Genomic DNA, 56314 nt, shown 5'->3' on the forward strand with positions numbered 1-56314 from the left:
GACCTCGACAAGTACCCGCACGAGTTCTCGGGTGGCCAACGCCAGCGCATCGCGATCGCACGCGCGCTCATCACGCGCCCCAAGCTCATCGTGGCCGACGAGCCCGTGAGCGCACTCGACGTCTCGGTGCAGGCCCAGGTGCTCAACCTCATGCAGGACCTGCAGCAGCAGTTCGGCATCAGCTACCTGCTCATCAGCCACGACCTCGCGGTGGTCAACCACCTGTGCGACGAGGTGTGCGTGGTGTTCAAGGGCCAGATCGTGGAACGCGGCCAGCCCGCCGAACTTTTTGCCCACGCGCAACACCCATACACACGCACCTTGCTGTCGGCCGTGCTGCACACGCCATCGCGGTAGGCCCGAACGGGTCGAACCGGCAGCCTCTTTTTTCTTCCAGGAGAACCCCCGAATGTTGAAGCGACGCACCCTCATGGGCACCGCCATCGCCGCCGCGATCCCCGGCGCCTTCCCGCTGTTCGCGCAGGCCCAGACCGGCAAGAACATGCTGACCATCGGCATGCCGCTGGAACCGCCGGGCCTGGACCCGACCACCGCCGCCGCCTCGGCCATTGCCGAGATCGCGCACTACAACATCTTCGAAACGCTGACCAAGATCAACGCCGACGGCAGCGTGACGCCGCTGCTGGCCGAGAGCTGGACCGCGTCGCCCGACCTGAAGACCCACACCTTCAAGCTGCGCAAGGGCGTGAAGTTCGAGAACGGCGAGGCCTTCGACGCCGCCGCCGTCAAGTTCAGCTTCGAGCGCGCGGCCGGCGAGAAGAGCACCAACAAGGACAAGCGCTTCTTCAGCGAGATCAGCCTGAAGACGCCCGACGCCGACACGGTGGTCATCACCACCGCGCAGCCCAACCCCGACCTGCTCTTCATGCTGGGCCAGGCCACCGCCTGCATCGTCGAGCCCAAGAGCGCCGACACCAACGCCACCAAGCCCGTGGGCACCGGCCCCTACAAGCTGGACAGCTGGCAGCGCGGCTCGGCCTGTTCGCTGGTGAAGTCGCCGACGTACCGCAACCCGGCGCTGGCCAAGGTCAACAAGTTCGTCTTCAAGTTCATGTCCGACTCGGCCGCGCAGACCGCGGCGCTGATGGCCGGCGACATCGACATCTTCCCGCGCGCCGGCACGCGCAGCGTGGGCCAGTTCCGCGCCAACCCGCGCTTCCGCGTGCTCGAAGTGGGCACGCGCAGCAAGGTGATCCTGGCGATCAACAACAAGCGCAAGCCGCTGGACGACGTGCGCGTGCGCCGCGCCATCCTGGCCGCGGTGGACCGCAACGTGGTGATCCAGGGCGCGGCCGACGGCTTCGGCAAGGCCATCGGCAGCCACTACCCGATCGGCGCGCCGGGCTACGTCGACACCACCGGCATCAACCCCTTCGACATCGCCAAGGCGAAGAAGCTGCTGGCCGACGCGGGCGTGAAGACGCCGCTGGAGCTGCGCATGACGCTGCCGCCGCCTTCGTACGCACGCCAGGGCGGCGAGGTGATCGCGGCCCAGCTCGCGGCCATCGGCATCCACGTGAAGATCCAGAACGTCGAATGGGCCCAGTGGCTCAGCGGCACCTTCGGCGGCGGGCACGACTTCGACCTGAGCATCGTCGCGCACGTGGAGCCCTTCGACCTCGTGAAGTACACCGAGCCCGACTACTACTGGGGCTACGACTCGAAGAAGTTCCGCGACCTGTATGCCTCGGTGCAGAGCGAACCCGACGAGAAGAAGCGCAACGCGCTGCTCGGCGAGGCGCAGAAGATGCTCGCCAACGATGCCGTCAACGGCTTCCTGTTCCAGGCCGTGTTCCCCACGGTCGCGCGCAAGGAAGTGAAGGGCCTGTGGCCGAACATGCCGATCGTTGCGAACGACCTGGCTGCCATCTCGTGGGGTTGATGCGGCCATGACGAAACCTCTTTACGCCCTGGGCGTGCAGGAACTGCACGCCGCCTACGCCGCCAAGGAACTCTCGCCGGTCGAGGTGACGCGCGCGGTCAATGAACGCATCGCGGCCTGCGAGCCGCAGCTGCGCGCCACCTGGCTGTTCCGCCCCGAAGCCGCGCTCGAACAGGCGCGCGCCTCCGAAGCGCGCTGGCTCGCCGGCACGCCGCGCGGCGCGCTCGACGGCGTGCCCGTGACCATCAAGGAAAACCTCGCGACCGAGGGCGACCCGATGCCGCTGGGCACCGCCGCCTACGAGCTCGTGCCGGTGACGTACGACTCGCCCCCCGCCGCGCGCCTGAAGGCCGACGGCACGGTGATGGTGGCCAAGACCACGATGCCCGACCTGGGCATGCTGTCGTCGGGCCTGTCGAGCTTTCACGACCTCTCGCGCAACCCATGGGACACCTCGCGCACGCCGGGCGGTTCCAGCGCGGGCGCCGGTGCGGCCGCCGCCGCAGGCTACGGCCCGCTGCACGTGGGCACCGACATCGGTGGCTCGCTGCGCCTGCCGGCCAGCTGGTGCGGCATCTTCACGCTCAAGCCCAGCTTCGGCCGCATTCCGCTGAGCTCGCCCTACATGGGCCGCTGCGCCGGCCCGATGACGCGCACCGTGGCCGACGCGGCGCTGATGATGGCCTCGGTCGCGCAGCCCGACGACCGCGACTATTCCGAACTGCCGCCGCCCGTGATCAACTGGAACGCCTTCGAGGTCGATCCGTCGTTCCTCAAGGGCAAGCGCGTGGCGCTGCACATGGACGCGGGCTGCGGCCTGCCGCTCGATCCGCAGATCGCGCAAGCCGTGCGCGATGCCGCCAAACGCATCGAGGCGGCCGGCGCGCACGTCGAGGAAATCCCGGCCTTCATGACGCCGCAGATGCTGCAGGGCATGGACCACTTCTGGCGCATGCGCTCGTGCCTGGACATGCAGGCCATGAGCGCCGAGCAGCGCGCGAAGATCCTGCCTTACATCCGCGAATGGGCCGAGAGCGCGGCCGGTTTCTCGGGTGCGCACGTCTTCGACGGCTACAGCCAGTTCGTCGCCACGCGCGCGGCCACGGTGGCCGCCACCAAGGCCTACGACTTCGTGATCTCGCCGGTGTCGCCCAACATGCCCGCGCCCGCGGACCATGCCTCGCCCACCAACGACCCGATGCGGCCGCTGGAACACATCGGCTTCACGGTGCCCTACAACATGTCGGAGCAGCCGGCCGCTTCGGTCAACTGCGGCTACTCGGCCGAAGGCCTGCCCATCGGCCTGCAGGTGGCCGGCCGCCGCTTCGACGACCTGGGCGTGCTGCAGTTCAGCCGCGCCTTCGAACAGATTCGCGACGCCCAGAAGCCCTGGCCTGAACCGATCTGATCCGACCTGATCCGCCACACGGAGACACACCTTCCATGAACGCCACCCACTACATCGACGGCCGCCGCGTGGCGTCCGAAGCCGACGCCACCATCGACGTGATCGACCCGAGCGACGGCCAGAAATTCGGCGAGATCGCACGCGGCACCACTGCCGACATCGACGCCGCCGTGCGCGCCGCGCGCCAGGCCATGGGCGAGCACTTCGACGGCCCCTGGGGCGCCACCACCGCGCTCGAGCGCGGCCGGCTGCTCGCCAAGCTCGGCGCCGCTGTCATGCAGCACCACGAAGAACTCGCCCAGCTCGAGGCGCGCGACACCGGCAAGGCGCTGCGCGTGGCACGCAACGATGCGACCGCGCTGGCACGCTACTTCGAGTACTACGCCGGCGCCTGCGACAAGCTGCACGGCGACACCCTGCCCTACGAGCGCGGCTACACCGTGCTCACGGTGCGCATTCCGCACGGCGTGACGGGCCACATCATTCCCTGGAACTACCCGATGCAGATCGCGGGCCGCAGCGTGGGCGCCTCGCTCGCCGCGGGCAACGCCTGCGTGGTGAAGCCGGCGGAAGACGCGAGCCTCTCGCTGCTGCGCCTGGCCGAGATCGCGACCGAGGTCGGCTTTCCGGCCGGTGCGCTCAACGTGGTCACGGGCTACGGCAAGGAAGCCGGCGCCGCGCTGTGCGCGCACCCGGGCATCGACCACATCTCGTTCACCGGCTCGACCATGACCGGCCGCAGCGTGGGCCTGGCCGCGGCCGAGCGCCACTGCCCGGTGACGCTGGAGCTGGGCGGCAAGTCGCCGCAGATCGTGTTCGCCGACGCCGACCTCGACGCGGCCGAGCCCGTGCTGCTCAACGCCATCATCCAGAACGCCGGCCAGACCTGCTCGGCGGGCAGCCGCGTGCTGGTGGAGCAATCGATCTATGAAGAGGTCGTGAAGCGCCTCGCCAAGCGCTTCACGGCCGTGCGCGCGGGCACGCCCGCCGAAGACCTGGACATGGGCCCACTCATCAACGAGAAGCAGTTCCGCCAGGTGCGCGACATGGTCGCGACCGCCGAGGCGAGCGGCATGAAGGTGGCGGCGCGCGGCACGGTGTCGCCGCAGGCCCCGTCCACCGGCTACTACCAGGAGGCCGTGCTGTTCCGCGACGTGCCGCATGACAGCGACCTGGCCCAGCGCGAGGTCTTCGGCCCGGTGCTGGCCGTGATGCCCTTCGCCGACGAGGCCGAGGCGGTGCGCCTGGCCAACGGCACGGACTTCGGCCTGGTGGCCGGCGTGTGGACGCGCGACGGCGCGCGCCAGCTGCGCATGGCGCACAAGCTGCATTGCGGCCAGGTGTTCGTGAACAATTACGGGGCGGCGGGTGGTGTAGAACTGCCCTTCGGCGGCGTGAAATCGAGTGGCTTCGGCCGCGAGAAGGGCTTCGAGGCCCTGCTCGGCTTCACGACCCTCAAGACCATCGCCATCAAGCACGGATGAATTCATGACCACCACTGAACAGCAACCACAAACCTCGCGCAAAGTCGGCCTCGTCGGCGTCGGCCTGATGGGCCACGGCATCGCCAGCAACATCGTCAAGCATGGCCACCAGCTCACCGTGTTGGAGCACGCGGGCAACCAGCCGATCGACGACCTGCTGAAGGCCGGCGCCACCTCGGTCAAAGACGTGGCCACGCTGGCCGCGCAGGTCGATGTGCTGATCCTGTGCGTGACCGGCACGCCGCAGGTCGAGGCCGTGATGCTGGGCGACAACGGCGCGCTGAGCACGCTGCGCCCCGGCACCGTGGTCATCGACTGCTCCACCGCCGTGCCCGCCTCCACCGCCAAGGTCGCGCAGGCCGTGCACGCCAAGGGCGGTCGCTTCCTCGACACGCCGATGACCCGCACCGCCAAGGAGGCCGCCGAAGGCCGGCTGAACCTGCTGGTGGGTGGCGACGCCGAGGTGCTGGCCTCGTGCCTGCCGCTGCTGCGCTGCTTCGCCGAGAACGTCACGCACGTCGGCGATGTGGGCGCGGGCCATGCGATGAAGCTGCTGCACAACTTCGTGTCGCTGGGCACTGTGGCGCTGCTGTGCGAGGCCGCGGCCTGCGCGCAACGCGCCGGCGTGAAGCCCGAGGTGTTCGTGGACGTGCTCGCCAAGGGCGGCGGCAACGGCGTGGCGCTGGAACGCCTCAAGCCCAAGCTGCTGACGGGCAGCACCGATTCGCTGAAGTTCTCGATGGCGAATGCGAAGAAGGACCTGGGGTATTACAACGACATGGCGGAACAGTCGTCTTCGAGCCATGGCATCGCGCAGGCTGTGGATGCCTTGCTGGCGCACGGGGTCGAGGTCTTCGGGCCGGATCGCATGGTGCTGGATCTGGTCGAAGCGCTGCGCTGAAACTCTTCAGGGCGCGTGCACAGGCCACCGGGTACTTCCCTCCGCGAATGTCCCCCGGCCTGCGGCCTCCTCCTTGATTTCGCTGCGGGAAGCACCCAGTGTCCTGCGCACGATGAGCGTGGCTGTGGTGCTGGCTGTTCAGGCACTGCGGCGAAGTGCCAGCCCCAACCCGCCTGACCGCTTTAGTGTTGTTGGATGGCGGTAGCCAGTTCTGCGCGCACGGCGGCGAACACGGCTGCAGGATCTGGGGCACGCGATATCGGGCGGCCGATGACCACGTGCGTCGCGCCAGCCCCGATGGCCTGCGAGGGCGTCGCAGCCCGAGCGTGGTCATTCTTTTCATCGCCTGGCAGCTGCGTGCCTGGCGTCACGATCAGGGCATCGGGCGGCAGGATCTCGCGAAGCAGCCTCACCTCCAACGGCGACGAAACAACGCCATGGCAACCGGCCGCAGCTGCCAGGCGGCCCAGTCGTGCGACCTGCTCTGGAACCGTCGAGGCGACGCCCACCTCTTCCAGATCCTGGTCACTCATGCTGGTGATGACGGTGAGCGCAAGCACCTTCAGTTGAGGGAACTGGCTCGCGGCCTGGACGGCCGAGCGAAGCACGGCGGAACCGCCTGAGGCGTGCACCGTCACCATCGACGCACCCAGGTGCCCGGCTGCGGTGACTGCACCCGCCACCGAGCTGGGGATTTCCAGCAGCTTGAGGTCGAGGAAAACGCTCTTTCCTGCCTCTGCGAGCTCGCGGACGACCGAAGGTCCCGCCGCGGTCAGCAGCTGCAGGCCGACCTTGTAGTGCGTGGTCGCTGCGCCCAGTTGCTTCACGAGGTCCGCCGCCAATGCGGCGGCTGGGAAGTCGAGCGAAACGATGATGCGGCTGTCCGTACTCATTGGCTTGTCCTCCATGCCGACGCCCCGTGCTCGGAGGAAACTCAGGCCTCCGAACGCTCCACGACCACCTCGCTGATCTGCACCATGGGTTGAATGTCCGTGTAATTGGCGATGTCGCCCCGGATCTCCTCCTGGTGCTGGGCAGAAGCTGCCCGGTACGCGTCGACGGAAGTGCAGACGAAGTCGCACTTGGCGATGTACGCAGGGTCGGTGCCCACACCACGCCCCGAGATGCCCTTGTCCACCATGTAGTACAGGCACGCAGCGCCGAGCAGTCGCTTCATCATGGGCATGTGCCTCTCGCGGTAGTACGCGTGATCGAAGCGCGCGCCTGCGGCGTAGGGGTACATGACACTGACCTTGATCATCGAGGTTTCTCCTGGGGTTGCACGCTGGTTGATCGCCTCAAGCGGGGAATCGCGCGCCCGACGCTTCCAGGGGCAGGCGCAGCCCGTTCGTGAGGTAGCTGACGGTGCGATAGAAGCCCGCCAGCATCAGCAGTTCGATGATGGCTTCTTCGCTGAAGTACGTTCGCAACGCGTCCCACAGTCCATCGTCGATGTCGGCGTGCGCGTGCAAGGAGTCGCACAGGCGCAGAAGCACCTGGTCCTCGGCCGACCAGCAGGCGTCGTTCGCCGAAGCCGTGACACTCGCCTGAACCTGCTCTGGCGTCAGGCCAGCGAGCTTTGAGAAGACCGTGACGTGGACGCCCCATTCGTATTCGGATTTGCACAATGCCGTTGTGCGGTGAATCACGATTTCGCGCTGTCGGATGCTCAAGTGGCCTTTGTCCAGCAACCCGCCGGCAAAGAACTTCTGAAACAGACGCGGATCGCGTGCCAAGGTCGTGAACAGCCGCAAGGGGGGCTGTCCCTTCATCACCCTGTCGAGTGACCTGGAAATTTCTTCACCAAATGGTGGCGTTGCTGGCTCGATGCGTGCGGGCATGCAGACTCCTGATTCAAGGGCCACGCCATCGTAGGCCCGCTGCTGTATAAAGTAAAGCATGACGACACCTCGCATCGGCCACCCAGTTCGCGGTTCCACCACCGGCCGCCCCCTCATGGTCGCCCTGGACCTGCTGGGCCGGCGCACGGCGCTGCGCGTGCTCTGGGAACTTCGGGAGGGCTCGCTGACCTTCAGAGCGCTGCAGGACGCGTGCGAGACGAACACCCGATTGCTCAACACGCGGCTCACCGAACTGAGGGAAGTCGATCTGGTCGAACATGCCGAGGGTGGCTATCGACTGACAGACGAAGGGCGGCGGCTTTCGAAGGCGCTGAAGCCGTTGTCAGCCTGGGCGGACCAGTGGGGGCGCGGAAAGCGATGAGAAGCGGAGCATCCGCGGCGAATGGCTCCGCCTATGATCAGAAACGTTTTTGTGGAGGAGCCCGTGACCGGCATGTTCGCGCTGCCCAGCCTGTCTCGCAGGTCGTGCGGGACACATCGCGTCAGTGCCTTGGAGAACCTATGAGAAAAATCTTTCCTCTCTGCGCCCTCGTGTTGCTGTCCGCCCTCTCGGGTCAGGCCCTCGCAGGTGCCAATACGGCGCGACTGAACTGCACGGGAAGTCACGCGGGGCAGGCACTCACCTTGGTGGGCGATGTTCCCGCCTCCATCGTGGAGGTCGATCTGAAGCTCTCCTACGGCGGGCAAACCATGCGCCTGGTTTCACCCCAGGCGGAAACCTCCGAGTCCACTGATTTCCGCCATGGCGTCTTCAGGTTGGAAGCTGCGCTGTCCGGTTCGAACAAGCTCCAGCTTCAAGCCAAGCCCAAGAGCATCAAGTACAAAGGCAGCATGGGTGCCGGCAAACTCAACGCCAGCTTTGGCGCCATCCTCAAGAATGCGCCTGAACCCTTTCAATCCACTCTGAAAGGGGCTGAGCTCACTTGCATCTATGCATACGAAGTTTGAGCGAGGGCCAGCAGATCGTTCAAGCAGGCAAACAGCCGCCGCGCGTTCAACCGCGAGCGCCTCGACGAACTGCGATGCCTGCGATGGAATGGCCTCCATCTGCGGCCACGACCCGAGGCTGAACCCTTGTTTCTCGCTCGCCCGATGAAGCGGCTGCGTCTCTTTGCCGCCCTGCTGTGGCTCGGCATCGCCCTCGGTCCGGCCCGCGCAGCGCCACCGACCTACCAGGCCCTGTACGCCAACCCGGAACGCGCGTTGCCGATGCAGCCGACCTGGCAACTGCAGCCAGTGGATGCACCAACGCCGCCGTGGGAAGACATCTTCACCTTCACCATCGGCATCGCCCCCAACCTGATCGAACGGGCGCGTTGGCTGAGCCTGAATCCGGGCAAGCACAGCGAGCGCGCCCCCGCGTTGTTCGACGCCCTCGACGGGCGCGTGCTTTTCCTTTCACCGACGGCGCGCAGCTTCTGCGACGGACGCTGGCAGGTCGTGCGGCAGGAATACATCTCCCTCAATCCCGCACTGCAGCCGCTGCACCGGGTGTGGCTGGTGGAGCGAAAGCCCGGCGGCGGGCTGCGCACCACCACGGCCAACGGGCGCATCGATGCGCAAGGCCAGTGGGCCGTTCCGCCCGTGAGTTGCGATGGCAAGGACACGATCTCCGCCGACTCCCCCGCCGCCCTCTCTTACCTGATGCCCGACGGATCCAGGCCCGTGCCTTCCGAGCTGCAGGTGGACACGGTGTTCGCGCAGCCCGGCCTGCGCGATGCACGGGGACAGTGGCGCCCCCCCGCCCCGCCGCGGGACATCACCACTGCACGGTGGATGGACTACAAGCGGCAGATGGTGACGCCTGGCTCCACCGGCTCGGGCCTGATCGATGCGCGAGGACGCATGGTGATTCCGTTCATCTTCGGCGAGCGGCCCGACGCAACCGCCCAGCGGCGCATCCAGCTGTGCACCGCTACCGGGCTGGATCTGCAGCGCAACGCCAGCACGCCGCAGGTGTGCCGCTGGCAACGACTGCATGGCAGCAGCAATGCCGGCGCCGCGCTGCGGCCGGTCAAGGACGCGGCCACCGGCCGATGGGGCTACCAGAACGCGCGGGGCCAATGGGCGATCGCGCCGCAGTTCGAATCGGCGCGCCGGTTCCGTCATGGCTACGCCGTCGTCTCGGGCCCGTTCCCGCAGGACTGGCGGCCGCCCGGGTGGCAGGACGAACGGCCGATCATCCGGCAGTTCCACCGCGTGGGCCGCCATTGGGTGGTCGACGCCCTGGTGCGCAACGCGTCCACGGGCGGTGCGTGGGAATTACGCTATGGCCTGATGAACGATGCAGGGCAATGGCTTGCCGCCGTGCCGCAGCCCCCGCTGCACGTCACCGTGCTGGTTCCGCCCGGTGGCCGCAGCGGCCACTATGCCGAGATGCTGGCCAGCCACTTGCCCACCCTGCTGGGACGCAGCGTGCAGGTCGATCACGTGCCGACAGCCACCGAGGCCGACTATCGCCGGCTGATGACGGAGGGCGGCAACGAGAAGGTCCTGCTCGCGGCACTGCGGCTGCCGCGCGGAGGCATCGAGGGCGTGCACCAGCCCGCGCCGATCGATGCGCTGATGCATTCCCTTCGCCCCGTCACGCTGCTGGCGTCGGAGCCCCTGGTGCTGGCCATCGACAGCACGCAGGCCGACACGCTGGGCATCCGCAGCACGGACGACCTGCTGGCCTACGCACGGGCCCACCCGGGCAGCCTGCGCATCGGCACGGGCGACGACGGCTGGACGGGCCACCTCGCCTTCGGCCAGTTCCGCGCAGCGAGCGGCGTCGACGTGCAGCGCGTGGTCTTCAAGGGCATGTACCCCGACTCGGACGTCATCACGAAGGAGCATGCGGTGGACCTGCTGTTCGCGCCCGTGAACGGCGTGGCGGTCGCCGTGCGGCGCGGCCAGTTGCGTGTGTTGGGCACCACCGCCGACCCGGCGCACCCGCAAAGCTTCGAAGGTGTGCCGTGGCCGACACTGGCGTCGAGCGCGCCCTTGAGCAGCTACACGACCTACGACCACTTCAGCCTCTGGGCGCCCGCGAATTCGGAGGCCGCGTCCAATCGCACCCTGCAGGAGGCCGTGGCCCAGGTGCTTGCCAAGCCCGAGGTGCGCAAGCAGCTGCAAGACCTTCGCGTGGTCGGCGGAGGCGGTTCGCCGGAGAGCCTGCTGGCGCTGGAAGACGAAGAGCGCGAACGCTGGATGCGTGCGCTTTCATCACCGGCGCGTTGAGGGCGTTGAGGGCGCGGTCCCGCACCATCACTCGAACCGTATCTCGGCCACGGTCGGCGCATTCGGCTCCCTGGTCCTGGCATTCGCAATGGCACCGTCTTTCTCGTTCCTGAACCAGTAGCGGCACCCGGTTCGAGAAATCATCGTCACGCACATCGAGCCGTCGGCGTTGAGAACCCATTTGCCCGACGCCTTGCCGGGCCCGCTCTGGTTGACGAAGTCGACGCGGCCATCCGTATAGAACTGCCAGCGCGAGACCATGCCGGTCGACAGATTGCTCGAGACGATGGGTTTGCCGATCAAGGTGCTCTCGACCTCGGCTTTGCTCAGGAACACGCGGCCATGGATGGGTGCGGGCTCCTCCGAGATGGCCGGCACGACGGCGATGCACAGCAGCGCGCGGATGGCGTAACGGGTGAACATGACATGCCCCTCTGACGTCGCGCAGTCAGCATGCGTTCAGCCGAGCGCGTGCGTCCAAGCGCCTGGTTGGCCTGTCGGTAACGCCCGATGGCGTTACATGGCATTAACTAAAAAGCGCTACTTTTCTGCGCGCCAGATCCGGCCGGCGTACGCGAACGAGGCCTGCTTCTTCCTGCACGCCACGGCCACGCCGGGAGGCGGTGGCCCGAGGTCGAGACGAGGAAGGCGGCGTTCTTTTTCTGCGACGACACGGCTTGTGCTCCGATGGCCCCTCGGCAAGGTGGCCGAAGGGCGTTGTGGGTGGCCTACGCAAACTCCGTGGCAACGGCGCCGGCGACGGCGGAAGAGCACTGTGAAGGCAACTGTGCAGTGGCTTGTATGGCACTGTGTCGTGCGTACGGTGCCTGTAAACGGCCTGTCGATTTCGCGGGCCCGTTTCTTCTGCCTGCCGCCGTGAATCACAGGCGCTGCTTGCGTGCGAAGCGCGCCGGCCCCTGCACCGTCCAGCCACCGCCGGCCGGATCGAGGTCGCGAAAGCATTGCGTGAGCCCGTTGTCCAGATCGAGGGTGACGCCGAGCCGCCAATGCCCGGTGGCGCCACGCTCCACCTGCAGCACGGCGAAGCCGTTGCCGGTGCCCACGGCCGCCGTGACCATGGTGGCGCCGAAGGCACCCGGCACGGCGCCGAGCTCGACCTGGCCGTCGAGCCAGAACGCGTCGGGCCGCGCATTGACGAAGGTCCAGGGTGCATACAGGCCCGAGGACACGACCGAGATCACCTCCACCGGCCCGCCCGCCGCCCGCAGCCAGAGGCTCGACACGCTGGACATGTGGCGGTCGCCCGACAGCACCACCACGTGGCGCGCGGTGGTGTCGCGCAGCAGTTCGAGCAGCGCGCGCTGCGAGGCCGGGTAGCCGCTCCAGTCGTCCATCCCCAGGCGTTGCGCCGGGTCGCCGAAGACGGCCGCGCGCGGCATCGGGAACAGCGCCACCGGCGACACGATGAACTTGGGCAGTTCGGCGGGCGCGGCCTCGAGCCACTTCTTCAGGTCGCCCATACCGGCCTCGGCACGGATCGCCGCCCGGTCCAGCGCCGTGGCTTGCGCGTCCGTGCGCAGCGCCCGCCGCTGCCGCGTGCTGCGCGTGTCGAGCATGTAGAACGGAAAGCCGGCCGGCGCCATGCGGTAGTCGAAGGGACGCGGGTCGCGCTGCGGGCCGATGCCCCGCACCAGCTTGTGCTGCTGCGCGACGTAGCCGTCGAGCGCGGCGCGCACGGCCGGCGTTCGGTAGGGGTCGGGGCCCGGCTCCCAGTCGTCCATCACCTCGTGATCGTCGAGCAGCGGACAGGTCGGCAGCGAGGCCATCACCTGGCGCAGCGCCTCCAGCCTGAAGGTGAGCGCATAGGCCTGGCCGACGTCGTCGCCGCCGGCCGGCACGAAGAGCCCTGCGGTCTGGTCGACATACACCTGGTCGCCTGCCAGCACCAGCAGCTGCGGCTTGTGCGGCGGCGCGAGCACCTCGAGCCGCTGCGCGAGCCGCCGGTACGACGCCTGCGCGGGCACCCGGTCGACCAGGCCCGGCACGTACTGGCAACTGGCGAGCACGAAGCACAGCGAGGCCTGCGCGGGCTCGCCCTCGCGCTGCACGGCGCCCATCCATGCGGGGTCGAGGCGCACCACGGCGCGCTCGCGCTGCGCGTCGGTGGCCGCGTCCAGCGTCTTCATCACCTGCTCGCGGATGGGCTCGATGGGTTCGTCCTGCGGCTGCGCGAACAGCCCGGCCGGCAGCCTCCGGCCCAGCACCTCGAGGGGGCCGCGCGCCATGGGCAGGTCGTCGTGCGCTGTCAGCACCGCGAAGCCCTGGTAGTCGGCGAGCCGGTCGTCGAACAGGTCGATCTCCACCGCCTCCAGCAGGAGCTTTTCGCGCGTGGTCTCCAGGCCCACCATCCATGCGAAGTCGAAGCACCAGCGCCCGTCGCGGCGCCACGCGGGCACGAAGACCACGGCGCGCGCCGACACATGCGCGGGCGGCGGACGCAGCGCCAGCCGGCAATGCAGCCGGCCCGCGTTGTCCGCCGACCGGCTCGCAAGGCCGAGCCACGGGCCGGTCCACGGCAGGCTGGCCCGCCAGTCGGGCGGCACCGGGTTGCCGCGGCCGGGCTTGTGGTCGAAGGCCTCGAGAAACCGCACGATGTGCGGGAACACGTCGGTGCAGGCCTTCTCGCCGATCAGCGTGTCCTGGTGGCCGTAGTCACCGAGCACCAGCAGCTGGTGCGGGGTACCTTCGCCGAGGAACAGGTCGCTCCCGGAAGGCTTCGAAGCGTCCGACGGCTCCGGCAGCTGCGGAGGTTCCCGCGGCAGGCCTTCGTCCTTGCCGAACACGCGCTTGAGCAGCCAGAAGCTCTCGTAGGAGCCGCGCCAGTCGAACACTGCGTTGCGCTGCCCGTGCAGCATGAACACCGGAAAGCCGAAGCGCTGGCCGACCTGCTCGAAGCCCACCGCATGGCCCTGCCCGCCGGCATCGGTCAGCACCTCTTCGCGGGCGTAGTTGCCGACCTGGGCGAGGCCGCGCACCTTCACGAAGCCGTAGATCGAATCGAGCGCATCGAGCGTGTCCTTGCCGATGTTGCGCAGCCGCATGGTCTGGCCGAAGATGGCGTCGGCCCGGTGCCGCACGGCCGCAAAGCCCGGCGCCTCGCGCAAGCGCTGCGCCTCCCCGTCGTCGTCGGGATAGGGAAAGGTCGCCAGCAGGCCGTCGACGAGCAGGCGCTTCATGCGCGTGAGCGGGGGTCGCGTGTCGAACTCGTCGATGCCGATGAACTGCTGCAGGTAGCCCGCCACATAGCCCCGGAAGCGGTTGAAGGCCGTGGCACGCAGCAGCGGTCCCACCTGCGACAGCACCACCGCGCCGATGGAGGCATGCAGCCCCGGCTGGCGCAGCACCGCCACGCTGAACATGGCGGCACCGATGCAATGCGCCACCACGTCGACCTGGATGGGCGCCGCTTCGTCGGGCGTTGCATGCGCCGCCTGCACGGTGCGCAAGGCGTCGGGAATGTCGGTCTCGGCCACCTCGTCGAACGACCAGTAGCGCCGCGGCCGGTTCGGAAAGCCGATGCTGGTGCGCAGGTCGAGCACCCAGACCTCGCGCCCGGCCGCGAGCAGGCTGTGCACCAGGTTGCCGGGGATGCTCCTGTGCGCGAAGGTGGAGCCGCTCGCGCCATAGCCGTGGATCAGCATCACGGGCCGCGTGCCCGCGCGGCGCACCGGCGGGTGGTAGCGCGACAGCAGCCGCGGCGGCGCGCTGCCCGGGCCGGCCGCGGTGACGAGCTCGACCGGCTCGGGCCGCACGCCGTAGACCTCACCGGGCAGGCGCTCCCAGTCGCGCTGCGGCGAGTCGGGCGGCGGCACGAAGTTCAGCAGATGAACCTGCAGCACGATGCGCAGCACCCACAGCGCCAGTTCGGCCAGGTCCGCCAGCTGGTTGGGCATGTCCTGCTGGTGCTCGATGCGCAGCAGGGGTTGCAGCGTCTCGACGAAGTACGAAGGGTCCAGCACCAGACGGCCCAGCGGCTTCGGCGCATCGGGGCCGAGTTGATGCAGCTCGCCCTCGCTCAGCTGCCGCCACGGGTTGCCGCCTTCGACGAACGCGATGCGCTTGGTGAGCCGCAGCCGATCGCCCTCCTTCAGCGGCGCGCCGTGCGCGATGCGCGCCACCGTCCAGTCGTACTCGATGAGGCGCACCTGCCCCAGGTGCGAGCACAGCGCCAGCAGGTCGGCCATGGCGGGGCCTTCGAAGACGGCATCGTCCTCATCGATCGCGCCGCCGGCCGATGCGGCGCGCGCGTCCAGCAGGCTTTGCACCAGTGCCAGCAGCTTCTTGCGCGCCAACCCGTGGCTGCGCAGGATGCGCGCGATGCAGTCGCTCTTCTCGCGCACCAGCATCGATGCGGTGCCGGTGCAATGCGCGACGGGCGCGTCGTCGCCCTTGCCGAAGCGCAGGACCACCACCGGCTGGGACAGCACGCGCGGCGTCGCGCGCAGGGTCGGCACGTCGAACGGCTCGAATTCGACTTCGGCGCTCAACGCGAAGGCCTGGCCGTCGATGTGCACGCGGCCCGTCATGCGCTCGCGCAGCGAGACCCGCGTGGGCGCGGGCGCGCGGGGACGGGTCAGGTCGCGGCGCAACGGGCGCTGCGACGGCGGCGGCTGCGGCGAACCGGCCAGCGCCAGGCCCCAGTCCTCGGCCAGCACGGGCACCGCGCGCTCGGCCAGCGCGGCGATGGTGAGCGAGGGGTTGATGCCGAGCGACACCGGTACGATCGAGCCGTCGAGCACCGCCAGGCCCGGCAGCAGCGACGGCACAGCAGAAGCACCCGCAGCGCCGTCGTAGACGCGGCCCCAGCTGTCGACCACGCCGCGCTCGCACCGGTCGGCCATGCGGCAACCGCCCAGCGGGTGCACGGTCAGCACCGAGCCCACGCCCTCCAGCTGGCCGACCAGGTCGGCGAGGCTGCCGAACGGCGGTATCGGTTTCCACAGCGGGTTGGGCAGCACGCGCCCGCCGAGCCCGCCCGCGCCATCGTGGGCCACATGCAGGGCGCGCATCTGCGCCTCGAACACGGGCAGCGCGGCCACCTTCGGCCACGCCACGCGCACCTGCGCGTCGGCCAGCACGGCGCCGTCGCCGCCATGATCGACGAAGCCGATCTGGCCGGCCGCCCCGTCGTCGCCCATCATTCCGTAGACCGGCGTGCGGCGCAGCAGGTCGTCGTCCACGGCCAGCGGATCGCGCCCTTCGTCCGGCGCGTGCAGGTCGAGGTCCATGTGCGCGAGCGCCTGCAGCGCGTCGGTGGTGGTCACCACCTCGGCCAGCAGGCGGCGCAGCGGCGCGGGAATGGCGAACTCCTCGATCACCAGCGGGCGCTCGCCCTGCGTCGCGCAGGTGCGCAGCAGCCCGGTGATGGTCGGCCCGATGCCGCGCTGCGCCGGCGCCTCGCCTTCGGGCGCACAGGACAGCGCTTCGTCGTTCTGCGCGGCCGCCACCGCGATCATGTCGCCGTTGGCCGAGAAGCCGCGGCCCACAGCCTGCGAGATGGGCAGGCCCGGGCCCCTGGAGCGCAGCAGCAGCTCGGTGGAGCCCAGCGTGCCGGCAGCCACCACCACCCGCCGCGCGCGCACCACGTAGGGCCGGGCGTTGTCGGTGCGCGCCTTGCGCCGGTCGGTGAAGAAGAACTCGACCGCATAGCCGTCCCCTCCCGGCAGGGCCGCGATGCGGTGCGCGGTGCCGCCGGTGAACAGGCGCGCGCCCCGTGCATGGGCCAGCGCGAGGTAGTTGGTGTCCAGCGATTTCTTGGCGCGGTGGTTGCAGCCGCTCACGCAATCACCGCAGCGCAGGCAGCGGTGCATCGCCACCTGGGCCGGCGTGCGCGTGCCGTCGGCGAAGGCGATGGCCACATGGGCCTTGCCGCCCGCCGCATGCAGCCGCGCGCCGGCCTTCAGCAGGGAGTCGAGCTTCGACACGCTCTCGGGGATCTGCTCCAGCGCCAGCATGGCCTCGGCCTTGCCGTAGCCCTGCGCGAGCGCGGCAAGGTCGAGGCCCCCGGGCCAGGCACCGCCCTCGAAGGCATCGGGCGTGGCGCGCTCCATCACCGCCGCATTGATGAGCGACCCACCGCCCAGCCCGCTGCCGAGCAGCGCGTTCACTTCGCCGCCCAGGCGCAGATCGAACAGCCCCGAGGCGTTGCCGCGCGCGGGCCGGCCGTCCTGCATGCTGAAGCGCACATGCCCCGGCAGCTCGGCGAAGGTGGCCGGAAATTCGCCCGGCAGGTATTCGCTGCCGCGCTCCAGCACATAGACCTTGATCGGCACGGCGCCCGGTGCGATGCCGGGCGTCGCGTCCAGCGACAGCGCGCCCGCCAAGCGTGCCGCCGCCACCGCGCCGCCGTAGCCGCTGCCGATGACCAGCACATCGCAGTGCAGCGCGTCGGGCGGCGCCGCGGCGATCTCGCGCACCAGCACCTCGGCGCCCTGCGAGAGCAGGCGGTCGCCGGGGACATCGTCATCGTCGCGGCCACCGTCGTTCATGTTCGGCTCCTCGCGGAAGGGATCGCGGATTCAGGAATGCTCGATGGCCGCGGCCAGCGCGCGGCCGAGCGTCTGGTCGTCGACAGGTTTGCGCAGCAGCGGCAGCGCCTGCCGCCGCGCCGCCTCGACCACCGCCGGGTCGGTGTCGGCCGTGACCATGACGATGGGCAGCGCAGGCTGTGCGGCGCGCTGCGCGCGCAGGCGCCCGGCGGCATCGAAGCCCGAGACGCCGCCGCCGAGCCGGCAGTCGAGCACCACCGCATCGGGCTCGTCGACCTGCGCCAGCGCCTCGTCGAGCGTGGCGGCGGACAGCACGCGGCAGCCCATCGCGCCCAGCGCGTTGAGGTAGGCGCCGCGCACCATAGGGTCGTCCTCCAGCACCAGCACGCAGCGCCCGGCCAGGCTCCACGTCGCGCCGGCGCCCTCCCCCTCGCAGCCGTCGGCACCGGCAGGCGCGGCGCGCGGCAGCCGCAGGCGAAAGCAGGCGCCCGCGCCGAGGCGGGACTCGAGCTCGACCGGCACGCCCAGCAGCTCGGCCATGCGCCGCACGATGCCCAGGCCCAGGCCATGTCCCGCGGCAGGCGTGGTGCCGGAGCCCGACGCCTGGAGTTGCACCAGGTCCTCGAACACGAGCCGGTGGTTCTCGGGTGCGATGCCGGGGCCGCTGTCCTGCACGGTCAGCTCGACCCCGGCGTCCGATGCATCCTGCGTACGGACCCGCACCTCGACCTGCCCGCCCGCGGGCGAGAACTTGATCGCGTTGTCCACGAGGTTGGCCAGCATGCGGCGCAGCAGGTCGGGGTCGGTGCGCACCGCCAGGCCGGGCGGGCAGTCGGTGTGCAGCGCGACCCGGCGCGCCGCCGCCGCGGCGCCGAAGCTGGCCATCACGGCGGTCAGCAGCCGGTCGATCTGCACGCGCTGCGGCTGGGCCACCACCACGCCGGCGTCGAGTTTCGAGACGTCGAGCAGCGCGTCGAGCATGGCGCGCAGCTGCTCCAGGCTGCTGTCGACCACCTCGACGATCGCGCGCGCATCGGGCGCCATCGCCACGTGGCGCAGCGCCCCCACGTTGAGCGCCATCGCCTGCAACGGCTGGCGCAGGTCGTGGCTGGCGCCGGCCAGGAAGCGGCTCTTGTCGTTGTTGGCGCGCACCGCCTGGTCGCGCGCGATGGCCAGTTGCGCGCGCTCGAACTCCAGCGAGGTGGCCAGTGCCTGGTTCTCGGCGCGGATGCCGAACGACTCCTCGAAGGTCTGCAGGTTGCGCCGGGCAAAACGCGTCTGCACGCCGAAGAACATCAGCACCAGCACGGCCACGCCCCCGCCGAGCCAGCCGCCGGCCACCAGCCACATGGCGGCCGTGGGCACGAAGAGCAGCCCTGCGTAGGCCAGGAAGGCGGGCATCACGGTCGCGCTCGTGGACACGGCGCCCGCGCCCCAGGACACCAGAATCATCGTGAGGACCGCGTCCAGCGTCGGGTCGAGCCGGGCCATGAACAGCGCCGCGGAGCCGTTGCAGGCGCCGATCAGCACGTTCCAGTGCACGGTGGCGCGCAGCCGCGCGGCGATGGGGCGGGCGCGGTCGGCGGCCATGCGCGCGAGCGCGGCGGCGCGCCACTCGCGGCTGGCGATCACCGCCGCGAACCAGCCGAGCACCCAGGGCGTCGGCACGTCGCGCCAGACGATGGCCGCGACGACGACGGCGGTGAGCAGGATCTGCCAGCGCAACCCCACGGCCTGCTCGGCGACCACCTGCAGGCGCCGTTCGTCCAGTTCGTCCAGCGCGGCGGGCATGCTCACGCAGCCTCGAGCGCCCATGCCGCCTGCGCGTCGAAGACGCGGCACATGGCATCGGTGCGGTTGCGCGCGCCCAGCGCCCGGTAGACCATCGACAGGTGCACCTTCACGGTGCCCTCGGCAATCAGCAGCTGGCGCGCGATCAGCTTGACCGGCATGCCCCGCATCGCCAGCGCCAGCACCTCGCGCTGGCGCGGCGACAGCTCGACGCGCAGGAAGCCCGCGAGGTCCTCGCGCGGCAGCTCGTCGGGGTCGCGCGCGCGGGTCACGTCGTCGGCCAGCACGAACTCGGCCGGCAGGTAGATCTTGTGGCGCAGCACCACGCGCAGGGCGGCCTCCATGTCCTCGAGCCGGTACGACTTGGGAATGAAGCCGGCCGCGCCGGCCTCGATGACCTCGCGCACGCGCTGCGGCGAGCTTTCCGCCGACTGCATGCACACGGGCGTGGCCTCGAAATGCGCCTTCACGGCCTTGAGCGCCGCCAGCCCGGACAGCTGGGGCAGGTGGTAGTCGAGCAGCAGCAGGTCGATGCCGACGGGGTCGCGCTGGCAGGCCTGCTCGGCGTCGCGCACGGCGTCGAAATGGAAGGGACGGCCGGGTTCGATCTCGGCGGCCATGCGCTCCAGCAGGAGGCGCGTGCCGTTCCAGACGATCTCGTGGTCATCGACCAGCAGAACCTTCATACAGGCCTCTCGTCTACGGTGACCCTCCCCGTCCTGAATGCAGATTAGCGCAAAGCCCCCCAAGAAGCGAGCGTGCGCACCTACACCAAAGGCCTAGTCGGATGGCCACGCCGGGGACTAGGCGCTGCGCGCAATGGTTGCGGCGCGCGCCGCGCGGAAAACTGGCTGCATCGATCGCCACTTCGCATCCGATGCACCGAGGACCGCCATGAACACCCCCCAATCTCTTGCCGCGCTGCGTGCCGCATGGGAACCCCTTGCGTGCCGCTTTTGCATCCTGGCGATGCAGCATGCGGCGCTCGCCCGCTGGCTGTGCGCCGCGGCCATGCTCGCCGTCTCGCTGCTCGCGGGCTGCGCTGCATTGCCCAACGAGGTACCCCGTGTCGCGTCGCACGCGCGCACCGACCTCGGGGACAGCCCCCTGGCGCGCATTGCCGCCTTGTCGCTGCCGGCTGCGGACAGCGCGATGTCCGCGATGCCCGATGTATCCGGCGTGCGCCTGCTACCGGGCGGCGACCAGGCCTTCGACGCACGCATCGCACTCGCGCAGGCCGCACAGCACACCGTCGACGCGCAGTACTACGTGGTGGCCCAGGACAGCGCGGGGCGGCAGTTCATGCGCGAGCTGCGCGACGCGGCGCAGCGCGGCGTGCGCGTGCGCCTGCTGGTCGACGACCTGTACACGGGCGGAGACGACGAGATGCTGGCCGGGCTGGCTGCGCACGCCAACGTGGAGGTTCGCGTCTTCAACCCGCTGCCGGTGCGCAGCGGTGGCCTGCGCACGCGCGTGCTGCTGTCGCTGCACGAGATCGGCCGCGTGAACCGGCGCATGCACAACAAGCTCTTCATTGCCGACAACAGCTTCGCCATCACCGGCGGACGCAACATCGCCGACGAGTACTTCGGGCGCAGCAAGCCGGCGAACTTCATCGACATGGACGCGCTGCTGGCCGGGCCGGCGGTGCGCGCGCTGTCGGCGAGCTTCGACGCCTTCTGGAACGGACCGCTGTCGTACCCCTTCGAAGCCATCGCAGCCGACAGCGCCCCGGCAGCGGCTCCTGCGCGCGAACGCTTCGCCGCGCTGGTGCGCGACCTCGCGCGCTTCATGCCGCCTGCCGACGAACCCGATGCGCTGGGACGCGGCCCGGTCGGCGCGCAGCTGGCGCAGGGGCGCGTCGCGCTGGTGCCTGCGCAGGTGCGCGTGGTTGCGGACGCGGCGGTGCCAGGTCGCTTCGCTGACGATGCCGGCGGCAACGTCGAAGAAGCCGCAGCGCCCCAAGGCCGCGAGGGCGCGGTCATGGCCGCGAACCTTGACCTCTTCCGGACCGCGCGATCGGAGGTGCTCGTCGTCTCGCCCTACTTCGTGCCCATGCCCCGCATGATCGAGGCCCTGAGCCATGCGAGCCGCGAGGGCGCGCGCGTGTCGGTGATGACCAATTCGCTCGCCACCACCGACGAGCCGCTGGTGCACTATGGCTACGCGCGCTACCGCAGCGCCCTCTTGCAGATGGGCGCCATGCTGTATGAGCTGATGCCGGCCGGCGAAGCGCATCCCGCCTGGAGCGACACCGAAAGCAGCCGCGGCTCGCTCGGTCGCCTGCACGCCAAGCTGGCGGTGGTCGACCGGCGCTGGTTCTACGTGGGGTCGATGAACATGGACCGGCGCTCGGCGCACTGCAACACCGAACTGGGCCTGATCGTCGACAGCCCCGCGCTGGCCAGCGAGCTGGCCGACCTGATCCAGCGCGTGCGCATGCCCGCGAGCTTCACCGTGAGCGAGGTACCTCTGCGAGGCGGCCTGCAATGGAGCTTCCTGCGCGACGGACGTCGCTGGGTGCTGCACCGGGAGCCCGAATCGAACTGGGCCCAACGACTGCGCTGGTCCGTGCTGTCGCTGGTGGTGGACGAAGATTTTCTGTAACCCGGCTTACGCAAACTGCCACATGACGCTCTTCGAAAGAGCGGCGCTTTCGTGCAAGAAATAGATCACTGCACGCGTGGCCCAGGACTACCATTCCATCGTTCACGTGCGGTTCGGCACGAGACTGCCGCGGACTGTTTGCTCACTCGTGTCGCAAGGAGAGTCGCGATGGCAAGCCCGATGAACGTCAGCAAGCTTCAGACGAAATCCCATGACGAACCGGATGAGGTTCGGGAGCCCGAGAAGACCCGGGTCGAAGTGGTCCGCCTCGAGGGCTACACGCTCGGACGTTTCAAGTTCGAGCCCGGGTGGCGCTGGTCGAAGTGCATCAAGCCGGTCGTGGGCACGGACAGTTGCCAGGTGGCTCACGTCGGGTACGCGGTCTCCGGCCGGGTCACCGTGCAAATGAATGACGGCTCGCAGACCGTCATCGAGGAAGGCATGTCGTACACCATTCCGCCGGGCCACGACGCATGGGTCGAAGGCAACGCTCCGTTCGTTGGCCTGGAGATGATGAGCGCAGAGGAATTCGCAAAGCCCCAAAGCTGAGCCGGGGTGAGAGGCCTCGGGAAGAGACTTCTTCGGGATGGTCGAACGGGGCGTGACACCCGCGACCATCCGGCTCACGCGCCCGGGTCTGCGGATTGCCTGGGCGGCGAGCCGGGCGCCGGGGGCGTTTCAGCCCTTTCGCATGGTGATCGCATGAAAAGGGCAAGTCACTGCGCAATCGCTGCAGCCCGTGCACCGATCCGCGTCTTGAAGCGTCGACAACTTCTTCCATTGCTCGACTTCGAGACTGAGAAGGTGAAGGTCGCACGCAGCGACGCACCAGCCGCAACCCGTGCAACGCGCGGCGTCGACAACGGGCAGCCAACCGGGTCGGTGCGGGCGGCGAGGCTGATGTACGTCCATCTGTGATTCCAACGAGCCGTATCGGTCCGGAAGGTAGCATGCCGGCGGCTCCAGTCGGCCAGAAGCCGACTTTCGACCCCGGCTCTCAATGAAAGGGATTTGATGCCGTTCGATTTGGATGAACGTTACCTGCAGGCTGCTGAGCAAGCGTTGGGCTTCAGCTTCCCGACGTCGTATCGCCTGGCCATGATGAGAAGCAACGGAGGCGCAGTCGCAACCAGGAACGACGACTGGGACCTGTACCCCATCACGGACGATTCCGATAGAAGGCGCCTCGCCCGCACCCTCAATGGCATCGTTCCCGAGACAGAGCGTGCGAGAGCCTGGCGTGGTTTTCCATCAGCCGCGGTGCCACTAGGCGGCAACGGCGAAGGCGATCAACTCGTCTTTCTCGCGGATGGGCTGGAGCTTGGTCCGGAGGTCTTCATCTGGCGTCACGAGACGTGCGAGTTGGTCCGCGTCGCTGACGACTTCGCAGCCCTTGTGACCGCGGGCTCTTGACGGCCAGAACCAGACATACACGCCCTGAGCCCAATGAATACCGTCTTTATCGTTCAGCACGTCCACCTGCTTTTGCCGCAGGAAGAGGAGGACGTAAAACTGATCGGAGCTTATCGGTCGCTCCAAAGCGCCCATGCAGCCGTTAAGCGGATGGCAAGTGCTCCGGGATTTCGAGATCATCCCAACGTCGTCGACTCAACCTGCGTCGGTGTTGGCGCAGGCGAAGGCTTCCACATCAGCGAGTATCGGCTCGATGAGGACAACTGGACCTCTGGCTATGTAACTCAGACCAATTGAGCCACCGGAAGCCGGCAATCCGCCTTTTTCACGCCGGCGCGATTCGGCCAGGAGCGGGCATCCAAGTGTGTGAATCCGTTTGGGTCGCAAGACTTCATTCGGACTTCATCAAGCACGGACCCGCCCGCGATAGCCTGCGGCAGCAATGTCGCTCTTCGTACGTAGGCTCAAACCAAATGGCACAAGCTCGGCAAGTTGAGGGCAACCGAACGCCGATCTTGGCGCGCCTGCTGGAGCTCCTTTGCGTGGCGATCTCTTGGTTCGCTCTGATCCTCGCGGCACCGATTTTTGTCATCGCGTGTTTTGATGCCACGCACCTGACGCATCGAATCAGCCCCTCCGAGCAAGATCACATCGAAATCGTTTCCCGTTACGCACGGACTTTCATCGATCAGAACAAAAGGTTCCCGGACCACGACGAGTATCGAAATTGGGTGGTCGCCACTGACAAACAGCAAGGGACGCATCTCGATGGGCTCGGGTACTCCTTGCACACGGAATGCGCGAAAGAGATCGGGGACTTCTGTGTGGGCTTCTTGGCCGACGATGTCTGGGTGACCTACAGGTCAGGGCAGGCAAGCCCTGCGGAGGTGGCGATCGATGGCCGTCTGGGCGAGGCGTGGCTCGAAGGAGTTGGCTTTGCGGGACTGCTGGCCATCGCCGTCTTCTTCAGGCGGGCAGCCAGTGTCAGGCGGACGTCCCCGCAAATTGAATGACTTCTTCAGAGATGCTATGTCTCTTGTGGGCCCTTTGCGCGAGTCGCACGCGAGGCTACAGTCGGCCAAAAGGTGACGGCCCCGTATTGCAGAAGCGGCCATCCAACGTTCGACATTAGCGGCGGGGAAAGCGGCGCAAAACGGACCTTTGCACGTCCGCTCGACGGAAGGGCTAGGTCACATACGTAGACAGAGCCTCTTGCCCGGTGTGGCCGCGAGCCTTGCCGGCGTTCAAGTGCGGTTGCAGATAGCTGCGCAGAACGGACTCCAGCCGAATCGCAGTTTGCTTCGATCTTACTCCGACGAGCACCAGCCGCAGCGACAAGCCAAGGGCGTGAGCATCGGTGTATTCGGCGATTGAACACACCACCATGATGCGCTTGGGTAGTGTGTTGAACTAGGCATCTTTCCGTTGGTCGAAGTGCGACGGCACTCGCTCAATAAAGCTGCGGCTCGTGGACTTGCCGACATACCAAAGTACATCCTGATCATCGAAGTAAAAGTAGAGCCCGTTGGGGTGGTCGGCCATCGAGCAGAGCTCGGATAGCTGGACGGTTCCGACGACCTTCTTCGGCATGGATCGCAGATGTGCGGCAAAGGCCTCGAGCGTGGAACCCAAATGGTCCTCGAAGGCGACGAAATACTCAGGGTGTGCCATAAGGGTCCTCACATTTGGCGTGAAAGGCAGGCCCCAGTACCCTGCGTTCGCTTGATGGAAGTGATATCCCGCATTGGAGACGCGCCAAAGCAGGCCTGCGCTCGCCGTCACACGATTTGAAGATGTGCTTCCATCCGCACATGAATCTGGGGCGCATGATGGCGACCTAGTTGCCCTGCAACTTCCAAGTCTAGCGCCGGCCACCAAGCTCCGTGATCAGGTCTTCAACGCCTCCATAGATCGGCTCCAGAGGGTGATCTCGGCAGTACTTGTCCAGGTACGCCAACACCTTTGTAGGGGCGAGGGTCTTGTTCGGCGTCTGTACCCGCGCCACGTTGTTGAAAGCACTGATGAAGCCCCACGACCACTGAACAACGCCGTCTTCATAGATGACGTTCTTGTTTCTTCGCCATGCGATGTGCTTATCGCAGCCTTCGGCACCAAGACCGTGGAAATAAACCAATTCATCTTTGGCGACAGCGGCCAACGATGTCGTTGCGCAAGCGATGAGAACCGCAAGGATGGGGAGTCGCATTCTTCCTCCAGGATTTTTCGACCCACCATTGTCTTTCGACTCGGACCGGTCTCAACCCGAAGTCTTGAACTCCCAGACACCTCTGAATTGCCTGCTGCAAGATATCTCACTGGCGCATGGACTACTGTCGGCAAGAGCGCTGTGCGATGGCGGTAGACGCGTCTATAGGAAAACGAGAGCGAGTACCTACTCAACATTCCCGGCAACGCACGCTAGTCTTACTGTGTCACAGGAGTAGTCTCGCGCTTGTTCTTCCGCAGCAGGGACACTACCCGGGCCGCGTGATCGGCTGGTAGCTCAGCCGAACATCAGCACCCCGCCCCCCGCAAGAGCCTAGCGAACTCCTCCATACGGCTTGCGCAATCGACGAGCCCATAGCCGTTGTTGGAGTCAGGAATTTCCATAGGAAACTTTTCGGTCAATCTGAGCTGCCTGCAACCGTCCGGTTGTCGCCGGGTGTTGCCTCAGATCGAGACCATCTTGGCGCACCCACCACCAAGATTTCGCCCTCCCCAATTCAGAACCACACATCCGCGTGTCCGGCAGCCCCACAGAATTTAGTGGGAATCGACCCTCTTTTCAGGCCAATGAATGGCATCTGCCGGTTCTACGAACAGCGACTCGGCGGCTCGGGTTCAGAAAGGAGTTTCACGTCGGCACTTACCCGCTCGGTAGGCATGGAGCATCAACCGCCCCGCGCGGAACGACCGCTTTGCGGCAGAGCGCATGTCTGCTATGGGCCCGATACGGCCATTCCCGGCCCCAGCTCTTCGCGAAGAATCCGTCATTCAACCCGCCATCATCTGCATCGGCCTGCACCACAGCGCCACGAACGCGAGCTGCCGGCATCTGCGACGAAGCACTGCGCAACCATTGCTGCATGCGTGCAACGCTCCTGTTGCCGGATCGCCATCGCGGTGTTAGCCTGCGCTCCCCCCAAAGATCAACCATCACGTTGCGGCCAACACCAACCGCACGAGAGCCCCATGAAGCAGTTCCTGACCAAGCAAGATGCATCGATGACCCGCGCAGTCGCGGTGACTTCGCTGCGCGCCTTTTTTGCCGAATTGCGTTCCTAGAGCCTTTCCACCTGGAGGCTCGGCCTCCTGAGTTTCACAAGACCCGGTAGGCCTCAAGCCACCGGGTTTTTTGTTTTCCGCTTGCCCACTTGGAGATTTGGACATGAGCCCCGAACGAGAGCTTCTTTCTTCCGCCGCACGCGCTGCCGGCGCAGTGCTGTGCGTCAACTCCGTGGAGTGGTTCGTGTAGAGCCCCCAGGCCCTCGTGCGCCTGGAGGTCCATCCTTCAGGCAAGAAAAAAAGCCTGTCGGGTGGTCCACCCCGGCAGGCTTTTTTATTGCCCGCATGGCGGGCACCGCGAGTTTGGTGCGCGCGCACCGACAACCCGCCGACCGTTTCGCCTGGCCAGCGAATCGCGTCGGTTTTTCAATCTCAAACTGGAGAGAAACATGATGAACAACAAGGTTCATGTGAATGTCGGAACCATCGGTCACGTCGACCATGGCAAGACGACGCTGACGGCTGCTCTGACCTTCGTGCAGGCCGCGCGCTTTGGCGGCGATGCGCTGTCCTATGGACAGATCGATAACGCGAAGGAAGAGCGCGAGCGCGGCATCACGATCAATACCTCGCATGTCGAGTACGAGTCGGACGGCCGTCACTACGCACACATCGACTGCCCCGGGCATGCCGACTACATCAAGAACATGATCACCGGCGCCTCGCAGATGGACGGCGCGATCCTGCTGGTGGACGGCACCGAAGGCGCCGCGCGGCAGACCATCGAGCATGTGCTGCTGGCGCGCCAGGTGAACGTCGGCCACATGGTGGTGTTCGTGAACAAGATGGACCTCGTTGCCGCAAGTGACCGTGCGGAGATCGAGCAGCTGATCGAAATGGAGATCGGCGCGCTGCTGGCCGCGCACGGTTACCACGATGCCCGCTTCGTGTTCGGCAGCGCGCTGAAGGCCCTGGCCGCCGCCGAACGCGGTGATCTCGAAGGCCCGGACGTGCAATGCATCGTCGAACTCGTGGACGCGCTGGACGCGTGCATTCCTGATCCGGTGCGCGACTACGACGCGCCGTTCATGATGCCTGTCGAAGGCGTGCACACCATCGCGGGCCGCGGCACCGTGGTCAGCGGCCGTGTCGAGCGCGGCGTGATCCGCGTGGGTGACAGCCTGGAAATCGTCGGGCTCAGCTCGGACGGCGACGCGCAGGTGGTCGTCACCGGCGTGCAGTCCTTCCACAAGGACGTCGCCGAGGCGCGGGCCGGCATGAACGTCGGCCTGCTGCTGCGCGGGGTCAAGCGCGACGCTGTCGTGCGAGGCCAGGTGGTCGTGAAGCCCGGTGCACTGAAGCCGTACCGGACGGGGCGCGCACAGATCTTCGTCCTCAGCAAGGACGAAGGTGGTCGCCATACCCCGTTCGGCTCGGGCTACCAGCCGCAGTTCTTCTTCGGCACGACCGACGTGACGGGTGTCATTCGCGTCGACACCGAGACCGGCATGGTCGAGCCGGGCGCACAGGTGCAGATCAGCTTCGAGCTGAACAAGCCCGTGGCCATCGAGAACGGCATGCGGTTCGCCATGCGCGAAGGCGGCAAGACCGTCGGCGCAGGCATCGTGACCGAGGTGCTCGGCTGAAAGGCTGATGCGCCATTTGCCCCTGTGGCCCGATTGCCGGGCGGCAGGGGCATTTTTTTTGAGCCTCAGCCGAGCTGCTCGGCAAGCCCGACGATGATGCCCTCAGGCCCCCGGATGTAGGCGAGCCGGTACGACGTCTCGTACTGCATCTGGCCGATGAGTTCCGCGCCATGGGCTTGCATCCGTGCAACGACCGCATCGATGCCATCGACGGCAAACATGATGCGGCGAAGACCCAAGGTGTTCACTGGCGCATTCACAGGCCCGAACCTGACCGCATCCGGCGTGTGGAACTTGTCCAGTTCGATTCCCTGCCCATCGGGCGTTCGCAGCATGGCGAGGGTGGCCCGGACGTCCCCCAGCCCGATGAGGCTGCCGATAGCAGGCCCTTCCACCGTGGTCTGGCCCTCGAGCTTCAGGCCCAGCTCGACAAAGAACGCCTTCACCGCTTCCAGATCGTCGACAACGATCAGGATGTTGTCCATTCGCTTGAGTGTCATGTCCTTCGGCTCCTCTTTCAACGGTGTTGCAAGGTCTACACTGCGGCTCCGCTTTTGCAGGAGACGACCCCATGCCTCGATTGCTTGTGCGCAGCTTCGGTGTTTCGCTCGACGGCTTCGCGGCCGGCCCGGACCAGAGTCTGGCGCATCCGCTGGGCGTTCGCGGCCCCGAACTCATGGACTGGTTCATGCCCACGCGCGTCTGGCAACGGATGCTTCAGACGGGCGAGACAAATGGCGAGACCGGCATCGACAACGAGATGGCCGAGCAAGGCTTCGCCGATATGGGGGCCTGGATCCTCGGGCGCAACATGTTCGGGCCGGTGCGCGGTCCCTGGCCCGACGAGAGCTGGAAAGGCTGGTGGGGCGACGAGCCTCCCTACCACGTGCCGGTCTTCGTGCTGACCCACCATGCCCGCGCACCGCTGACGATGCAGGGCGGCACCACCTTCCACTTCGTCACCGGCGGCATCCACGACGCGCTGGCGCAGGCACGGGCCGCCGCGGGTGGGCGTGATGTGCGGGTGGGCGGTGGCGTGGCCACCGTGCGCGAATACCTGAAGGCCGGCCTGATCGACGAATTGCACCTGGCTTTGCGGCCGGTGCTGCTGGGCCAGGGGGAAGCGCTGTTCGCAGGCCTGGATCTGCCGGCGCTGGGTTACCGCTGCGAACGGCAGGTGGCGGGCGAGCGCGCCATGCATGTGTTCCTGCGTCGCTCCGAATGAACCCGCGCCCTACGGCATCCCGCGCGCCAACAAATGGTCCACCAACCGACGCTGCGGAAAACTCAACGCCTCCTGCCGCGTACACAGGTACATCCGGCGTGAAGCCCACGCATCGGTGAGGTTGATGAAGCGCAGCTTCATCTCCTTGCGGTAGGTCACCGCCGCGCCCTCGGGCAGGATGCCCACGCCCATTCCCGCTTCGATCATCCGGCACACGGCCTCGAAGCTCTTCACGCGCACACGCAGGCGCAGCACCTTGCGCGCGCTCATCGCGGCGTCTTCCATGGTGCGGGAGATGGCCGAGTCGTCTTCGAGCCCCACGAAGTCGAAGTCGAGCAGTTCTTCGAACGACACCTCGCGCCCGCGCCACGGATGCTTCTGGCGCACGATGGCCACGAGCCGGTCGGTGCGGTACGGAATGAAGTGCAGCGCCGGGTCGACCGCCTCGCTGGTGATCACGCCCACGTCGGCCTGGCGGTCGCGAATCGCCTGCACGATGTAGACGCTGCGGTGCTCTTCCACGCTCACGCGGATCTCGGGGTAGCGCAGCCGAAAGCTCGCCACGTCGTCGGGCAGGAACTGGCCCATGGCCGACGCGTTGGCGTGCAGCCGCACGCGGCCGGTGGCGCCCTGCGCGTAGTCCGACAGGTCGGCGCGCATGCGGTCCACGTCGCGCAGGATCTGGCGCGCATGCATGGCCAGCGACTCGCCCGCGCCCGTGGGCGTCACGCCCTTCGAGGTGCGGTTGAGCAGCCCCACGCCGAGCTGGCTCTCGAGGATGGCCAGGCGCCGGCTCGCGGCCGACAGCACCATGTGGCTCTCGGCGGCCGCCTTGGACAGGCTGCCGTGCTCAATGGCGCGCAGGAACAGCGCCAGCGAATCCAGGTCGGGTCTCATCGGGTCCTCGGTCGATCGGGCGGACATTGTCGGGCCTGTGCCGTTGTGGACGCGCAGCCGAAGGCCTTTCGGCGAATCGACGGCGGTGGCGATGGTTCTTCCGGAATGCGGGTTTCCCCGTCGAAACGAAGAAGCACTTTCGGGCCGGGGTGCGAAAGAATCGTCGCTGTCTCGGCGGCAACCCCGGCGAGGCGTTTCGCGGGCCGGCCCTCTACCGGGGCCACGCCCGCATTCCACGAGTCCTACCCGGAGTCTTTTCTCTCATGGCAACCCACGAACTCGCCAGCGTTGCGCTGGACGACAAATACACGGCCACCGAAGGCCGGATCTACCTGAGCGGCATCCAGGCGCTGGTGCGCCTCATGCTCGTGCAGAAATGGCGCGACCAGCAGGCCGGCCTGAACACCGCGGGCTTTGTCTCGGGCTACCGCGGCTCGCCGCTCGGCGGCCTGGACGAAGCGCTGTGGAAAGCCCAGCCGCAGCTCGAAGCCAACGCCGTCAAGTTCCTGCCCGGCGTGAACGAAGAGCTGGCCGCCACCGCCGTGTGGGGCACGCAGCAGGTGCATCTGACCGGCGAGAGCGCGGTCGACGGCGTGTTCGCCATGTGGTACGGCAAGGCGCCCGGCGTGGACCGCTGCGGCGACGTGTTCAAGCACATGAGCCACGCGGGCACCTCGCCGAAGGGCGGCATCCTGCTGGTGGCGGGCGACGACCACGGCGCGTCTTCCTCTACCCTGCCCAATCAGAGCGATCACCTGTTCGCCGCCTCGATGATCCCGATGCTCTATCCGCAGAGCGTGGAGGAATACATCGAGCTGGGCCTGCACGGCTTTGCGATGTCGCGCTTTGCCGGCCTTCCGGTCGGCTTCAAGGCGCTGGCCGACACGGTGGAGTCGTCGGGCTCGATTGCCGCCGGCGCGCTCGACGTGCACACGCGCCTGCCGAAAGACTTCGCGTTCCCGCCCGGCGGCGTGCATGCGCGGCTGTCGACCGACACGCTCGGCGTGCAGGCGCGCAAGCAGGAAGCGCTGATGCAGGACTACAAGATCTACGCCGCCATCGCCTATGCGCGCGAGAACCGCCTGAACCGCGTGACCATCGATTCGCCGCAGGCGCGGCTGGGCATCGTGGCCTCGGGCAAGTCGTACCGCGACGTGCTCGAAGCGCTGGAAGAACTCGGCATCGACGCCGACGAAGCCGCGCGCATCGGCATCCGGCTGTTCAAGGTGTCGATGCCCTGGCCGCTGGAGCCCGATTCGATCCGCGAGTTTGCCGACGGGCTCGAAGAAATCCTGGTGGTCGAAGAGAAGCGCCAGATCGTCGAATACCAGCTCAAGGAGCACCTGTACAACTGGCGCGAGAACGTGCGCCCGCGCGTCATCGGCAAGTTCGACGAGCAGGGCGAATGGGGCGCGCACCCGCGCGGCCAGTGGCTGCTGCCGGCCACGGCCGATTTCTCGGTGGCGCAGATCGCGCGCGTCATCGCCGGGCGCGTGGCGCGCTTTCACACCAGCGACCGCATCCGCATGCGGCTGGCGATCCTCGACGCGAAAGACGTGGTGCTCGGCAAGGCCGTGGCCACGCCCTCGCGCCCGGCCTGGTACTGCGCGGGCTGCCCGCACAACACGTCGACCAAGGTGCCCGAAGGCAGCCTGGCGCTCGCGGGCATCGGCTGCCACGTGATGGCCACGGCCATCTACCCCGAGCACAACCGCACCACCACGCACATGGGCGGCGAAGGCGCGCCGTGGCTGGGGCAGGCGTGGTTCTCCAAGCGCAAGCATGTGTTCGCGAACCTGGGCGACGGCACCTACTACCACTCGGGTTCGCTGGCCATTCGCGCGGCCGTGGCGGCGGGCGTGAACATCACCTACAAGATCCTCTACAACGACGCGGTCGCGATGACGGGCGGCCAGCCGGTCGACGGGCCGATCACCGTGCCGCGCATCGCGCACCAGGTGGCGGCCGAAGGCGTGAAGCGCCTCGCGCTGGTGGCCGAAGACCCGACGCGCTGGGCCGACCGCAGCCTGCTGCCGCCCGACCGCGACGGCCTCTTTGCGCTGAGCGTGCACCACCGCGACGACATGGACGCGGTGCAGCGCGAGCTGCGCGGCTTCGAGGGCGTGTCGGTGCTGATCTATGACCAGGTGTGTGCGGCCGAGAAGCGCCGTCGCCGCAAGAAGGGCGAGTTCCCGCAAGCCGCGCGGCGCGTGTTCATCAACGACGCCGTGTGCGAAGGCTGCGGCGACTGCGGCGAGCAGTCGAACTGCACCGCGCTGCTGCCCAAGCCAACCGACCTGGGCCTGAAGCGCAGCGTGGACCAGAGCGCGTGCAACGCCGACGAGTCGTGCATCAAGGGCTTCTGCCCGAGCTTCGTGACGGTCGAAGGCGTGAAGCCGCGCAAGCACGCCCGCGTGGCCGTGAAGGCCGCCGAGGAACCCGCCCTGCCCGCGCCGGCGCCGCTCGCGCTGGACGGCATGCACAACATCCTCATTACCGGCATCGGCGGCACGGGCGTGATCACCATCGGCGCGCTGATCGGCATGGCGGCGCACCTCGAAGGCAAGGGCGTGAGCGTGCTCGACATGACGGGCATGTCGCAGAAGAACGGATCGGTCACGTCGCACGTGCGCATCGCGCGCGACGCGGCGCAGCTGAAGGCGCAGCGCATTCCCACCGGCGAGGCCGACCTGATCCTGGGCTGCGACATGCTCACGGCCGGCGCGCCCGACGCCATCGCGCGCATGCGGCCAGGCCGCACCTATGCGCTGGTCAACACCTTCGAGCAGCCGACCGGGCACTTCGCGCAGCAGCCCGACTGGCAGTTCCCGGCCGCGCAGGTGCGTGCGCTCATCGAGGAATCGGTCGAGGGCCGCGCCGACTTCATCGACGCGACGCAGCTGGCCACGCGCCTCATGGGCGACGCCATCGCGGCCAACCTGTTCCTGCTGGGCTTCGCGTTCCAGAAGGGGTTCGTGCCGCTGTCGGCGCAGGCGCTCGACAAGGCCATCGAGATCAACGGCGTGGCCGTGAAGGCCAACCAGGCCGCGTTCCGCTGGGGCCGCAAGGCGGCGCTCGACCTCGCAGCCGTCACGCGCCAGGCCGCGCCGGCGCAGGTGGTGTCGCTGCAGAAGCCCCAGAGCTTCGAGGCGCTGGTGGCCGACCGCACCGCGTTCCTCACGGCCTACCAGAACGCGGCCTACGCACGCGGCTACGCAGACCTCGTCGAACGCGTGCGCGACGCGGAGCAACGCACGCGCGGCAGCACGGTGCTCGCCAAAGCCGTGGCTTCGGGCCTGTTCAAGCTCATGGCCTACAAGGACGAGTACGAGGTGGCGCGCCTGTATGCCGACCCGCGCTTCATGGAAAAGCTCGGCGAGCAGTTCGAAGGCAAGCCGGTGCTGCGCTTTCACCTCGCACCGCCGGTGCTGGGCCGGCGCGACGCCGAAGGCCGCGCGCTGAAGACCAGCTTCGGCCCGTGGATGCTCGGCGCCTTCCGCGTGCTCGCGAAGCTGCGCGGCCTGCGCGGCACGGCGCTCGATCCGTTCGGCCGCACCGCCGAGCGCCGCATGGAGCGCCAGCTGGCTGCCGACTACCGCGCGATGGTCGAAGACCTGCTCGCGCGCTTCGAGCGCATCGACTTCGACACCGCCCTGTCGCTGGCGCGCCTGCCGGAGCAGATCCGCGGCTTCGGGCACGTGAAGGAAGAAAGCATCGTGTCGGCGCGCGTGCGGTGGGAGATGCTGCGTGGGCAGCTCGACAGCGCAGCGCCTGCGCGGGCGGTTCGGCCGGAGCCTGTGGCCGCTTAGTCGATGGGGCGGCCGGCGCGTCCCGCTATAGCAGACCTCTGGCAGAGGCCTTCAGCGTGGCGGCCGCGCGGGTCGAGCAACCGAGCTTGCGAAACACGCGTTCGACGTGCGTGCGCACCGTGCTCGCACTGATGCCCAGCGCACGCGCGACCTGCTTCGTGTTGTCGCCCTGGCTGATGCAGCGCAGGACGTCCAGCTCGCGCTGGGACAGCGACGCGTCGTCCTGCGCGGGCATCGCGGGCTTCGCGGGCGCGCCCGAGAGCGCGCAGGCGAGCAGTGCACTGATGACCTCCGCGTCGAAACGGCCGGCTTCGGCGTCCGCCTGCATGCGATCGCGCGCCTGGGCGTCGGTCAGTTCGGGTCGCCACGGGCGGCGGGTGCGGTGCGACACCCACTGCTCGGCCGCCGCGACGACCTGCCCTTCGAGCGGCATCGACGCGCCGGAGCGGCCACGGAAGTAACCGGAGCCATCGCGCCGCTCGAAAGCGAACGAGGCGATCTCGGCTTCTGCCGCAAGGCCGTCGATCTGCCCCGCCGCGCGGGACGTCCAGTACGGCACGAGCCGCAGGCGCTCCATCGACGCGGCCGGCAACGGCTCGGGCGCATTCCAGATGGCGTTGGGAACCGCGGCCCGCCCGATGCCGTGGATCAGGCCGGCCCGGTGGATGCGATGGCACATCGCTTCGCTCATGCCCAGTTGGGCGGCGCAATCGCGCGCCAGGCGGGCCGCGCGCCGCGAGTAGCCCGTCATCCACGGCAGCTTGAGATCGCTCACGTCGCCGACGAGTTCCAGCCCGACGCGCCGACGCATCGACACCGGCGGATCGGCGGCATCGGTCCACGGCGCGGGCGACGCATCCAGCCGCGTCATCCACGCCGCAGCGTGCGGTGCGCAGGCGTCGACCAGGAAGCCGGGGTAGAGGCTGTCGGCGCGCCCCCGCGCGAGCGTGAGGGCTTCGTCGAGCCCGTAGAGGCGGCTGAAGATTTCCAGATCGCTCGCCAGGGCCACGACGTAGGTGGCCAGCGGCACGCCCTCGCCCTGCAGCAGGCCGGGGACGCCGCTGCCGTCGTAGGCTTCGAAGACGGCGCGCAGTGCGGCTTCGGCCTCGGGCCCCAGGCCGAGCATGTTCGCGATGTCGCCGGCAATCTCGCAATGGATCTGGGCCATCGCCACGACGGCCCCGGGAATGGCCGCCTGGTGGGGCTGGCGCAGGCGCGGTTGCGCGGAGGCCAGAAGGGCTCGCCGCCCCAGCACGTCGTCTTCCAGGAAGTCCGCGAACTCCTGAGCGTTCGCCGTGCAGCCCGACCAGCGCAGCAGCGCCACGTGCTGCGCGACCTCGACCTGCGCCGCGTGGCAGCCGGCCTGCGTCGCGATCATGCCGGCCAGCCAGGCGGTGCGCAGCGAATGGTCGATGGGCTGGCCCATGCTCAGGTCGCCGATGAAGGCGAGCGCGCGGGCCGCGTCGAAAGCGGTGAGGGTGGTGTCTTCGGGCATGGGATCGCGGGGGCGAGCGCACAGCATCGCACAGCCGTCGGTTCGGCGCGTGTCGGTCATTCGACCGATACCGTGGTCCGGGGGAACGCAGAAGAATCGTTGCACCCGCCTCGTGCGAGGCGCGCCCTCTCCTCCTACCCACACCCTTTCATGCCCGACATCATCCAACCCCCTCTGCAGCCGGCCGCCTGGCTGCGCAAGCTCTACTTCACCCGCGCGGCCTTTTCCTTCGTGTGGGTCGCGCTGGCCTTCAGCGTCGCCAGGCAGTCGCCGGTGCTGACGGCAATCCTGCTGGTCGTCTATCCGGCGTGGGACGCGCTGGCGAACCTGGTGGACGCCCGGATGACCGGCGGCCCCCGGGCCAACCCCAGCCAGATGCTGAACACGTGGATCAGCGCGCTGGTCACCGTGGCCGTGGTGGCCTCGCTGGTGCTCGGGCTCCAGATCGGCCTGGCCATCTTCGGCGCCTGGGCCATCGTGTCGGGCCTGCTGCAGCTGGCGACGGCCGTTCGCCGCCGAAAGCGCCATCGGGGGCAGTGGGTGATGATGCTGAGCGGCGCGCAGTCTGCGCTGGCCGGCGGCCTCTTCGTCGCGCGGCAAGGCACCGACGCCCCGGTCCTGCAGACGCTCGCAGGCTATGCGACGGTGGGCGCCGTGTATTTCCTGATCTCCGGCCTCGTGATCCTGCTTCGCAAGCCGCAGGAGCGGCCCGTGAACTCGCTCGCCGCCACGCCTACAGCATCTTCCACTTCTGGCGGTCGATGACGCGGCGGCGCGTGTCCATGTTCAGCTGCGACAGCTCGATGTTCACCTGGTCCTTCGTGATGTCGACCAGCCCCCAGTTGCGCTGCAGCGCACCGACGGTGACGGCCGTGCGCAGCGCGGCGCCGGAGGACGTAGCCTCGAACAAGCTCCAGGGGCCGGCCGGCCACGGCACGGCGAAGCGGTTCTCGTGCACGTCGCCGCTGAGGATGAGGATGCGGCGCTTCTCCGCGAGCTTGAGGATCGCGGCGTGCTCGGCCGCGCAATCCATCCAGGTCTCGCCGTGGCGGGCTTCGAAGGTGAGGCCGCTGGCGATCAGGTGCACGGTCCTCTCGTCCGAGTCTTCGATGGCCTTCTTCAGTTTGCTCATCTGCTTCTTGCCGAGCACGGCGTCCTCGCCGCCCTTGGTCTTGTAGCTGCGGCCGTCGGTGAGGTGCAGCATCACGGCGCCGTCTGGATCATTGGCGTTGCTCAGCATGAGGGGCCGGTAGCCGGGTTCGGGAACGCCCGAGGCCCAGGGATCGCCGGCCTTGGGAAAGGTCTTCGGATCGTGTGAATCCAGCGCCTTGCGGTATTCCTGGAACGCCGCGCGGGTCGGGTCCAGCAAATGCCGATAGGACGGCTGTCCCTCGATCTGCGCACCGCAGGCGCCGTTCCACAGAAAGTCGTGGTCGTCCCAGATCGGATGGATCTGCAGGTCGGTCTTGCGCACGAGCTTGGCGAACTCCTTCTGGTTCAGCTGGTCGCGCAGCCGGCCGAAGGCATGGACCGCGAAGTCGTTGGCGCCCATGGCCTTGACCGCGCCCATGCTGGAGCCGTCCGCGTCGTAGTAGGCCGAGTCGCCCAGCAGCACCAGGTGCGTGGCGCCGGACGCGCCCACCTGGGTCCAGACAGGTTGTTCCTTGAAGGTCTGGGCACTGAAGCAGGAAGTAAAGGCGATCTTCATCGGGAGGCTCCTCGTTGTGGGTGCGCGGATGCTAGGAGCCGCCCCGAAACGTCGCCTCCCCCATCCATGGGAGGCGCATGCCGCGGGCCGCAAAGGGCTCAGCGCCCCTCGTCTTCCCAGTCGACCCACTCCACCGGATGGGTCTTGAGGTACCCGCTGACGGCGGCACCGACGGTCGGAAAGAACGCGGCTTCGCCCAGCCGCGCGAAGAGCCCGAAGCGCTTCAGCTTGTCCTTGACGGGGTCCTTCATCTCGGCAAAGCACAACTGGATGCCGGCGTCCCGCAAGCTGTCGACCAGCTCGGCCAGCATGTCGGCGGAAGTCACGTCCACGCTGGTGACGGGCTCCGCCGCGACAACCAGCCAACGCACCGGCGCGGGCGACGACGCGATGGCGTCGCCCACCCGGTCGCGGAACAGCTCGGCATTGGCGAAGAACAGCGGGGCATCCCAGCGAAACAAAACCAGGCCCGGAATGAGGCGCGCGTCGGGATAGCGCGTGATGTCGTGGTAGCCCTTGACGCCGTCGGCGCGCCCCAGCACCGCGGAATAGGGGCGCCAGGCATCCCACAGGAATTCGATGACCGCGATCACGATGGCCAGGCCGATGCCCTCGACGGCGCCCAGCACGACCACGCCGACCGTGCATGCGATCGACAGCCAGAACTCCCAGCGCTGGATGCGGTAGATCCGCCGCAGGTCGGCAATCTCGATCAGGCCGATGGCCGATGCGATGACGACCGCGGCCAGTGCGCTGGTGGGCAGGTTCTTCAGCAGGTCCGGCGCCGCCACCAGCAGCAGGGCAACGGCCAGTGCGCCAACAACGCCGGTCAGCTGGGTCCTGGCGCCCGCGGCCTCGGCCACGGGGGTGCGCGACGAACTGCTGCTGACGGCAAAGCCCTGGAAAAATCCGGCCGCTAGGTTGGCGGCGCCCAGCGCCACCATCTCCTGGTTCGGGTCGACGTGGGTGCGGGTGCGCGCCGCATAGACCCGGGAGAGCACGCTGGTATCGGCGAACGAGACGAGCGCGACGGCGCAGCCGCCGATCAGCACGGGGCCGATGTCGGCGGCCGTGATCCACGGGATGCCGAATGCCGGCAGGCCTTGTGGGAGGGCGCCGAGCACCGGCACCCCCTCGCGCGTCGCCAGGCCCAGCACGCCGACGGCCACGGTCGCGCCCACCACGGCGATCAGGATGCCCGGCACGCGCCGGCGGCCCTTGAGCAGCAGGATGACGGCCAGGGTGCCCGCGCCGACCATGAGCGTGGTCGCGTGGGTCTTGCCCTCCATCACCGACACGGCGATGGCCTTCAGGGTCGCCAGCGGTGCGTCGCCCTCGACCGAAAAACCCAGCAGCCTGGGCAGCTGGCTGATCAGCACGGTCAACGCGATGCCGTTCATGTAGCCGTAGCGGATCGGCTTGGAAAGAAGCTCGGTGACGAAGCCCAGGCGCGCAACGCCCGCGAGGATGCACACCGTGCCCGACACGATCGCCATCAGGCCCGCCAGGGCGATGGCGCGCTGCGGGTCGCCGCCCGACAGCGGAAGGACGACGGCCAGGATGAGGGCCGCCAGCGAGGAATCCGGGCCCAGCACCAGGATCCGGCTGGGGCCGAACACGGCGTACGCGAGCAACGCCACGATGGTCGCGTAGAGGCCGTGGATGCCGGGGACGCCCGACGCCTGCGCGTAGGCGATGCCGACGGGCACCAGCATCGTGGTCAGCACCAGCCCGGCCACGATGTCGTGCCGCAGCCAGGCCAGTTCGTACCTGTGCAGCGTGCGCAGCCCCGGCAGCCAGCGGCGCCATCCGGCCGCATCGGCGGCCTTCGCCCGCGGCGCACCGCGGCCGGGTTCGGAGTGAGGGGGTGGAGGTTCCAGGTCGTTCATGCGCCGCGGGCCACAGGGTGGACGGACAGTGCAGAGGCGCGCCGGGAAAGGCAAAGGGGAAGACACGGGTGCCGGCGCGGGCCGCGCGCCCCTCCCCGCCCCTGCGCCCCGGTCGCCTGCGAAACACGCACTTGACCGGCTGCGCCCGCGCCCGAAATTCGCTAGGCTGTGGTGGCGCGCGATGCCATCGAGCGCGGAGACAACGCGATGAGCCAAGGCACATCTCTTCGTCTGCATGTACCGGAGCCCACCGGGCGGCCGGGGCACGAGACCGATTTCTCCTACCTGCACCTGTCGCGTGCCGGCGAGGTGCGAAAACCCCCGGTCGACGCATCGCCGGCCGACACCAGCGACCTGGCCTACACGCTGGTGCGCGTGCTCGACGACGACGGCCGCGCCGTCGGCCCGTGGGCGCCGCCGGCCGACCCCGAGCTGCTGCGCCGCGGCCTGCGCGCGATGATGAAGACACGCGCCTTCGACGCCCGCATGCTGATCGCGCAGCGGCAGAAGAAGATCTCCTTCTACATGCAGTGCCTGGGCGAAGAGGCCATCGCCACCGGCCACGCGCTGGTGCTGCAGCAGGGCGACATGTGCTTTCCCACCTACCGCCAGCAGGGCCTGCTGCTGGCGCGCGACGACGTGACGCTGCTGGAGCTGACCTGCGAGCTGATGTCCAACGAGCGCGACCCGCTCAAGGGGCGCCAGCTGCCGGTGTGCTATTCGATGAAGCGGGCCGGCTTCTTCTCGATCTCGGGCAACCTGGCCACGCAGTTCATCCAGGCGGTGGGCTGGGGCATGGCCTCGGCGATCAAGGGCGACACGCGCATCGCCTCGGGCTGGATCGGCGACGGCGCCACCGCCGAGTCCGACTTCCACACGGCGCTGACCTTCGCGCACGTCTACCGCGCGCCGGTGATCCTCAACGTGGTCAACAACCAGTGGGCGATCTCGACCTTCCAGGCCATCGCCGGCGGCGAGGCCACCACCTTCGCGGCGCGCGGCGTGGGCTGCGGCATCGCCTCGCTGCGCGTCGACGGCAACGACTTCCTCGCGGTGCTGGCGGCCTCGCGCTGGGCGGCCGAGCGCGCCCGCAGCAACCTGGGGCCGACGCTGATCGAGTGGGTCACCTACCGCGCCGGCGCCCATTCGACCTCGGACGACCCGTCGCGCTACCGCCCGGCCGACGACTGGGCGCATTTCCCGCTGGGCGATCCGATCGCGCGCCTGGCGCAGCACCTGACGGCGATCGGCGCGTGGTCGCAGCAGGAGCACGCGCAGACGCAGGCCGACATGCAGGCGCAGGTGAACACCGCGGTGAAGGAGGCCGAGCGCTTCGGCTCGATGGCCGACGGCCATGTCGCGGGCGACGCCGCCCTGTTCGAGGACGTCTACAAGGACATGCCCGAGCACCTGAAGCGCCAGCGCGAACAGCTGGCGTCCGAGGGGTGACAGCCATGGCCTCGATGACCATGATCCAGGCCCTGCGCTCCGCCATGGACGTGATGCTCGAGCGCGACGACAACGTGATCGTCTACGGCCAGGACGTGGGCTACTTCGGCGGCGTGTTCCGCTGCACCGAAGGCCTGCAGGCCAAGTACGGCCGCTCGCGCGTGTTCGATGCGCCGATCAACGAGGGCGGCATCGTCGGCTCGGCCATCGGCATGGGCGCCTACGGCCTGCGCCCGGTGGTGGAGGTGCAGTTCGCCGACTACGTCTATCCGGCCTACGACCAGATCGTGTCGGAGGCGGCGCGCCTGCGCTACCGCTCGGCGGGCGATTTCACCGCGCCGATCACCATCCGCATGCCCTGCGGCGGCGGCATCTACGGCGGCCAGACGCACAGCCAGAGCCCGGAGGCGCTGTTCACGCACGTGTGCGGGCTGCGCACGGTGATGCCCTCCAATCCGCGCGATGCCAAGGGCCTCCTGATCGCCTCGATCGAGAACGACGACCCGGTCATCTTCCTGGAGCCCAAGCGGCTGTACAACGGCCCCTTCGACGGCCACCACGACCGGCCGCTGGTGCCCTGGTCGGCGCATCCGCTGGGCGAGGTGCCCGAGGGCTACTACACGGTGCCGCTGGAGTCGGCCACGGTGTTCCGCCCCGGCGCCGACCTGACGGTGATCAGCTACGGCACCATGGTCTTCGTCTGCGAAGCGGCCGCGCGCGAGACCGGCATCGACGCCGAGATCATCGACCTGCGCAGCCTGTGGCCGCTGGACCTGCAGACGCTGGTCGCCTCGGTGAAGAAGACCGGCCGCTGCGTGATCGTGCACGAGGCCACGCGCACCAGCGGCTTCGGCGCCGAGCTGACGGCGCTGGTGCAGGAGCATTGCTTCCACCACCTGGAAGCGCCGATCGGGCGCGTGGCCGGCTGGGACACGCCCTACCCGCATGCGCAGGAGTGGGCCTACTTCCCCGGCCCGGCGCGCGTCGGTGCGGCCTTGCGTCGCGCCATGGAGAACTGAATGGGCACGCTCACGATCAAGGTGCCGGACCTGGGCGAAGGCATTGCCGAGGTGGAGCTGGTGGCGTGGCGCGTGCAGCCCGGCGACACGGTGGCCGAAGACCAGGTGCTGGCCGACGTGATGACCGACAAGGCCACGGTCGAGATTCCCTCGCCGGTCGCGGGCCGGGTGGTCGCGCTCGGCGGCGAGGTGGGGCAGCAGATCGCGGTGGGCGCGGAACTGATCCGGATCGATGTGGCGGGCGGCGGCGAGGCGCAGGAGGCCGTGTCGGCCGTGTCGGCGGTATCGGCGGCGGCGCCTGCAGCGATGCCGGCACCGGCCGAACGCGCGCACCCCTCGGGCGGCAAGCCGCTCGCCGCGCCCGCGGTGCGCCATCGGGCGGCGGTCCTCGGCATCGATCTGCGGCAGGTGCCGGGCAGCAGCGCGGACGGCCGCATCCTGCACGAGGACCTCGACGCCTGGCTGCTGCGCCGGCCCGGTCCGCCGGCGCCGGATGCCGCGCGCTACGCCGAACGCCACGACGAGGAGGCCGTGCCCGTGACCGGCGTGCGCCGCCGCATCGCGCAGCGCATGCAGGACGCGATGCGCCGCATTCCGCACTTCACCTACGTCGAGGAGGTCGACGTGACCGAGCTGGAGCTGCTGCGCGCCCGCATCAACGAACGCTGGGGCGGCGAGCGGTCGCACCTGACGCTGCTGCCGCTGCTGGTGCGCGCGGTGGTGCTGGCGGTGCCGCGCTTCCCGCAGATCAATGCCCGCTTCGACGACGAGGCGGGCGTGCTCACGCGCCACGGCGCGGTGCATGTCGGCATCGCGACGCAGACGGCGGCCGGCCTCATGGTGCCAGTGCTGCGGCATGCGGAGGCGCGCGACCTCTGGTCGAGCGCGACCGAGATCGCCCGCCTGGCCGACGCCGCGCGCGCGGGCCGGGCCACGCGCGACGAGCTGAGCGGCTCGACCCTCACCGTCACCAGCCTGGGCGCGCTGGGCGGCATCGCGTCCACGCCGATCATCAACGCGCCCGAGGTGGCGATCGTCGGCGTCAACCGCATCGTGCAGCGCCCGGTGATGCTGGGCGGGGCGGTGGTCGCGCGCCGCATGATGAACCTGTCCTCCTCCTTCGACCACCGCGTGGTCGACGGCCAGCTGGCGGCCGAATTCGTGCAGGCCGTGCGGGCTTCGCTCGAGTGCCCGGCGCTGCTTTTTGTCGAGTAGCAGCCCCGCACAAACCTCACCGCCCGGGCGCGCGGCGGGGGTACCCCGTCGACCGGAACGCCCCGGGAATACCCTCTGAACCCCCTGCAATCTTCTTGCCTACAGTTCTTGTATGCAAGAAAAAGCGATCCTTGCATGCAAAACCTCGACACGACAACGACAGGAGATTTCCATGCCTCGCTTTGCCAAATCGCTCTTCGGACAGGTGGTCATCGCACTGGTGATCGGCGTGCTCGTCGGCCTCTTTGCGCCCGAGTTCGCCGCCAAGCTCAAGCCACTGGGTGACGGCTTCATCAAGCTGATCAAGATGATCATTCCCGTGCTGGTGTTCTGCGTGGTGGTGCATGGCATCGCCGGCGCGGGCGACCTCAAGCGCGTGGGCCGGGTCGGCGTGAAGGCGCTGATCTACTTCGAGGTGCTGACCACCATCGCGCTGGCGATGGGCTTGGTGCTGGCCTTCGTGTTCGAGCCGGGCGTGGGCATGAACGTCGACCCCAAGGCGCTGGACGCCAGCGCCATGAGCGCCTACGCCTCCAACGCCGACAAGCTCACCAGCGGCGGCACGGTCGAGTTCCTGATGAAGCTCATTCCCACCACGGTGGTGGCCGCCTTCGCCACGGGCGACGTGCTGCAGGTGCTGCTGTTCGCGGTGCTGTTCGGCTGCGCGCTGTCGCTGCTGGGCGATCGCGGCGCGCCGGTGGCGGCGGTGGTGGACGCGCTCTCGCTGGTGCTGTTCAAGATCATGGGGATCATCATCAAGCTGGCGCCGCTGGGCGTGCTGGGTGCCATTGCCTTCACGGTCGGCAAGTACGGCATCGGCTCGCTCAAGCAGCTGGGCATGCTGGTCGCCCTCTTCTACGGCGCGGTGCTGGTCTTCGTGTTCGTGGTGCTGGGGCTGGTGATGCGCATGTCGGGCTTCAGCCTGTGGAAGCTGCTGCGCTACCTGCGCGAAGAGCTGGCCATCGTGTTCGCCACCACCTCGTCGGACAGCGTGCTGCCGCAGATCATGGCCAAGCTGCGCCGCATGGGCATCCGCGATTCGACGGTGGGCCTGGTGATTCCCACGGGCTACTCGTTCAACCTCGACGCGTTCTCGATCTACATCACGCTGGCGGCGGTGTTCATCGCGCAGGCCACCAACACGCCGATCTCGATGGCCGACCTGCTGACCATCCTGGCGATCGCGCTGGTCACCTCCAAGGGCGCGCACGGCGTGCCGGGCTCGGCCATCGTGGTGCTGGCGGCGACGCTGCATGCGATTCCGGCGATCCCCGCCATCGGCCTGGTGCTGGTGCTGTCGGTCGACTGGTTCATGGGCATCGCCCGCGCGCTGGGCAACCTGATCGGCAACTGCGTGGCCACCGTCGCGATCGCCGCGTGGGAAGGCGACATCGACCGCGAACGTGCCCATGCCGTGCTCGACGGCACCTATTCGCCCGACGACGAGCCGCTGGCCGAGGCGCCCGTGGTAAACACCGGCACCGCCGCTTCCACCGCCCACTGAAAAAAATGCCCGCCGACGTCAGCCCCACCGCCATCGCCGAACGCGTCGTCGAGGCCATCCTCGCGCAGAAGCTCGCGCCCGGCGACCGGCTCGGCGAGCAGGCGCTGGCCGAGAACTTCTCGGTCAGCCGCACCATGGTGCGCGAGGCGCTGATGCAGCTGCAGGCGCGCGGTTTCGTCGAGGTGCAGTCGCGCCGCGGCTGGTACGTGGTGGAGCCCTCGGCCGAAGAAGCGCGCGACGCCTTCTCGGCGCGCCGCATCGTCGAGGCCGGCATCCTGGCCGCGAGCGAAGGCCGGCCGCTGGGCCAGGTGATCCGCAAGCTGCGCGACCACATCGCCGACGAGCAGCGCGCCATCGAAGGCGCCGACGCCGCCACGCGCGCCTTCCTGCTGGCCGACTTCCATGTCTGCCTGGCCGAGCAGATGGGCCACCAGCTGCTGGTCGACGTGCTGCGCGACCTCACGGCGCGCACCACGCTGGCGGCCACGCTCTACCAATCGAAGCACGAGGCCGGGCAGTCGTGCGCGGAGCACGGCGCCATCGTCGCGGCGCTCGAGGCCGGCAACATCGAGCAGGCACGCCAGCTCATGCTCGACCACATCGGCAATGTCGAACGGGCGCTGGAGGTCGACGCCACCGCCGAGCCCGATGCGCCGAGCCGGCTGCGCGCCACGCTGGCGCCCGTGGCGCTGCCGCGCGCGGCCAGGCGTTGAAGCTGTGCCGTGTCGTGCATTTGTGCCGCCGCCAGCTATCAATTGAATAGCTGACACCCGCCGTCGGCCCTGCGCCTGCGGCGTTTTTCCTTGGCAACCCTGTTGCGCCGCACAAGGGCGCGCCGGCTGACACGGCGGCGGGTTCCGGCTCGGCTACAGTCCGAGACACTTATGAACTCTCCCCAACTCCAGCGCGGCGTCTTCCTCGCCCTGCTTGCCGCCGTCACCGTCGCCTTTCTGTGGGTGCTGATGCCGTTCTTCGGCGCGGTGCTCTGGGGGGTGGCGCTGGCGATTCTGTTCACGCCGCTGTTCAAGTGGCTGCTCAAGAAGATGCCCGGCCGGCGCAACGTGGCCGCGATGTCCACGCTGGCGATCTGCCTGTTCATCGTGATCCTGCCGCTGGCGATGGTGGGCGTGTCGCTGGTGCAGGAGATCGCGCTGATCACCCAGAGCATCCGCTCGGGCCAGATCAACTTCGCGGCCTACTTCCAGCAGATCCTGGACGCCACGCCGCAGTGGCTGCTGAACATCGTGGAGCGCTTCAACCTGGGCGACATGGCGGCCTGGCAGGCGCGCGTCTCGGCCATCGCGGGCCAGGCCAGCCAGCTCATCGCCAGCCAGGCGCTGGCCATCGGACAGAACACCTTCGACTTCGTGGTGAGCTTCTTCGTGATGCTCTACCTGCTGTACTTCCTGGTGCGCGACGGCACCTCGCTGTCCAAGACCATGCGCGACGCGCTGCCGCTGGCCAAGCCGCACACGCACTACCTGCTGAACAAGTTCACCACCGTGATCCGCGCCACCGTGAAGGGCAATGTGGCCGTGGCCATTGCGCAGGGCACCATCGGCGGGCTGGCCTTCTGGTTCCTGGGCGTGCAGGGCGCGCTGCTGTGGGCGGTGCTGATGGCCTTCCTGTCGCTGCTGCCGGCCGTGGGCGCGGCGCTCATCTGGGGCCCCGTGGCCATCTACTACCTGGCCACCGGCCACTTCTGGCAGGGCGGCGTGCTGATCTTCATCGGCGTGTTCGTGATCGGCCTGGTCGACAACATCCTGCGCCCCGTGCTGGTGGGCAAGGACACGCAGATGCCCGACTACATCGTGCTGATGTCCACCATCGGCGGCATGGCGATCTTCGGCATCAACGGCTTCGTGATCGGACCGGTGATCGCGGCGCTGTTCATGGCGGCCTGGAGCCTGTTCGCGGACTCGGGCCATGTGGGCACGGGGCACGCAAGCGAAGAAACCGCAGAAGCCCCGAAGAACGGGCAGGACAAGGCCTGACGCCGCGCCGGGCCTTCCCGGGCCGCGGCGTTCGCTCCTTCTGCGCGCATTTCGCGCGCGCAATCACGCATTCCGTCGCATGACGCTGGGCACCGCCCGGCGACTGCGGGATCGTCGGGCCCTCCACCCACCACGAGGCCTGCCATGCACCTTCCCGCTTTCCTCTCCCGCCCCGCCGCGCGCGGCCTGATCGCCGCTGCCGCGCTCGCCCCGCTCGGCGCCCTGGCCGCCGACCTGAACCTGCGCATCGCGGACGGCCCGGCCGCCGGCGCCACGCTCTACGTCGCGCTGTACAACGACGCCGCCAGCTACGCCGAGAGCAAGGCCGTCGCCTCGCAGACCGCGCCTCTGCGCGAAGGCAAGGCCCGCTTCGTCTTCACCGACCTGGCGCCGGGCCGCTACGCGCTGCGCGTGTTCGCCGACGAGAACGGCAACGGCAAGCTGGACACCAACCTGGTGGGCATGCCGATCGAACGCTACGGCTTCTCGAACGACGCCAAGGGCAACCGCGGCGCGCCCGACTTCGAGGCCGCGGCGCTGCGCATCGACGCCGACGCCCAAGCCGTCATCCACCTGCGCTGAGGAGACACGGCCATGGAACGACGCGAACTCCTGCGCCTGCTGGCCACGGCCGGCGCCCTGCCCCTGCTCGCCCCGCTCGCACGCGCGGCCGGCACCACCGACGACTGGCAAGCCCAATTCGAAGCCGCCGACGCCCCCTGGAAGATCGGCTTCGCCACGCCCCCGGGCGACCTGCCGCTGACCCGCGCCACCGTGCGCGGGCGCTTTCCCGATGCCGTCGCCGGCACGCTGTTTCGCATCGGCCCGGCCGGCCACGACCTGGGCGGCGAGCGCTACCACCACTGGTTCGACGGCGACGGCATGGTGCATCGCTTCGTCATCGAAGGCGCCGATGTGCGCCACCAGGGCCGCTACGTCGCCACGCCCAAGCGCGTGGCCGAGGTGAAGGCCGGCCGCCACCTCACCGAAGCCTTCGGCACCATGCCGCCAGGCGTGGAGCCGCCCACCTCGGCCGACGCCATCAACGTCGCCAACACCAGCGTGCTGCCGATGCAGGGCGAGGTGCTGGCGCTGTGGGAAGGCGGCTCGGCCACGCGCATCGATGCGCGCACGCTCGACACGCTGGGCGTGAAGACCTGGCGCGCCGACCTCGCGGGCATGCCCTTCTCGGCCCACCCCAAGGTCGACCCGGACGGCACGGTGTGGAACTTCGGCGTGAGCTCGGGCCAGAGCCTGCTGGCGTTGTACGAGATCGCGCCCGGAGGCGCCCTGCGCCGCGCGGCCGTGGTGCCGGTGCCCGAGCTGCCCATGGTCCACGACTTCGCCGTGACCGCGCGGCACCTGGTGTTCCTCATGCCGCCGCTGGTGTACGACAGCAAGCGCAAGGAGGCCGGCGCGAGCTTTCTCGACGCCCACGTCTGGCGGCCCGAGCTCGGCATGCGCGCGCTGGTGGTCGACAAGCAGGACTGGGACAAGCGCCAGCTGCTGGAGCTGCCGGCCGGTTTCCTGTTCCACGTCGGCAATGCATGGGAAGAAGACACGCCGCGCGGTGCACGCATCCACATCGACTACGTGCGCACGCAGAACGCCGAGTCGGTGTTCACCAGCAACCGCGAGGTGATGCGCGCGCGCCGCGTGCGCCGCAACGAACCGCGCCTGACCGTCGCCACGCTCGACCTGGGAACGGGCAAGGCCACGCAGCGCGAACTGCCGCTGGAGGCCGAGTTCCCACGCATCGATCCGCGCCGCGTCGGCCTGCGCCACCACCAGGTCGTGCACGCCACGCAGACGCGCGCCGACGTGCCCGGCTTCGGCGCCGTCGCGCGCACCGACATCGAGAGCGGACGCAGCCAGCGCTTCAGCTACGGCGCGCAGGCCATCGTGGAAGAGCACGTCTTCGTGCCCGACGGTGTCAAGCCGGGCTGGGTGCTGGGCACGGCGCTGGACTTCGGCCGGCAGCGCACGGTGCTGTCGTGCTTCGCCGCCGACCACCTGGCCGCCGGGCCGGTGGCGCAGGCGACGCTGCCTTATGCGCTGCCGCTGGGGTTGCACGGCGCTTTCGTGAAAGCCTGAACGACTGACCGCTGCGGCCACGCGCGCGCGAGGCCCGCAGCGGTCTCCCGTTCAGGCGGCCTTCGCGATCGGGATCGTCAGGCCCCGGTGCACCTCTGCCTCGCCGTGCCTGGCCAGCAGCTGCATCAGGTGCTTGCGGATCAGCATGCCCGGCCGGTCGGACTCCATCGAGTACTCCACGCCGCGCCGGCGCGTGTCGACCAGCGCATCGGGGTCGGTCGACTCGAGGATGTCCTTGTCCTCGCGCGTGATCTCCTCGTCGAAGTCGATCAGCATCTGCGCCGCGCAGTCGGCCTCGGTGTCGTTGCGGAACAGCCACTGGCACAGCTGCATGCGCCCGTCGTCGATGGGCGTGAAGCAGTTGATGATGATGTGGCGGACGCCGCTCGGGTACTCGATGTCGAGCCGGCGCGAAAACGGCAGGAAGTAGGCGTTGCGCATGTGGCGCGTGGTGATCGCGTCGGTCACGCCGCTGATGGCGTGGAACTTCACCGGGTTGGTCGCTTCGATCACCGTCTCGGCATGGAAGCCCGACTCGTTCTCCACCAGCTCGTACTTGCTGGGCTTCGGGCTCGCGGCCACGCCGAAGGTGGCGCGGTGCACGAAGCTGAAGTGCGAGTTGTCGAAGGAATTTTCGAGCGCGCGCATCGGGCTGGTCTGCCACTCCTCGTAGAACTGGAAGATGGTGCGGTAGCCCGGGTCGTCGAACTCGGGAATGGCCGGGATGTCGGCGATGGGCTCTTCCAGCGCCACCCAGGCGTAGCCGTAGCGCGCGGTGCAGGGGTAGGCCGTGGTCTTGTACTCGGGAGAAATCTTGCGGTCGGGCCCGTACTGCGGAATGCGCACCACCTGGCCGCTGCGGTCGTAGGTCCAGCCGTGGTAGCCGCACTGGATCGCGCCCTGCCCGCAGGCCTTGCCTTCGCCGTCCACGCACCAGCCCTTCGAGAGCTTCGCAGTGCGGTGGCAGCAGCGGTCGCGCAGGGCAGCCGGCTGGCCGTCGGCGTCGAGAAAGAGAACGATGTCTTCGCCCAGCAGCCGGAAGGGCTTGGGGCCGTGGGCCAGTTCGGTGAGCGGCATGACGGCATGCCAGAACTTGCGGAAGACGGGTTGTCGGGTGACGAGCATGGGCGAACTCCTTCGTTGTTGCGTGGGGGAACGAACGTGAAAGAGCAATTTCCTGCTTCGTCGGCATGCCCGATGAAAGGCATGCGCGAGGCTGAACGCTTCTACTCTGCGCCGATCGACTTGCAATTAGCGCGCCCGGATTGTGGCGCGCCCTTGTCGCGCGTCCAAGCCCCGCGCCGCCATGCCCGAGCGCCGCACCCTGGCATGCCTCATGCAAGACAGCGAGCAAGAGTAGAAGCGTTCAGCAGCGCACGCACCATCCCCGTGCGCCCGCCCGGAAATTGCTCTTGAGGCGCCTCCCGCCCGCGGTGGGAGGCATCCGTCAAGACCACCGACTCCGAGGCCCCACCATGCAACGCCGATCCTTTCTTGCCGCCGCTGCCGCCACCCTCGCCGCCCCTGCCGTGTTCGCGCAGGGCGGCAAGCTCACACCGCTGAAGTTCACGCTCGACTTCCGCATCAACGGCCAGACCGCGCCCTTCTTCCTGGCGCAGGCCAAGGGCTACTACCGCGACGAGGGGCTGGACGTGACGATCGACACCGGCGCCGGCTCGGTCGCGTCGATCACCCGCATCGCCAGCGGCGTCTACCAACTGGGCCTGGGCGACATCAGCTCGCTGGTCGAGTTCAACGCACAGAACCCGGGCACGCCGGTGGTGCAGGCCGTGTACCAGTACTACAACCGTGCACCGTTCGTGATCATCGGGCGCAAGGACCGTGGCGTGACGACTGACTTCAAGAGCCTCACCGGCAAGAAGGTGGCGGCCGCCGCCGTCGAGTCCACGCGCCGCGCCTGGCCGATGGTGGCGCGCCGGCAGGGCATGCGCGGCGACGCCTTCCAGTGGCAGACCACCGATTTCAGCGCGCGCGACAACGTGATGGTGCGCGGCGACGTCGATGCCGCCACCTACTTCCACGACTCGGCCGTCTCGCTCTTCGCGCGCATGAAGGCCGACGAGCTCTCGGTGCTCAAGTACGCGGATGCGGGCGTCAACCTGTACGGCAACGCGATCCTGGCGAGCAGCAACCTCATCGCGCAGAACCCGAAGGTGGTGGCGGCTTTCTTGCGCGCCACCAACCGCGCCATCGTCGAGACCTTTGCCAACCCGGTGCCCAGCATCGCGGCCATGCGCCAGCGTGAACCGATCCTGGACGAGAAGGTCGAACTCGAACGCTGGGGCCTCACGGCGCAGTACGTGGGCGCGGCGGACACGCGCGGCCACGGGCTGGGCGACATCCGCAAGCTCACGCTCGAACAGCAGGTCGACGAGGTGGCCGACACCTTCGGCCTGAAGACGCGGCCCTCGGCCGATGCCCTCTTCAACGGCGCGATGCTGCCTGCGCGCAGCGAGCGCCTTCTTCCCGCACCCAAGGCATGAACCTTCCTGACAGCTCCATCCCCGCCCTCCCCGAAGAAACCACGCTCGATGAGCGCGACGGCCGCTACCTGCGCAAGGCCATTGTGTGGTCGCATGCCGCGCGCCGGCGCGGCAACCGGCCCTTCGGCTCGGTCATCGTCTCGGCCGCCGGCGAAGTGCTGGCCGAGGCCGCGAACAGCAACGCCGAAACCGGCGACTGCACCGCGCACGCCGAAGTGAACGCGCTGCGCGCATTGGCCGGCCGCGGCCTCACGCGCGAAGAGCTGGCCGGCGCCACGCTCTATGCCTCGGGCGAGCCTTGCGTGATGTGCGCGGGCGCGATCTTCTGGTCGAACATCGGCCGCGTGGTCTTCGGCATCGACGCGCAGCGGCTGCGCGTGTTCCGCGGCGAGCGGCAGGACCAGCGCGACGCGGAACTGTCGTGCCGCGACGTGTTCCGTGCCTCGCCGCATCCGATCGAGTGCATCGGGCCTGCGCTCATCGATGAAGCGGCTGCCGCGCACGACGGCGCCTGGAAGACCTGAGCCGGCGCACTAGACTCCCCGCATGCCCTGGCACGCCCGTCTCCACCTCGCCTACCAAAAAGAAGCCGACCGCAGCGTCGCCCGTTTCCGCCACGACGGACCGCTGCGCATCCTGCAGAGCCTCTACCCCGAGGGCGATGCCGTGTGCCACAACGTGCTGGTACATCCGCCGGGCGGTCTCGTGGGCGGCGACACGCTCGACATCGACATCGAGGCCGCCGACGGCAGCCACGGCCTGATCACCACGCCCGGCGCCTCGCGCTTCTACCGCTCCGAAGGCGAGACCGCGCTGCAACGCACGCGCATCCGCCTCGCACCGGGCGCGCGGCTCGAATGGCTGCCGCTCGAAGCCATCTGCTACAGCGGCTGCCAGGCCGAGAACCGGCTCACGCTCGAGGTCGCACCGGGCGCCGAGATGATCGGCTGGGACGTGTGCGCGCTCGGCCTGCCGAATGCCCACCAGCCCTTCGAACGCGGCACCTACCTGCAGCACATCGAAGCGCCCGGCGTGTGGCTGGAACGCGGGCGCATCGACGCCAGCGACCACCGCCTGCTGCAAAGCCCGCTGGGGCTGGGCGGCCACCGCTGCCTCGCTTCGCTGTTCGTCGTGACGGGTTCGCCGATGGCCAAGGCACGGCGCGAAGCCCTGCTGGCGCAGGCGCGCGGGCTGCTCGACGTGCACGAACTGCACGAGAGCGCGGGCGCGACCAGCCCGCATGCGGAGGTGGTGGTGCTGCGCGTGCTCGCGCCGGTGGTCGAGCCTGCGATGCAGCTGCTGCGGCAGGTCTGGCAGGCGTGGCGCAGCGAGCTGTGGCAACTGCCGGCGGCCACGCCGCGCATCTGGGCGACCTGAGAAGCGGGCGGCGGTCGCCGCTACTTTCGTGTCTTCAGGCGGTAGGTACCGTTGAACGGATACGGGGACGAACCGTTCTGCCCCACCGCCTGCACGTCGACCGTCAGCGTGTTGCCCGAGAAAACGAGCGCGCCCGTGAGGCGCGGCCTGCGCTCCTTCTCGTAGTGCTCCCGCAGCCGGAGATCGACAGGGTGCGTGGAAGGCGCCTTCTTCTCGGCCGCCTTGTCGAACTCGCTCACCTCGTACACCGAGGCGTCGGCTGCGTCGATGCGCCCTTCGATCGACGGCACCCGGATGCGGGATTCAAGTTCGTAGCTGCGGTGGAAGATCAGCGACACAGGGTCATGCACCATCAAGCCCCGGGTGGCGTAGAGCGTGACCTCGTAGCCGTCGGCGATCCGGGTGACGGTCGCGTCGGGCTTGTTGCCTGTTGCCGTGCACCCGGCCAGCGCAAACACGAGCGCGAACAGGAGCCAGGACACGGTGCGCATCAGTCGGTCCGCGGGGGAAGGAGTGGGCATGCAACGGCGCGCTCGTGAAGGAGCGCCGAGTATGGCCGCGCCGCGCCCGCCATCAACCGCAGGCGATCTTTCCGGACGGCGCGCTGCGCAGCCTGTTGAGAAACGCCAGCTGCACCCTGGCCGTTTCGCTGCCCTGCCCGGCGGCGCGCAGCATCCACGTGCGCGCTTCGCAGCGGTCGGCCTTCACGGCCGATCCGTACAGCGTGGGCCCCGTCAGCAGCACCATGCCCAGCATCTCCTGCGCCTCGGGATGGCCTTCGGTGGCGGCCTGGCGCAGTTGCTCGAGCATCGTTCGGTAGTCGCGTGCGGCCTGCGCTTCGAGGGCGAGCTGGTAGCGCTGCTCGGTCTGCAGGTCGACGTTCGCGTCGAAGGGCTTGGCCGCGGCGATGGCGGCGACCAGGCACAGCGCGCCTGACAGAAAGATGCGCCAGCGCAGCGACCAACTGGCGATCTGGTTGAGTTCGGATGACATCGGTTTTTCTCCACGGGTTGTGTGGCACCGATGGTCCCGCGAAGGCGCGCGCAGGAGAAACTGGAATTCACGCAGGACGCCTCAGGCGGCGCCTGAGCCCTGCGCGAAATTCGTTCAGAACATCGCCAGCACGGCGGCGTTCACCGCATAGCCGCCGGCCGCCAGGAACACGAACAGCAGCGCCCCCAGCTTGAGCGGTTGCGCCCCCGCCTTGCGCAGGCTCGCGGCGCTGGTGCGCAGGCCCATCGCGGCCATGGCGGTGGCCAGCAGCAGCGTGTCGAGCTGCACCAGCGCGGCGACGAGTGCGTGCGGCAGCACGTCGAGCGAATGCACGGCGCTCACGGCGATGAACAGCACGGCGAACCATGGCACGCGCACCTGGCGCCAGCACGCGCCCACGCTCGCCGCGCCCGGTGTCGAGGCCGCCACGCGGAACGACAGGCCCATGAGGAACGGCGCCAGCATCATCACGCGCAGCATCTTCTCGACCACCGCCGCGTTCGCCGCGCCCGGGCTCACGGCCTCGCCCACCGCGACCACCTGCGCCACCTCGTGGATGGTGGAGCCCGCGAAGAGACCGAAGGCATGCTCCGTGAGGCCGAGGTACGGATAGACCAGCGGGTACGCCACCATCGACAGCGTGCCGAACACGACCACCGTGGCGACGGCGATCGACACCTTGTGCTCTTCGCCGCGCACCACAGGCTGCGTGGCCATCACGGCGGCGGCGCCGCAGATGGCGCTGCCCGCACCGATGAGCGCGGCCGTCTCGCGGTCGAGCCCCAGCCAGCGCGTGCCGATGCGCACGGCGAGGCCGAAGGTCAGCGCCACCATCGCCATCGCGATCAGCACGCCGGGCCAGCCGACGGCGCCGATGTCGCTCAGCGAGATGCGAAAGCCGTAGAGCACGATGCCCGCGCGCAGCAAGGCGCTGCGCGCGAAGTCCACGCCGGCGCCGGTGCGCGCCGACACCGCGGGGAACACCGTGTTGCCCGCCACCATGCCCAGCGCGATGGCCAGCGTGAGCGCGCTCAGGCCCAGGTGCACCATCGGCGGCCACTCGGCCAGCAGCGCGGCGGCGGCCGCCAGCAATGCAGACAGCAACACGCCGGGGCCGCAGCGGCGAACGAAGGAGAAACCGGGCAAGGAGGCGGCAAGGGAGGACATGGACCCGACTTTAGGAATCGACACCCCATGAGTCAAAGACATAAACTTCACCAATGCATGAAGTTAAGTTATGACCCTCAACCTGCACCTGGTGCGCCTGTTCGTCGCCGTGGCCGAGGCGGGCAGCTTCTCGCGCGCGGCCGAGGGCCTGTGGATCAGCCAGCCGGCGGTGTCCAAGGGCATCCGCGAACTGGAGCACCAGCTCGACCTGACGCTCATCGAGCGCGGCGCGGGCAAGGGCTTTCGGCTCACCGAGGCGGGCGCGTCGCTGCTCACGCATGCGCGCGGCATCTTCGCGATGGAGCGCGCGGCGCTGGACGACGTGCGTGCGCGCGTCGGCGTGCAGCGCGGCAGCCTCACGCTGGGCGCCAGCACCACGGTGGCGAGCTACTGGCTGCCGCCGCAGATCGCGGCCTTCTGCGCCGCCTACCCGGCGGTGGTGCCGCGCGTCACGGTCGGCAACACGCAGTGGGTGTGCGAGCAACTGCTCGAATGCCGCATCGACCTCGCGCTGGTCGAGGGCCGCGTGGACGAGGAGCGCGTGGAAGTGCGCGAATGGACCACCGACCCGCTCGCCATCGTCGCGCCGCCCGATGCCGCGCTGCCCCGGCGCGGCGTGACGGCCGCACTGCTGGGCCGGCAGAACTGGATCCTGCGCGAGCCCGGCTCAGGCACGCGCCAGGCCACCGAGGCGCTGTGCGCGGCGCACGGCATCGACGCGCCGCCATGGATGGAAATGGCGAGCAACGAAGCCATTGCGCGCACCGTGGCCAGCGGGGTCGGCATCTCGATGCTGCCGCGCGTGGTGGTGGCCGACATGCTCGCGCTGGGCACGTTGCGCGAGCTGAAGCTGCCGGGCGCGGTGCTGTCGCGGCCGCTGTACCGGCTGGCCTTGAAGAACCGGCCGCTCTCGCCGGCGGCGCTGCGGATGGCGCAGATCCTCGACGCCTCGTGACATGAAAAAAGGGCGCACCACGTGCGCCCTTTTTCGTTGTTGTCGGCCAACTGCCGCTAGCAGCAGCGCCCCTTGCCCGCGCCGTAGCGCGCCTCGAGCCGCTCGCGAAAGAACTCCTCGTAGCTCATCGGCGCCCGGTCCGGGTGGGTGGCCGCCATGTGCGTCAGGTAGACGTCGTAGTCGGGCAGCCCGACCATGAGCCGCAGCGACTGCTTGATCGAGCGGGCGATGTAGCGCCCGGCTTCCGGCATGGCGAGGCCCATGGCGTGCTTGCGTCCGGTCAGTGGGCGGCGGACGAGGCCGCGCCCATCGCCTCGAACGGCGTCTCCTGCGTGGTCGGCCGGTTGGCGGCGCGGGCCGCCAGGCAGGCCTTGATGCTGTAGACCAGCACGCTCAGCACCACGAAGATGAAGAGCGCGCACAACGCCGCGTCGAGCCGGTCGTTGAAGACGATGCGCGACATGGCTTCGGGCGTCTTGGCCGGCGCGATCAGCACGCCGTTGGCCAGGCCGTCGGCGTACTTCGCGGCGTGCGACAGGAAGCCGATCTTCGGATCGCTCGAGAAGATCTTCTGCCAGCCCGCCGTCAGCGTGCAGGCCAGCAGCCACACGGCCGGCGCCGCCGCCACCCAGGCGTAGCGCTCGCGCTTCATGCGGAACAGCACGACCACACCCAGCATCAGCGCCACCGCGGCCAGCATCTGGTTGGAGATGCCGAACAGCGGCCACAGCGTGTTGATGCCGCCCAGCGGATCGACCACGCCCTGGTACAGGAAGTAGCCCCAGGCCGCCACGCACAGCGCGGTGGCGATCAGGTTGGCCGGCAGCGAGTCGGTGCGCTTGAGCGCGGGCACGAAGCTGCCCAGCAGGTCCTGCAGCATGAAGCGGCCGGCGCGCGTGCCGGCGTCCACCGCCGTGAGGATGAAGAGCGCCTCGAACAGGATCGCGAAGTGGTACCAGAAGGCCATCATGGCCTGCCCGCCGATCACCTGGTGAAGGATGTGGGCCATGCCCACGGCCAGCGTCGGCGCGCCGCCGGTGCGCCCGAGG

The 56314-nt window shown here is 68.7% G+C and carries 50 protein-coding genes (1 of these 50 cut by a window edge); 29 read left to right on the forward strand and 21 right to left on the reverse strand.

Annotated features, from left to right (window positions below):
- From AC07YS_RS19815 to AC07YS_RS19835, 5 genes are all read left to right on the forward strand, one after another.
- Window positions 1–357: ATP-binding cassette domain-containing protein (locus tag AC07YS_RS19815; RefSeq protein ID WP_495269708.1), on the forward strand; the 357-nt coding region annotated here is incomplete at its 5' end.
- 52 nt (window positions 358–409) lie between these two features.
- Window positions 410–1903 (forward strand): ABC transporter substrate-binding protein, encoded by a 1494-nt coding sequence (locus tag AC07YS_RS19820; protein ID WP_307694556.1) that lies wholly within the window; start codon window positions 410–412, stop codon window positions 1901–1903.
- Window positions 1904–1910: 7 nt separating this feature from the next.
- Window positions 1911–3311, forward strand: a complete 1401-nt coding sequence (locus AC07YS_RS19825) for an amidase (RefSeq protein WP_495269707.1) — start codon at window positions 1911–1913, stop codon at window positions 3309–3311.
- Between the two features lie 35 nt (window positions 3312–3346).
- Complete coding sequence (locus tag AC07YS_RS19830; RefSeq protein ID WP_495269706.1) at window positions 3347–4795, forward strand: aldehyde dehydrogenase family protein; 1449 nt, start codon at window positions 3347–3349, stop codon at window positions 4793–4795.
- Between the two features lie 4 nt (window positions 4796–4799).
- Entirely contained in the window at window positions 4800–5696 is an 897-nt protein-coding gene (locus AC07YS_RS19835; protein WP_493194280.1) for an NAD(P)-dependent oxidoreductase, read from the forward strand.
- A gap of 182 nt (window positions 5697–5878) precedes the next feature.
- Here AC07YS_RS19835 and pyrF read toward each other — a convergent pair whose 3' ends face one another.
- Genes pyrF through AC07YS_RS19850 form a run of 3 tightly spaced genes read right to left on the reverse strand, consistent with a single transcriptional unit; the run spans window position 5879 to window position 7537 of the window.
- Entirely contained in the window at window positions 5879–6589 is a 711-nt protein-coding gene (gene pyrF, locus AC07YS_RS19840; RefSeq protein ID WP_495269705.1) for an orotidine-5'-phosphate decarboxylase, read from the reverse strand.
- A 41-nt stretch (window positions 6590–6630) separates the two neighbouring features.
- Window positions 6631–6957 (reverse strand): EthD family reductase, encoded by a 327-nt coding sequence (locus AC07YS_RS19845; RefSeq protein WP_492729014.1) that lies wholly within the window; start codon window positions 6955–6957, stop codon window positions 6631–6633.
- A 37-nt stretch (window positions 6958–6994) separates the two neighbouring features.
- Entirely contained in the window at window positions 6995–7537 is a 543-nt protein-coding gene (locus tag AC07YS_RS19850) for a carboxymuconolactone decarboxylase family protein (RefSeq protein WP_495269704.1), read from the reverse strand.
- A gap of 115 nt (window positions 7538–7652) precedes the next feature.
- Here AC07YS_RS19850 and AC07YS_RS19855 point away from each other — a divergent pair, with 115 nt between their 5' ends.
- The 3 genes from AC07YS_RS19855 to AC07YS_RS19865 all read left to right on the forward strand — a co-directional run bounded on the left by AC07YS_RS19855 (window position 7653) and on the right by AC07YS_RS19865 (window position 10780).
- On the forward strand, window positions 7653–7919 hold the full coding sequence (locus AC07YS_RS19855) for a winged helix-turn-helix transcriptional regulator (protein WP_206167852.1): 267 nt from the start codon (window positions 7653–7655) through the stop codon (window positions 7917–7919).
- Between the two features lie 140 nt (window positions 7920–8059).
- On the forward strand, window positions 8060–8506 hold the full coding sequence (locus AC07YS_RS19860) for a hypothetical protein (protein ID WP_495269703.1): 447 nt from the start codon (window positions 8060–8062) through the stop codon (window positions 8504–8506).
- A gap of 144 nt (window positions 8507–8650) precedes the next feature.
- Window positions 8651–10780: a tripartite tricarboxylate transporter substrate-binding protein gene (locus AC07YS_RS19865; protein ID WP_495273738.1), complete on the forward strand. Its 2130-nt coding sequence runs from the start codon at window positions 8651–8653 to the stop codon at window positions 10778–10780.
- 27 nt (window positions 10781–10807) lie between these two features.
- Here the strand turns inward: AC07YS_RS19865 and AC07YS_RS19870 are convergent, their stop codons facing one another.
- The 4 genes from AC07YS_RS19870 to AC07YS_RS19885 all read right to left on the reverse strand — a co-directional run bounded on the left by AC07YS_RS19870 (window position 10808) and on the right by AC07YS_RS19885 (window position 19766).
- Window positions 10808–11203, reverse strand: coding sequence for a hypothetical protein (locus AC07YS_RS19870; protein ID WP_062479336.1), 396 nt, complete (start codon window positions 11201–11203; stop codon window positions 10808–10810).
- Window positions 11204–11661: 458 nt separating this feature from the next.
- A complete protein-coding gene (locus tag AC07YS_RS19875) occupies window positions 11662–17289 on the reverse strand; it encodes an alkaline phosphatase D family protein (protein ID WP_495269701.1) in 5628 nt (1875 codons plus the stop codon).
- Between the two features lie 30 nt (window positions 17290–17319).
- The gene (locus AC07YS_RS19880; RefSeq protein ID WP_495269709.1) at window positions 17320–19080 is read right to left on the reverse strand and encodes a hybrid sensor histidine kinase/response regulator; all 1761 of its coding nucleotides are present in this window, start codon (window positions 19078–19080) and stop codon (window positions 17320–17322) included.
- Window positions 19081–19082: 2 nt separating this feature from the next.
- A complete protein-coding gene (locus tag AC07YS_RS19885) occupies window positions 19083–19766 on the reverse strand; it encodes a response regulator (RefSeq protein WP_159277998.1) in 684 nt (227 codons plus the stop codon).
- 208 nt (window positions 19767–19974) lie between these two features.
- On the opposite strand from AC07YS_RS19885, the gene AC07YS_RS19890 reads away from it, so the two are divergent.
- Both AC07YS_RS19890 and AC07YS_RS19895 read left to right on the forward strand, forming a co-directional pair.
- A complete protein-coding gene (locus AC07YS_RS19890; RefSeq protein ID WP_495269700.1) occupies window positions 19975–21687 on the forward strand; it encodes a phospholipase D-like domain-containing protein in 1713 nt (570 codons plus the stop codon).
- Between the two features lie 168 nt (window positions 21688–21855).
- Window positions 21856–22236: a cupin domain-containing protein gene (locus AC07YS_RS19895; protein ID WP_307590715.1), complete on the forward strand. Its 381-nt coding sequence runs from the start codon at window positions 21856–21858 to the stop codon at window positions 22234–22236.
- A gap of 129 nt (window positions 22237–22365) precedes the next feature.
- On the opposite strand, the gene AC07YS_RS19900 is transcribed toward AC07YS_RS19895, so the two are convergent.
- On the reverse strand, window positions 22366–22599 hold the full coding sequence (locus tag AC07YS_RS19900) for an ATP-binding protein (RefSeq protein WP_082818010.1): 234 nt from the start codon (window positions 22597–22599) through the stop codon (window positions 22366–22368).
- Window positions 22600–22701: 102 nt separating this feature from the next.
- On the opposite strand from AC07YS_RS19900, the gene AC07YS_RS19905 reads away from it, so the two are divergent.
- The 3 genes from AC07YS_RS19905 to AC07YS_RS19915 all read left to right on the forward strand — a co-directional run bounded on the left by AC07YS_RS19905 (window position 22702) and on the right by AC07YS_RS19915 (window position 24113).
- Window positions 22702–23100, forward strand: a complete 399-nt coding sequence (locus AC07YS_RS19905) for an SMI1/KNR4 family protein (RefSeq protein ID WP_495269699.1) — start codon at window positions 22702–22704, stop codon at window positions 23098–23100.
- 33 nt (window positions 23101–23133) lie between these two features.
- Window positions 23134–23397: a hypothetical protein gene (locus tag AC07YS_RS19910; protein WP_495269698.1), complete on the forward strand. Its 264-nt coding sequence runs from the start codon at window positions 23134–23136 to the stop codon at window positions 23395–23397.
- Between the two features lie 218 nt (window positions 23398–23615).
- On the forward strand, window positions 23616–24113 hold the full coding sequence (locus tag AC07YS_RS19915; protein WP_495269697.1) for a hypothetical protein: 498 nt from the start codon (window positions 23616–23618) through the stop codon (window positions 24111–24113).
- Window positions 24114–24510: 397 nt separating this feature from the next.
- Here the strand turns inward: AC07YS_RS19915 and AC07YS_RS19920 are convergent, their stop codons facing one another.
- Window positions 24511–24771, reverse strand: a complete 261-nt coding sequence (locus AC07YS_RS19920; protein WP_495269696.1) for a hypothetical protein — start codon at window positions 24769–24771, stop codon at window positions 24511–24513.
- A 190-nt stretch (window positions 24772–24961) separates the two neighbouring features.
- Window positions 24962–25306, reverse strand: coding sequence for a hypothetical protein (locus AC07YS_RS19925; protein WP_492694371.1), 345 nt, complete (start codon window positions 25304–25306; stop codon window positions 24962–24964).
- 1468 nt (window positions 25307–26774) lie between these two features.
- Between AC07YS_RS19925 and tuf the strand changes: the two genes are divergently transcribed.
- Window positions 26775–27971, forward strand: a complete 1197-nt coding sequence (gene tuf, locus AC07YS_RS19930) for an elongation factor Tu (protein ID WP_495269695.1) — start codon at window positions 26775–26777, stop codon at window positions 27969–27971.
- 65 nt (window positions 27972–28036) lie between these two features.
- On the opposite strand, the gene AC07YS_RS19935 is transcribed toward tuf, so the two are convergent.
- Complete coding sequence (locus AC07YS_RS19935; protein ID WP_495269694.1) at window positions 28037–28471, reverse strand: VOC family protein; 435 nt, start codon at window positions 28469–28471, stop codon at window positions 28037–28039.
- Window positions 28472–28542: 71 nt separating this feature from the next.
- Between AC07YS_RS19935 and AC07YS_RS19940 the strand changes: the two genes are divergently transcribed.
- Entirely contained in the window at window positions 28543–29196 is a 654-nt protein-coding gene (locus tag AC07YS_RS19940) for a dihydrofolate reductase family protein (RefSeq protein WP_492685956.1), read from the forward strand.
- A gap of 9 nt (window positions 29197–29205) precedes the next feature.
- On the opposite strand, the gene AC07YS_RS19945 is transcribed toward AC07YS_RS19940, so the two are convergent.
- Complete coding sequence (locus AC07YS_RS19945) at window positions 29206–30120, reverse strand: LysR family transcriptional regulator (RefSeq protein WP_235926729.1); 915 nt, start codon at window positions 30118–30120, stop codon at window positions 29206–29208.
- 236 nt (window positions 30121–30356) lie between these two features.
- Here AC07YS_RS19945 and AC07YS_RS19950 point away from each other — a divergent pair, with 236 nt between their 5' ends.
- A complete protein-coding gene (locus AC07YS_RS19950) occupies window positions 30357–33902 on the forward strand; it encodes an indolepyruvate ferredoxin oxidoreductase family protein (protein ID WP_495269693.1) in 3546 nt (1181 codons plus the stop codon).
- A gap of 25 nt (window positions 33903–33927) precedes the next feature.
- On the opposite strand, the gene AC07YS_RS19955 is transcribed toward AC07YS_RS19950, so the two are convergent.
- Window positions 33928–35397: an HD domain-containing phosphohydrolase gene (locus tag AC07YS_RS19955; RefSeq protein WP_495269692.1), complete on the reverse strand. Its 1470-nt coding sequence runs from the start codon at window positions 35395–35397 to the stop codon at window positions 33928–33930.
- A gap of 150 nt (window positions 35398–35547) precedes the next feature.
- On the opposite strand from AC07YS_RS19955, the gene AC07YS_RS19960 reads away from it, so the two are divergent.
- A complete protein-coding gene (locus AC07YS_RS19960; RefSeq protein ID WP_495269691.1) occupies window positions 35548–36162 on the forward strand; it encodes a DUF308 domain-containing protein in 615 nt (204 codons plus the stop codon).
- Here AC07YS_RS19960 and AC07YS_RS19965 read toward each other — a convergent pair.
- Complete coding sequence (locus AC07YS_RS19965) at window positions 36131–37105, reverse strand: metallophosphoesterase family protein (protein ID WP_495269690.1); 975 nt, start codon at window positions 37103–37105, stop codon at window positions 36131–36133. The two genes, AC07YS_RS19960 and AC07YS_RS19965, sit on opposite strands and share 32 nt — an antisense overlap.
- A 98-nt stretch (window positions 37106–37203) precedes the next feature.
- The gene (locus tag AC07YS_RS19970; protein WP_495273737.1) at window positions 37204–38994 is read right to left on the reverse strand and encodes a SulP family inorganic anion transporter; all 1791 of its coding nucleotides are present in this window, start codon (window positions 38992–38994) and stop codon (window positions 37204–37206) included.
- A 207-nt stretch (window positions 38995–39201) separates the two neighbouring features.
- Between AC07YS_RS19970 and AC07YS_RS19975 the strand changes: the two genes are divergently transcribed.
- The 8 genes from AC07YS_RS19975 (at window position 39202) to AC07YS_RS20010 (ending at window position 48269) form a co-directional block, all read left to right on the forward strand.
- Window positions 39202–40443, forward strand: a complete 1242-nt coding sequence (locus AC07YS_RS19975) for a 3-methyl-2-oxobutanoate dehydrogenase (2-methylpropanoyl-transferring) subunit alpha (RefSeq protein ID WP_062472232.1) — start codon at window positions 39202–39204, stop codon at window positions 40441–40443.
- Window positions 40444–40448: 5 nt separating this feature from the next.
- Complete coding sequence (locus AC07YS_RS19980; RefSeq protein ID WP_062472230.1) at window positions 40449–41462, forward strand: alpha-ketoacid dehydrogenase subunit beta; 1014 nt, start codon at window positions 40449–40451, stop codon at window positions 41460–41462.
- Complete coding sequence (locus AC07YS_RS19985; RefSeq protein ID WP_495267265.1) at window positions 41463–42677, forward strand: dihydrolipoamide acetyltransferase family protein; 1215 nt, start codon at window positions 41463–41465, stop codon at window positions 42675–42677. It abuts the gene before it with no gap.
- Window positions 42678–42849: 172 nt separating this feature from the next.
- Window positions 42850–44181 (forward strand): C4-dicarboxylate transporter DctA, encoded by a 1332-nt coding sequence (locus tag AC07YS_RS19990; protein WP_062472092.1) that lies wholly within the window; start codon window positions 42850–42852, stop codon window positions 44179–44181.
- 5 nt (window positions 44182–44186) lie between these two features.
- Window positions 44187–44894 carry a GntR family transcriptional regulator gene (locus AC07YS_RS19995; protein ID WP_062472095.1) on the forward strand — a complete coding sequence of 236 codons (708 nt, stop codon included), beginning with the start codon at window positions 44187–44189 and terminating at the stop codon, window positions 44892–44894.
- Window positions 44895–45065: 171 nt separating this feature from the next.
- Window positions 45066–46175, forward strand: a complete 1110-nt coding sequence (locus AC07YS_RS20000; RefSeq protein WP_495267266.1) for an AI-2E family transporter — start codon at window positions 45066–45068, stop codon at window positions 46173–46175.
- A 144-nt stretch (window positions 46176–46319) separates the two neighbouring features.
- Window positions 46320–46757 carry a DUF2141 domain-containing protein gene (locus AC07YS_RS20005; protein ID WP_070061637.1) on the forward strand — a complete coding sequence of 146 codons (438 nt, stop codon included), beginning with the start codon at window positions 46320–46322 and terminating at the stop codon, window positions 46755–46757.
- A gap of 12 nt (window positions 46758–46769) precedes the next feature.
- Window positions 46770–48269: a carotenoid oxygenase family protein gene (locus AC07YS_RS20010; RefSeq protein WP_495267267.1), complete on the forward strand. Its 1500-nt coding sequence runs from the start codon at window positions 46770–46772 to the stop codon at window positions 48267–48269.
- A 51-nt stretch (window positions 48270–48320) separates the two neighbouring features.
- Here AC07YS_RS20010 and AC07YS_RS20015 read toward each other — a convergent pair whose 3' ends face one another.
- Window positions 48321–49394, reverse strand: coding sequence for an aromatic ring-hydroxylating dioxygenase subunit alpha (locus AC07YS_RS20015; RefSeq protein ID WP_495267268.1), 1074 nt, complete (start codon window positions 49392–49394; stop codon window positions 48321–48323).
- 350 nt (window positions 49395–49744) lie between these two features.
- On the opposite strand from AC07YS_RS20015, the gene AC07YS_RS20020 reads away from it, so the two are divergent.
- From AC07YS_RS20020 to AC07YS_RS20030, 3 genes are read left to right on the forward strand one after another with little or no spacing between them, the layout of a single operon-like run.
- A complete protein-coding gene (locus AC07YS_RS20020) occupies window positions 49745–50773 on the forward strand; it encodes an ABC transporter substrate-binding protein (RefSeq protein WP_495267269.1) in 1029 nt (342 codons plus the stop codon).
- A complete protein-coding gene (locus AC07YS_RS20025; RefSeq protein WP_307694592.1) occupies window positions 50770–51297 on the forward strand; it encodes a nucleoside deaminase in 528 nt (175 codons plus the stop codon). The genes AC07YS_RS20020 and AC07YS_RS20025 overlap by 4 nt, the downstream gene beginning before the upstream one ends.
- A 22-nt stretch (window positions 51298–51319) precedes the next feature.
- Window positions 51320–52150 (forward strand): urease accessory protein UreD, encoded by an 831-nt coding sequence (locus AC07YS_RS20030; protein WP_495267270.1) that lies wholly within the window; start codon window positions 51320–51322, stop codon window positions 52148–52150.
- 20 nt (window positions 52151–52170) lie between these two features.
- Here AC07YS_RS20030 and AC07YS_RS20035 read toward each other — a convergent pair whose 3' ends face one another.
- The 3 genes from AC07YS_RS20035 to AC07YS_RS20045 form a co-directional block, all read right to left on the reverse strand.
- A complete protein-coding gene (locus AC07YS_RS20035) occupies window positions 52171–52671 on the reverse strand; it encodes a hypothetical protein (protein ID WP_495267271.1) in 501 nt (166 codons plus the stop codon).
- 52 nt (window positions 52672–52723) lie between these two features.
- A complete protein-coding gene (locus tag AC07YS_RS20040; protein ID WP_495267272.1) occupies window positions 52724–53143 on the reverse strand; it encodes a sel1 repeat family protein in 420 nt (139 codons plus the stop codon).
- Between the two features lie 114 nt (window positions 53144–53257).
- Window positions 53258–54310 (reverse strand): YeiH family protein, encoded by a 1053-nt coding sequence (locus AC07YS_RS20045; RefSeq protein WP_495267273.1) that lies wholly within the window; start codon window positions 54308–54310, stop codon window positions 53258–53260.
- Between the two features lie 70 nt (window positions 54311–54380).
- Between AC07YS_RS20045 and AC07YS_RS20050 the strand changes: the two genes are divergently transcribed.
- Window positions 54381–55265, forward strand: a complete 885-nt coding sequence (locus AC07YS_RS20050; protein ID WP_095946697.1) for a LysR substrate-binding domain-containing protein — start codon at window positions 54381–54383, stop codon at window positions 55263–55265.
- Between the two features lie 56 nt (window positions 55266–55321).
- On the opposite strand, the gene AC07YS_RS20055 is transcribed toward AC07YS_RS20050, so the two are convergent.
- Together AC07YS_RS20055 and AC07YS_RS20060 are read right to left on the reverse strand one after the other, a co-directional pair.
- Window positions 55322–55528, reverse strand: coding sequence for a YbdD/YjiX family protein (locus AC07YS_RS20055; protein ID WP_062472123.1), 207 nt, complete (start codon window positions 55526–55528; stop codon window positions 55322–55324).
- Between the two features lie 17 nt (window positions 55529–55545).
- On the reverse strand, window positions 55546–56314 hold the 3' portion of the coding sequence (locus tag AC07YS_RS20060) for a carbon starvation CstA family protein (RefSeq protein ID WP_095744137.1). It continues 1304 nt past the right edge of the window; only the last 769 of its 2073 coding nucleotides appear in the window; its start codon lies beyond the right edge, outside the window; it ends in the stop codon at window positions 55546–55548.

This window comes from Variovorax sp. GW458-11-26-14-LB1, from assembly GCF_059423965.1.

Bases quoted from the DNA above. Each gene is read 5' to 3' on its own strand.
- AC07YS_RS19820 (WP_307694556.1), top strand. From the start codon at position 410: ATGTTGAAGCGACGCACCCTCATGGGCACCGCCATCGCCGCCGCGATC.
- AC07YS_RS19825 (WP_495269707.1), top strand. From the start codon at position 1,911: ATGACGAAACCTCTTTACGCCCTGGGCGTGCAGGAACTGCACGCCGCC.
- AC07YS_RS19830 (WP_495269706.1), top strand. From the start codon at position 3,347: ATGAACGCCACCCACTACATCGACGGCCGCCGCGTGGCGTCCGAAGCC.
- AC07YS_RS19835 (WP_493194280.1), top strand. From the start codon at position 4,800: ATGACCACCACTGAACAGCAACCACAAACCTCGCGCAAAGTCGGCCTC.
- pyrF (WP_495269705.1), bottom strand. From the start codon at position 6,589: ATGAGTACGGACAGCCGCATCATCGTTTCGCTCGACTTCCCAGCCGCC.
- AC07YS_RS19845 (WP_492729014.1), bottom strand. From the start codon at position 6,957: ATGATCAAGGTCAGTGTCATGTACCCCTACGCCGCAGGCGCGCGCTTC.
- AC07YS_RS19850 (WP_495269704.1), bottom strand. From the start codon at position 7,537: ATGCCCGCACGCATCGAGCCAGCAACGCCACCATTTGGTGAAGAAATT.
- AC07YS_RS19855 (WP_206167852.1), top strand. From the start codon at position 7,653: ATGGTCGCCCTGGACCTGCTGGGCCGGCGCACGGCGCTGCGCGTGCTC.
- AC07YS_RS19860 (WP_495269703.1), top strand. From the start codon at position 8,060: ATGAGAAAAATCTTTCCTCTCTGCGCCCTCGTGTTGCTGTCCGCCCTC.
- AC07YS_RS19865 (WP_495273738.1), top strand. From the start codon at position 8,651: ATGAAGCGGCTGCGTCTCTTTGCCGCCCTGCTGTGGCTCGGCATCGCC.
- AC07YS_RS19870 (WP_062479336.1), bottom strand. From the start codon at position 11,203: ATGTTCACCCGTTACGCCATCCGCGCGCTGCTGTGCATCGCCGTCGTG.
- AC07YS_RS19875 (WP_495269701.1), bottom strand. From the start codon at position 17,289: ATGAACGACGGTGGCCGCGACGATGACGATGTCCCCGGCGACCGCCTG.
- AC07YS_RS19880 (WP_495269709.1), bottom strand. From the start codon at position 19,080: ATGCCCGCCGCGCTGGACGAACTGGACGAACGGCGCCTGCAGGTGGTC.
- AC07YS_RS19885 (WP_159277998.1), bottom strand. From the start codon at position 19,766: ATGAAGGTTCTGCTGGTCGATGACCACGAGATCGTCTGGAACGGCACG.
- AC07YS_RS19890 (WP_495269700.1), top strand. From the start codon at position 19,975: ATGAACACCCCCCAATCTCTTGCCGCGCTGCGTGCCGCATGGGAACCC.
- AC07YS_RS19895 (WP_307590715.1), top strand. From the start codon at position 21,856: ATGGCAAGCCCGATGAACGTCAGCAAGCTTCAGACGAAATCCCATGAC.
- AC07YS_RS19900 (WP_082818010.1), bottom strand. From the start codon at position 22,599: ATGGACGTACATCAGCCTCGCCGCCCGCACCGACCCGGTTGGCTGCCC.
- AC07YS_RS19905 (WP_495269699.1), top strand. From the start codon at position 22,702: ATGCCGTTCGATTTGGATGAACGTTACCTGCAGGCTGCTGAGCAAGCG.
- AC07YS_RS19910 (WP_495269698.1), top strand. From the start codon at position 23,134: ATGAATACCGTCTTTATCGTTCAGCACGTCCACCTGCTTTTGCCGCAG.
- AC07YS_RS19920 (WP_495269696.1), bottom strand. From the start codon at position 24,771: ATGGCACACCCTGAGTATTTCGTCGCCTTCGAGGACCATTTGGGTTCC.
- AC07YS_RS19925 (WP_492694371.1), bottom strand. From the start codon at position 25,306: ATGCGACTCCCCATCCTTGCGGTTCTCATCGCTTGCGCAACGACATCG.
- tuf (WP_495269695.1), top strand. From the start codon at position 26,775: ATGATGAACAACAAGGTTCATGTGAATGTCGGAACCATCGGTCACGTC.
- AC07YS_RS19935 (WP_495269694.1), bottom strand. From the start codon at position 28,471: ATGACACTCAAGCGAATGGACAACATCCTGATCGTTGTCGACGATCTG.
- AC07YS_RS19940 (WP_492685956.1), top strand. From the start codon at position 28,543: ATGCCTCGATTGCTTGTGCGCAGCTTCGGTGTTTCGCTCGACGGCTTC.
- AC07YS_RS19945 (WP_235926729.1), bottom strand. From the start codon at position 30,120: ATGTCCGCCCGATCGACCGAGGACCCGATGAGACCCGACCTGGATTCG.
- AC07YS_RS19950 (WP_495269693.1), top strand. From the start codon at position 30,357: ATGGCAACCCACGAACTCGCCAGCGTTGCGCTGGACGACAAATACACG.
- AC07YS_RS19955 (WP_495269692.1), bottom strand. From the start codon at position 35,397: ATGCCCGAAGACACCACCCTCACCGCTTTCGACGCGGCCCGCGCGCTC.
- AC07YS_RS19960 (WP_495269691.1), top strand. From the start codon at position 35,548: ATGCCCGACATCATCCAACCCCCTCTGCAGCCGGCCGCCTGGCTGCGC.
- AC07YS_RS19965 (WP_495269690.1), bottom strand. From the start codon at position 37,105: ATGAAGATCGCCTTTACTTCCTGCTTCAGTGCCCAGACCTTCAAGGAA.
- AC07YS_RS19970 (WP_495273737.1), bottom strand. From the start codon at position 38,994: ATGAACGACCTGGAACCTCCACCCCCTCACTCCGAACCCGGCCGCGGT.
- AC07YS_RS19975 (WP_062472232.1), top strand. From the start codon at position 39,202: ATGAGCCAAGGCACATCTCTTCGTCTGCATGTACCGGAGCCCACCGGG.
- AC07YS_RS19980 (WP_062472230.1), top strand. From the start codon at position 40,449: ATGGCCTCGATGACCATGATCCAGGCCCTGCGCTCCGCCATGGACGTG.
- AC07YS_RS19985 (WP_495267265.1), top strand. From the start codon at position 41,463: ATGGGCACGCTCACGATCAAGGTGCCGGACCTGGGCGAAGGCATTGCC.
- AC07YS_RS19990 (WP_062472092.1), top strand. From the start codon at position 42,850: ATGCCTCGCTTTGCCAAATCGCTCTTCGGACAGGTGGTCATCGCACTG.
- AC07YS_RS19995 (WP_062472095.1), top strand. From the start codon at position 44,187: ATGCCCGCCGACGTCAGCCCCACCGCCATCGCCGAACGCGTCGTCGAG.
- AC07YS_RS20000 (WP_495267266.1), top strand. From the start codon at position 45,066: ATGAACTCTCCCCAACTCCAGCGCGGCGTCTTCCTCGCCCTGCTTGCC.
- AC07YS_RS20005 (WP_070061637.1), top strand. From the start codon at position 46,320: ATGCACCTTCCCGCTTTCCTCTCCCGCCCCGCCGCGCGCGGCCTGATC.
- AC07YS_RS20010 (WP_495267267.1), top strand. From the start codon at position 46,770: ATGGAACGACGCGAACTCCTGCGCCTGCTGGCCACGGCCGGCGCCCTG.
- AC07YS_RS20015 (WP_495267268.1), bottom strand. From the start codon at position 49,394: ATGCTCGTCACCCGACAACCCGTCTTCCGCAAGTTCTGGCATGCCGTC.
- AC07YS_RS20020 (WP_495267269.1), top strand. From the start codon at position 49,745: ATGCAACGCCGATCCTTTCTTGCCGCCGCTGCCGCCACCCTCGCCGCC.
- AC07YS_RS20025 (WP_307694592.1), top strand. From the start codon at position 50,770: ATGAACCTTCCTGACAGCTCCATCCCCGCCCTCCCCGAAGAAACCACG.
- AC07YS_RS20030 (WP_495267270.1), top strand. From the start codon at position 51,320: ATGCCCTGGCACGCCCGTCTCCACCTCGCCTACCAAAAAGAAGCCGAC.
- AC07YS_RS20035 (WP_495267271.1), bottom strand. From the start codon at position 52,671: ATGCCCACTCCTTCCCCCGCGGACCGACTGATGCGCACCGTGTCCTGG.
- AC07YS_RS20040 (WP_495267272.1), bottom strand. From the start codon at position 53,143: ATGTCATCCGAACTCAACCAGATCGCCAGTTGGTCGCTGCGCTGGCGC.
- AC07YS_RS20045 (WP_495267273.1), bottom strand. From the start codon at position 54,310: ATGTCCTCCCTTGCCGCCTCCTTGCCCGGTTTCTCCTTCGTTCGCCGC.
- AC07YS_RS20050 (WP_095946697.1), top strand. From the start codon at position 54,381: ATGACCCTCAACCTGCACCTGGTGCGCCTGTTCGTCGCCGTGGCCGAG.
- AC07YS_RS20055 (WP_062472123.1), bottom strand. From the start codon at position 55,528: ATGGGCCTCGCCATGCCGGAAGCCGGGCGCTACATCGCCCGCTCGATC.